This is a genomic window from Streptomyces sp. NPDC006326, assembly GCF_040612915.1.
Classification (GTDB): Bacteria; Actinomycetota; Actinomycetes; order Streptomycetales; family Streptomycetaceae; genus Streptomyces.
On the sequence record NZ_JBEXRC010000007.1, the window covers coordinates 168,067 to 225,418 of the forward strand.

General features: G+C 73.1%; 47 protein-coding genes and 1 other RNA gene (2 of these 48 running past the window's edge). 23 read left to right on the forward strand and 25 right to left on the reverse strand.

All coding sequences use genetic code 11. The features are described 5' to 3' along the window. From ABZ128_RS08485 to ABZ128_RS08505, 5 genes are all read right to left on the reverse strand, one after another. A protein-coding gene (locus ABZ128_RS08485) for a (2Fe-2S)-binding protein (RefSeq protein WP_356846890.1) crosses the window boundary here: on the reverse strand, positions 1-1,042 show its 5' portion. It extends 1,337 nt beyond the left edge of the window; 1,042 of the gene's 2,379 nt are visible here — the first part of the coding sequence; its start codon is at positions 1,040-1,042; its stop codon lies beyond the left edge, outside the window. Next, positions 1,039-1,878: an FAD binding domain-containing protein gene (locus ABZ128_RS08490; protein WP_356846956.1), complete on the reverse strand. Its 840-nt coding sequence runs from the start codon at positions 1,876-1,878 to the stop codon at positions 1,039-1,041. The genes ABZ128_RS08485 and ABZ128_RS08490 overlap by 4 nt, the downstream gene beginning before the upstream one ends. A gap of 446 nt (positions 1,879-2,324) precedes the next feature. Next, a complete protein-coding gene (locus ABZ128_RS08495; RefSeq protein WP_356846891.1) occupies positions 2,325-3,971 on the reverse strand; it encodes a beta-N-acetylhexosaminidase in 1,647 nt (548 codons plus the stop codon). 231 nt (positions 3,972-4,202) lie between these two features. Beyond that, positions 4,203-4,487, reverse strand: coding sequence for a DUF3039 domain-containing protein (locus ABZ128_RS08500; RefSeq protein ID WP_215018346.1), 285 nt, complete (start codon positions 4,485-4,487; stop codon positions 4,203-4,205). Between the two features lie 29 nt (positions 4,488-4,516). Further along, entirely contained in the window at positions 4,517-5,077 is a 561-nt protein-coding gene (locus ABZ128_RS08505; protein WP_356846892.1) for a YqgE/AlgH family protein, read from the reverse strand. A gap of 368 nt (positions 5,078-5,445) precedes the next feature. On the opposite strand from ABZ128_RS08505, the gene murA reads away from it, so the two are divergent. Further along, a complete protein-coding gene (gene murA / locus ABZ128_RS08510) occupies positions 5,446-6,792 on the forward strand; it encodes a UDP-N-acetylglucosamine 1-carboxyvinyltransferase (protein ID WP_356846893.1) in 1,347 nt (448 codons plus the stop codon). 194 nt (positions 6,793-6,986) lie between these two features. Here murA and ABZ128_RS08515 read toward each other — a convergent pair whose 3' ends face one another. The 5 genes from ABZ128_RS08515 to ABZ128_RS08535 form a co-directional block, all read right to left on the reverse strand. Next, on the reverse strand, positions 6,987-7,268 hold the full coding sequence (locus tag ABZ128_RS08515; RefSeq protein WP_008743457.1) for an HU family DNA-binding protein: 282 nt from the start codon (positions 7,266-7,268) through the stop codon (positions 6,987-6,989). Positions 7,269-7,581: 313 nt separating this feature from the next. Next, entirely contained in the window at positions 7,582-9,018 is a 1,437-nt protein-coding gene (locus ABZ128_RS08520; RefSeq protein WP_356846894.1) for an NAD-dependent malic enzyme, read from the reverse strand. Between the two features lie 513 nt (positions 9,019-9,531). Beyond that, entirely contained in the window at positions 9,532-11,838 is a 2,307-nt protein-coding gene (locus tag ABZ128_RS08525) for a UvrD-helicase domain-containing protein (RefSeq protein ID WP_356846895.1), read from the reverse strand. Positions 11,839-11,941: 103 nt separating this feature from the next. Continuing rightward, on the reverse strand, positions 11,942-12,511 hold the full coding sequence (locus ABZ128_RS08530) for a CGNR zinc finger domain-containing protein (RefSeq protein WP_356846958.1): 570 nt from the start codon (positions 12,509-12,511) through the stop codon (positions 11,942-11,944). A gap of 96 nt (positions 12,512-12,607) precedes the next feature. Then, on the reverse strand, positions 12,608-13,153 hold the full coding sequence (locus ABZ128_RS08535) for a GNAT family protein (RefSeq protein ID WP_356846896.1): 546 nt from the start codon (positions 13,151-13,153) through the stop codon (positions 12,608-12,610). A gap of 97 nt (positions 13,154-13,250) precedes the next feature. Between ABZ128_RS08535 and ABZ128_RS08540 the strand changes: the two genes are divergently transcribed. Further along, positions 13,251-13,469: a type II toxin-antitoxin system VapB family antitoxin gene (locus ABZ128_RS08540; RefSeq protein WP_356846897.1), complete on the forward strand. Its 219-nt coding sequence runs from the start codon at positions 13,251-13,253 to the stop codon at positions 13,467-13,469. Between the two features lies 1 nt (position 13,470). After that, complete coding sequence (locus ABZ128_RS08545; RefSeq protein WP_356846899.1) at positions 13,471-13,887, forward strand: PIN domain-containing protein; 417 nt, start codon at positions 13,471-13,473, stop codon at positions 13,885-13,887. Between the two features lie 38 nt (positions 13,888-13,925). Here the strand turns inward: ABZ128_RS08545 and ABZ128_RS08550 are convergent, their stop codons facing one another. The 3 genes from ABZ128_RS08550 to ABZ128_RS08560 form a co-directional block, all read right to left on the reverse strand. Further along, the gene (locus ABZ128_RS08550) at positions 13,926-15,074 is read right to left on the reverse strand and encodes a uroporphyrinogen-III synthase (protein WP_356846900.1); all 1,149 of its coding nucleotides are present in this window, start codon (positions 15,072-15,074) and stop codon (positions 13,926-13,928) included. Positions 15,075-15,200: 126 nt separating this feature from the next. Then, a complete protein-coding gene (locus tag ABZ128_RS08555; protein ID WP_356846902.1) occupies positions 15,201-16,571 on the reverse strand; it encodes a nitrate/nitrite transporter in 1,371 nt (456 codons plus the stop codon). A gap of 106 nt (positions 16,572-16,677) precedes the next feature. Continuing rightward, a complete protein-coding gene (locus ABZ128_RS08560) occupies positions 16,678-17,649 on the reverse strand; it encodes a LysR family transcriptional regulator (protein ID WP_356846903.1) in 972 nt (323 codons plus the stop codon). Between the two features lie 84 nt (positions 17,650-17,733). Between ABZ128_RS08560 and ABZ128_RS08565 the strand changes: the two genes are divergently transcribed. The 3 genes from ABZ128_RS08565 to ABZ128_RS08575 are packed head-to-tail and all read left to right on the forward strand — an operon-like array spanning position 17,734 to position 19,710. Then, entirely contained in the window at positions 17,734-18,999 is a 1,266-nt protein-coding gene (locus ABZ128_RS08565) for an MFS transporter (RefSeq protein WP_356846904.1), read from the forward strand. A 37-nt stretch (positions 19,000-19,036) separates the two neighbouring features. After that, entirely contained in the window at positions 19,037-19,318 is a 282-nt protein-coding gene (locus tag ABZ128_RS08570; protein WP_356846906.1) for a hypothetical protein, read from the forward strand. Continuing rightward, positions 19,315-19,710: a PIN domain-containing protein gene (locus tag ABZ128_RS08575; RefSeq protein ID WP_356846907.1), complete on the forward strand. Its 396-nt coding sequence runs from the start codon at positions 19,315-19,317 to the stop codon at positions 19,708-19,710. Before ABZ128_RS08570 ends, ABZ128_RS08575 begins: the two co-directional genes overlap by 4 nt. A gap of 53 nt (positions 19,711-19,763) precedes the next feature. Here the strand turns inward: ABZ128_RS08575 and ssrA are convergent. The 5 genes from ssrA to ftsE all read right to left on the reverse strand — a co-directional run bounded on the left by ssrA (position 19,764) and on the right by ftsE (position 23,651). Further along, positions 19,764-20,152, reverse strand: a transfer-messenger RNA (tmRNA) gene (gene ssrA / locus ABZ128_RS08580). Between the two features lie 85 nt (positions 20,153-20,237). Next, entirely contained in the window at positions 20,238-20,723 is a 486-nt protein-coding gene (gene smpB / locus ABZ128_RS08585) for an SsrA-binding protein SmpB (RefSeq protein ID WP_356846909.1), read from the reverse strand. A gap of 18 nt (positions 20,724-20,741) precedes the next feature. Then, positions 20,742-21,944 carry a S41 family peptidase gene (locus ABZ128_RS08590; protein ID WP_356846910.1) on the reverse strand — a complete coding sequence of 401 codons (1,203 nt, stop codon included), beginning with the start codon at positions 21,942-21,944 and terminating at the stop codon, positions 20,742-20,744. Positions 21,945-22,011: 67 nt separating this feature from the next. Continuing rightward, complete coding sequence (gene ftsX, locus ABZ128_RS08595) at positions 22,012-22,944, reverse strand: permease-like cell division protein FtsX (RefSeq protein WP_356846911.1); 933 nt, start codon at positions 22,942-22,944, stop codon at positions 22,012-22,014. 17 nt (positions 22,945-22,961) lie between these two features. Then, the gene (gene ftsE / locus ABZ128_RS08600; protein ID WP_356846912.1) at positions 22,962-23,651 is read right to left on the reverse strand and encodes a cell division ATP-binding protein FtsE; all 690 of its coding nucleotides are present in this window, start codon (positions 23,649-23,651) and stop codon (positions 22,962-22,964) included. 225 nt (positions 23,652-23,876) lie between these two features. On the opposite strand from ftsE, the gene ABZ128_RS08605 reads away from it, so the two are divergent. Further along, positions 23,877-24,068, forward strand: a complete 192-nt coding sequence (locus tag ABZ128_RS08605; RefSeq protein ID WP_114057747.1) for a hypothetical protein — start codon at positions 23,877-23,879, stop codon at positions 24,066-24,068. A gap of 98 nt (positions 24,069-24,166) precedes the next feature. On the opposite strand, the gene prfB is transcribed toward ABZ128_RS08605, so the two are convergent. Beyond that, positions 24,167-25,276 carry a peptide chain release factor 2 gene (gene prfB, locus ABZ128_RS08610; protein ID WP_356846913.1) on the reverse strand — a complete coding sequence of 370 codons (1,110 nt, stop codon included), beginning with the start codon at positions 25,274-25,276 and terminating at the stop codon, positions 24,167-24,169. A 315-nt stretch (positions 25,277-25,591) separates the two neighbouring features. Between prfB and ABZ128_RS08615 the strand changes: the two genes are divergently transcribed. Beyond that, positions 25,592-26,623, forward strand: coding sequence for a 2-oxoglutarate and iron-dependent oxygenase domain-containing protein (locus ABZ128_RS08615; protein ID WP_356846914.1), 1,032 nt, complete (start codon positions 25,592-25,594; stop codon positions 26,621-26,623). A gap of 66 nt (positions 26,624-26,689) precedes the next feature. Here ABZ128_RS08615 and ABZ128_RS08620 read toward each other — a convergent pair whose 3' ends face one another. Both ABZ128_RS08620 and ABZ128_RS08625 read right to left on the reverse strand, forming a co-directional pair. Next, complete coding sequence (locus ABZ128_RS08620; RefSeq protein ID WP_356846916.1) at positions 26,690-27,937, reverse strand: serine/threonine-protein kinase; 1,248 nt, start codon at positions 27,935-27,937, stop codon at positions 26,690-26,692. Positions 27,938-28,087: 150 nt separating this feature from the next. After that, positions 28,088-29,794 carry a protein kinase gene (locus ABZ128_RS08625; protein ID WP_356846917.1) on the reverse strand — a complete coding sequence of 569 codons (1,707 nt, stop codon included), beginning with the start codon at positions 29,792-29,794 and terminating at the stop codon, positions 28,088-28,090. A 439-nt stretch (positions 29,795-30,233) separates the two neighbouring features. On the opposite strand from ABZ128_RS08625, the gene ABZ128_RS08630 reads away from it, so the two are divergent. The 11 genes from ABZ128_RS08630 (at position 30,234) to ABZ128_RS08680 (ending at position 46,706) form a co-directional block, all read left to right on the forward strand. Beyond that, positions 30,234-33,332, forward strand: a complete 3,099-nt coding sequence (locus ABZ128_RS08630; protein WP_356846919.1) for an FHA domain-containing protein — start codon at positions 30,234-30,236, stop codon at positions 33,330-33,332. A gap of 168 nt (positions 33,333-33,500) precedes the next feature. Next, positions 33,501-34,892 carry an ABC transporter substrate-binding protein gene (locus ABZ128_RS08635; RefSeq protein WP_356846920.1) on the forward strand — a complete coding sequence of 464 codons (1,392 nt, stop codon included), beginning with the start codon at positions 33,501-33,503 and terminating at the stop codon, positions 34,890-34,892. 91 nt (positions 34,893-34,983) lie between these two features. Next, positions 34,984-36,258 (forward strand): sugar ABC transporter permease, encoded by a 1,275-nt coding sequence (locus ABZ128_RS08640; RefSeq protein ID WP_356846960.1) that lies wholly within the window; start codon positions 34,984-34,986, stop codon positions 36,256-36,258. Then, a complete protein-coding gene (locus ABZ128_RS08645) occupies positions 36,255-37,130 on the forward strand; it encodes a carbohydrate ABC transporter permease (RefSeq protein ID WP_356846921.1) in 876 nt (291 codons plus the stop codon). The genes ABZ128_RS08640 and ABZ128_RS08645 overlap by 4 nt, the downstream gene beginning before the upstream one ends. Positions 37,131-38,025: 895 nt before the next feature. After that, entirely contained in the window at positions 38,026-40,302 is a 2,277-nt protein-coding gene (locus ABZ128_RS08650) for a bifunctional glycosyltransferase family 2 protein/CDP-glycerol:glycerophosphate glycerophosphotransferase (RefSeq protein WP_356846923.1), read from the forward strand. Between the two features lie 115 nt (positions 40,303-40,417). Next, positions 40,418-41,185 carry an iron-containing redox enzyme family protein gene (locus ABZ128_RS08655; RefSeq protein ID WP_356846925.1) on the forward strand — a complete coding sequence of 256 codons (768 nt, stop codon included), beginning with the start codon at positions 40,418-40,420 and terminating at the stop codon, positions 41,183-41,185. A gap of 36 nt (positions 41,186-41,221) precedes the next feature. Beyond that, positions 41,222-42,199, forward strand: a complete 978-nt coding sequence (locus tag ABZ128_RS08660) for a 2-hydroxyacid dehydrogenase (RefSeq protein WP_356846926.1) — start codon at positions 41,222-41,224, stop codon at positions 42,197-42,199. Positions 42,200-42,201: 2 nt separating this feature from the next. Further along, on the forward strand, positions 42,202-43,353 hold the full coding sequence (locus tag ABZ128_RS08665) for an FAD-dependent oxidoreductase (protein ID WP_356846927.1): 1,152 nt from the start codon (positions 42,202-42,204) through the stop codon (positions 43,351-43,353). A gap of 57 nt (positions 43,354-43,410) precedes the next feature. Then, positions 43,411-43,941: a hypothetical protein gene (locus ABZ128_RS08670; RefSeq protein ID WP_356846929.1), complete on the forward strand. Its 531-nt coding sequence runs from the start codon at positions 43,411-43,413 to the stop codon at positions 43,939-43,941. Positions 43,942-43,953: 12 nt separating this feature from the next. Then, positions 43,954-44,862 (forward strand): hypothetical protein, encoded by a 909-nt coding sequence (locus ABZ128_RS08675; RefSeq protein WP_356846930.1) that lies wholly within the window; start codon positions 43,954-43,956, stop codon positions 44,860-44,862. Further along, positions 44,862-46,706, forward strand: coding sequence for an SUMF1/EgtB/PvdO family nonheme iron enzyme (locus ABZ128_RS08680; protein ID WP_356846932.1), 1,845 nt, complete (start codon positions 44,862-44,864; stop codon positions 46,704-46,706). Before ABZ128_RS08675 ends, ABZ128_RS08680 begins: the two co-directional genes overlap by 1 nt. Position 46,707: 1 nt before the next feature. Here the strand turns inward: ABZ128_RS08680 and ABZ128_RS08685 are convergent, their stop codons facing one another. Next, complete coding sequence (locus ABZ128_RS08685) at positions 46,708-47,343, reverse strand: TetR/AcrR family transcriptional regulator (RefSeq protein ID WP_356846933.1); 636 nt, start codon at positions 47,341-47,343, stop codon at positions 46,708-46,710. 146 nt (positions 47,344-47,489) lie between these two features. Here ABZ128_RS08685 and ABZ128_RS08690 point away from each other — a divergent pair, with 146 nt between their 5' ends. From ABZ128_RS08690 to ABZ128_RS08700, 3 genes are all read left to right on the forward strand, one after another. Then, positions 47,490-48,362, forward strand: a complete 873-nt coding sequence (locus ABZ128_RS08690) for an ABC transporter permease (protein WP_356846935.1) — start codon at positions 47,490-47,492, stop codon at positions 48,360-48,362. A 43-nt stretch (positions 48,363-48,405) separates the two neighbouring features. Further along, positions 48,406-49,188 (forward strand): ABC transporter ATP-binding protein, encoded by a 783-nt coding sequence (locus tag ABZ128_RS08695; protein ID WP_356846962.1) that lies wholly within the window; start codon positions 48,406-48,408, stop codon positions 49,186-49,188. Between the two features lie 252 nt (positions 49,189-49,440). Continuing rightward, positions 49,441-50,070, forward strand: coding sequence for a septum formation family protein (locus tag ABZ128_RS08700; RefSeq protein ID WP_356846936.1), 630 nt, complete (start codon positions 49,441-49,443; stop codon positions 50,068-50,070). A gap of 106 nt (positions 50,071-50,176) precedes the next feature. On the opposite strand, the gene ABZ128_RS08705 is transcribed toward ABZ128_RS08700, so the two are convergent. The 3 genes from ABZ128_RS08705 to ABZ128_RS08715 all read right to left on the reverse strand — a co-directional run bounded on the left by ABZ128_RS08705 (position 50,177) and on the right by ABZ128_RS08715 (position 56,691). Beyond that, positions 50,177-55,138, reverse strand: coding sequence for an NAD-glutamate dehydrogenase (locus tag ABZ128_RS08705; RefSeq protein ID WP_356846937.1), 4,962 nt, complete (start codon positions 55,136-55,138; stop codon positions 50,177-50,179). A gap of 354 nt (positions 55,139-55,492) precedes the next feature. Beyond that, positions 55,493-56,194 (reverse strand): HAD hydrolase-like protein, encoded by a 702-nt coding sequence (locus ABZ128_RS08710; RefSeq protein ID WP_356846938.1) that lies wholly within the window; start codon positions 56,192-56,194, stop codon positions 55,493-55,495. After that, positions 56,191-56,691 carry a hypothetical protein gene (locus ABZ128_RS08715; protein WP_356846939.1) on the reverse strand — a complete coding sequence of 167 codons (501 nt, stop codon included), beginning with the start codon at positions 56,689-56,691 and terminating at the stop codon, positions 56,191-56,193. Before ABZ128_RS08715 ends, ABZ128_RS08710 begins: the two co-directional genes overlap by 4 nt. Positions 56,692-56,990: 299 nt before the next feature. Here ABZ128_RS08715 and ABZ128_RS08720 point away from each other — a divergent pair, with 299 nt between their 5' ends. Continuing rightward, a protein-coding gene (locus ABZ128_RS08720) for an Rv3235 family protein (protein WP_356846941.1) crosses the window boundary here: on the forward strand, positions 56,991-57,352 show its 5' portion. Its footprint extends 34 nt past the window's final position; only the first 362 of its 396 coding nucleotides appear in the window; it begins with the start codon at positions 56,991-56,993; its stop codon lies off the right edge, out of view.

Sequence of the window (57,352 nt, forward strand, 5' to 3'; positions counted from 1 at the left end):
CGTCCGCAGCCGAAGCGGCGACCGCAGCCACCGCGGCCGGCTCCGGCAGGGTGCCCACGCCCGGCCCGCCCAGCACCCGCGGCCCGCGCCCCGGAGCAGCGACCCCGGCGGCGCCGGCCCCCGCGGCGCCGACCCCGGGGCCGCCGAGCAGCCGCAGGCCCGCGCCCGAGGTGGCCGGGCCGGCCGGGTCGGCCTGCGCGTCCGGAAGCACGCCGGAGCTCAGCGGGGCATCGGCGCGCGCCTTCTCGAAGTCGGGGTGCGCGGCCCAGGGGGCCGCCGCGCCGCCCGGCAGGGTCGCCGGGGCCTGGCTCCAGTCCGCCGTCGGCACGCTGGGGCGGAACTCGCCCGTCTGCTCGGACAGTTCCGGCAGGGTCCACTGCCCGGTCGCCACCGGCTCGGGCTCCTGCACCGCCTCCGGGAACCGCCAGGCGGCGGTGGCGCCGGGATCGTGCTCGGCCTCGGCGGGGGCCGTACCACCGGCCGGGTCCGCGAACGACGCGGCCACCGACGCGGGGATCGGGACCGACGCCGGGATCGGCCCGCCGAGCGGAGCCGGAGAGGCCGCACCGGCCGCGGGAGCCGCGCCTGCGCCCTGGGGCGCGCCCTCGCCCGCCTCCGGCCACTGCACGCCCGGAATCGTCCAGGTGCCCGTGGCCGCGGGGTCGGTACTGGCGCCGGAGCCGAGCGGCACGATCATCGGCGGCGGCACGTAGCCGTGCCCGGGGGCGGCGAGCGGCTCCCCGGTGCCGAGCGCGTCCAGCATGTCCTGCGGCAGCTTGACGAAGGCCGTCGCTTCGGAGTCGAAGTCACCGCCGTGCGGGACCGGCTCCCAGCCCCAGCCGGAACCGCCCTGGCCGCCCTGGTCCCCGTAGGCCCCCTGGTCCCCGTAGGCGCCCTGGTCCCCGTAGGCCCCCTGGACTCCGTAAGCGCCCTGGCCGCCCTGGTCTCCGTAGCCGCCCTGACCGCCCTGGCCCTCGATACCGCCCGCGGCCCCCGCGTCCTCCGTCGTACCGCTCACGTTCTCGTTCTCGTTCCCGCTCATGAGGTCAGCGCCCTCCCCAGGGCCCTCCGTGCCAGCACGGCCACCGTCCGCCGCAGATGCAGTACCCCGGGAGCCACCGGTTCCCCCTGGTCGGGGACGCAGGCGGCCGCGACGTACTCGCCGAAGGCCTCCAGCGCCTCGGGGGCCAGGTTCCGCTCCCCGTCCCAGTCGATCAACGAGGCCACCCACTGCTCGGCTTCCAGGGGCCGCAGCGGCATCGGGGCGACCGCGCCGATCGCGCAGCGCACGCCCCGGCGCGCCGGGTCCAGCACGAGCCCCACGGACGCCACCGCGCGCCCCGGCCCCGTACGGCCGGTGGCCTTCAGGAACACCTGCGGGGCGTGCAGCAGCGGCACCCGGACGAAGCCGATCAGTTCCCCGGGCCGCAGCATCTCGCGGCCGGCCAGCAGGTAGGAGACCGGGATCTCCCGCTGCGAGCCACCCGGGCCGACGACGAGGAGCACGGCCTCCAGCGCGGCCAGGACGGGCAGCGCGTCGCCCGTCGGCGCGGCGCTGGCGATGTTGCCGCCGAGCGTGCCCGCGTTGCGGATCTGCGGCGGTCCGGCGGCCCGGGCGGCCGCGGCGAGCGCGGGGATCAGGGCGGCGAAGTCCGGGCGCCCCATCCGGGCGTGGGTCAGGCCGGCGCCGAGCAGGGCATGGCCGTCCTGGTACTGCCAGCCGCGGATCTCGTTGATCCGGCCGAGGCCCACCAGAGCGGCGGGCCGCAGCTGACCGGCGTTGACGGCGGCCATGAGGTCGGTGCCACCGGCGACGGGCACGGCCGCGGGCATGGCGGTGAGCGCCGCCACCGCCTCGTCGAGCGAGGTCGGCAGCATCACGGACGGCGCCGCCTGCGGGCCCTGAGCCCCCTGAGAAGAATGCGGTCCGTGCACTGCGTGCGGTGCGTGCGTGGTCAACCCAGCTGCCCCTTCCCGATGTCCCGGTCCCGGCGCTCACGCCTGTCCGCCGTACGGTACGTGCTCACCGCCGGGACGTGGCAACTCTGGCACATCTTCCCCACCTCCCGGCGCGAGGGTCCGGCCTCCCGGCGCGAGGGTCCGGCGGGCGCCCCCGGGAGCTCCCATCCGTCCGGTTCGCCCCGTATGCACCACCTACCCTTCATATCCGAGACATCCCGCCCATTCCGTATGGGAGGAAACACCTGAATCAGGTGAATGGCCGTGATCTGCACCAGAGTTCCGCCCCGGCGCCGCGCACCCCCCGACGTGGACCGCGCCCCCCAAACCCGGCGACGTGACCCCCAGGCCGCACACCGTCCGGCTCACACCACGGGCGGCACGCCTTCGATCGGCCGCCCGAGCACCCCCGGCCGCCGCTGCCAGGGCAACGGGCCGCCCGGCGGGCGGTATTCGACGCCGAGCGCGTCCAACCGCCGGTAGTGCCCGGCCATCCGGGTCTCGAAGCCGGCGTAGTCGCGCGAGGCCGGCTCCGGCAGGCGCGACCACACCGTCTCGGCGAAGGCGGCCAGCCGCGGGAACACCTGGTAGTCGACGCGGCTCCGGTTCTCCATCACCTCGGTCCACACGTTGGCCTGGGCGCCCAGCACATGGGCGGCCGCCCGGGCCGGCAGCCCGGGCGGCACCGGTTCAAAGCGGTAGACGTCCTCCAGGGAGCGCACGTAGCCGATCGGCACCGGCTCGTCGGGGCCGCCCGCCTGACGGTGGTCCAGGTAGACCTGCTGCTCGGGGCACATCACCACGTCGTGTCCGGCCCGCGCGGCGGCGATCCCGCCCGCGTAGCCGCGCCAGGAGGACACCGCGGCCCCCGGGGCGAGTCCGCCCTCCAGGATCTCGTCCCAGCCGATCAGGCGCCGGCCGCGCCGGGCGAGCCAGGTGTCGAAGTGCCGGATGAACCAGGACCGGAGCCCTTCCTCGCCCGCCACCCCGAGTTCGCGGATCCGCGCCTGGGCGCGCGCCGAGGCGTGCCACTGCGTCGTGGGGCATTCGTCGCCGCCGACGTGCACGAACGGCGAGACCTCCGGCGGGAACAGCTCCAGCAGCTCCTCGAACACGCCCTCGTAGAAGCGCAGCACGGCCTCGGTCGGCGCGAGCACGTTCTCGCTGATCCCCCAGTCGTCCCACACCCCCAGTGCCGTGGTGTCGACCACGTCTGTGTTCCCCAGTTCGGGGTACGCGGCGATCGCCGCCTGGGAGTGCCCCGGCAGGTCGATCTCCGGGACCACCCGCACGTGCCGTTCGGCGGCGTAGGCGACGATCTCGCGGATGTCGTCCTGGGTGTAGAAGCCGCCGTGCGGGGTCTCGTTCCACAGCGGTGAGGCCCGGTGGCCCCAGCGGCTGCGGGGCCGCCAGGCGCCGACTCCGGTCAGCCGGGGGTGGCGCTTGATCTCGACGCGCCAGCCCTGGTCGTCCGTCAGGTGCAGGTGCAGCACGTTCAGCTTGTGGGCGGTGAGCAGGTCGATGGCGCGCAGTACGCCGTCCTTGGGCAGGAAGTGCCGGGCCACGTCGAGCATGAGCCCGCGCCAGCCGAAGCGGGGGCCGTCCGCGACCGTCCCGTACGGCAGGGTCCACACCCGGCCGCCCCGCCCGCCCAGCGGCGCCCGCCGGTGGGCGTCGGGGCCCAGCAGTTGACGCAGGGTCTGGGCGGCCCAGAACAGCCCTGCGGCGTCGGCGCCGGCCAGTTCCACGCCCGTGGCGTCGACCGTGATGCGGTGGCCCTCGGGCCCCTGCCGTGCGAGGCCCTCCGGGTCGAGGCGCAGCCGGATGTCCGCGGCGGCTCCCGGGCCGGCCTCGGGGAGGTCCCAGCCGGTGGCCGCGCCGAGCTCCCGGCGCAGCCAGCGCGCGGTGCCTCCGGCGCCGGGGCCGGTGGCGAGGAGGGGCCTCGGCCCGAAGGCGTACGGGGGCGCGTCCTCGCGGAGGTCGACGGTCTGGGGCAGCGGGATCAGGTCCATGCGGCGGGGCCCTTCGCGACGGGCGGCGAACGGGGGCGGGCGGGACGTTGCACGCTGCACGACGCCCGTTCCGCACCGTGCGCGCGTCACCGGCCGACCCTAGTACGCACGAGGCCCCCGGGGTACGCCCGTGCGCACCCCGGGGGCCTCGGTCCCGCATGCCGGCGGGCCCTCCGGCCGACCGGAGAAGCCGGTCAGCCGGTCAGCCGGTCAGCCGGTCAGCCGCCCGGACTAGTTGTCCTTGCCGCCCTTGTCCTTGTCCCCGCCGGGGCCCATGGACTCGTAGATCTCCTTGCACATGGGGCAGACGGGGTACTTCTTCGGGTCCCGGCCCGGCACCCACACCTTGCCGCAGAGCGCGACGACGGGGGTCCCGTCGAGGGCGCTCGCCATGATCTTGTCCTTCTGGACGTAGTGGGCGAAGCGCTCGTGGTCGCCGTCGCCGTGGGACACCTGCGGCGTCGGCTCTACGAGGGTCCCCGTACCAGTCCCGCGCTCGGGCTCAAGAGTGCTCATAAAAGCCAGGGTACCGACCCCCGGGCGGGTCAGTTGAGCAACGGGTCGTCCGGATAGGTGGCGACCATCGCGAGCTCGCTGCGCTGGCGGCGCAGTACGGCCCGCCACAGCCGTTCGGGGTCGGGAAAGGACACGTCGCCGGGCTCCGACTCCACCACGTACCAGGCGCCCTCGCCCAGCTCGGTCTCCAGCTGCCCGGGGCCCCAGCCGGAGTACCCGGCGAAGATGCGCAGCGAGCCCAGGGCCGATGCCAGCAGCTCCGGCGGGGCCTCCAGGTCCACCAGGCCGATCGCGCCGTGGACGCGGCGCCACCCGATCGGCCCCTCCTCGCCCGGGATGACCGCCACCCCCAGGGCGGAGTCCAGTCCCACCGGGCCGCCCTGGAAGACCACGCCCGGATCGCCGGCCAGGGTCGCCCACGGCAGCAGGATGTCGCCGACGCCCACCGGGGTGGGCCGGTTGAGGACCACGCCGAGCGAGCCCTGCTCGTCGTGGTCGAGCAGGAGCACCACCGCGCGGTCGAAATTCGGGTCCGCGAGGGCGGGGGTGGCCACGAGCAGCCGCCCTGTGAGGGAGGACACCTCGGTCATGGCGCCATGATCTCGCACATTCCCCCTTGAGGGGGAGCCCGGGAGGAGATCGGTTCGTGCGCGGCCCCGGGGCGCACGGCAGCAGACGGGAGCGCGCGGCGCCGGATCACACGGATGCCGTACGGGCGTCTGCACGGGCGCTGCACGGCAGCGACACGCGAACGACACACGCGGCACGGCCGACTTGCCCGGAACGCGACACTCCGCCATGGGGTGCGCACTCAGGGTGTTGTGGCTGATCCATGACAGTTCCCCGGCCGCGTCGGCCTTACGGAACGGGGGGTCGTGCCCCTTACCCTTTTCCCCTGGCCCCTGCCCACCATCCCCCTGGCCACCGCCGGGAGGACCCCCTCCGGAACGCGAGATTCATGACCGGCACAGACAGTGACGACGTTCTGCTTGTCCATGGCGGTACCCCGCTTGAGGGCGAGATCCGTGTCCGCGGTGCGAAGAACCTCGTGCCCAAGGCCATGGTCGCCGCTCTGCTCGGCAGCGAACCCAGCCGGCTCCGCAATGTCCCCGACATCCGCGACGTCCGGGTCGTCCGCGGCCTGCTCCAGCTGCACGGCGTGACCGTACGCCCGGGCGAGGAGCCGGGCGAGCTGGTGCTCGACCCGACGCACGTCGAGAGCGCGAACGTCGCCGACATCGACGCCCACGCGGGCTCGTCCCGCATCCCGATCCTCTTCTGCGGCCCGCTGCTGCACCGCCTCGGCCACGCCTTCATCCCGGGCCTCGGCGGCTGCGACATCGGCGGCCGGCCCATCGACTTCCACTTCGACGTGCTGCGCCAGTTCGGTGCGACCATCGAGAAGCGGGAGGACGGCCAGTACCTGGAGGCGCCGCAGCGGCTCCGGGGCTGCAAGATCCGCCTGCCGTACCCGTCGGTCGGTTCGACCGAACAGGTGCTTCTGACGGCCGTTCTGGCCGAGGGCGTGACCGAACTCAGCAACGCCGCCGTGGAACCGGAGATCGAGGACCTCATCTGCGTCCTGCAGAAGATGGGCGCCATCATCTCCATGGACACCGACCGGACCATCCGGATCACCGGTGTGGACCGCCTGGGCGGCTACAACCACAAGGCGCTCCCGGACCGCCTGGAGGCCGCCTCCTGGGCGTCCGCCGCGCTGGCGACCGGCGGCAACATCTACGTCCGCGGGGCGCAGCAGCGCTCGATGATGACCTTCCTCAACACCTACCGCAAGGTGGGCGGCGCGTTCGAGATCGACGACGAGGGCATCCGCTTCTGGCACCCGGGCGGTCCGCTCAACGCGATCGCGCTGGAGACGGACGTGCACCCCGGCTTCCAGACCGACTGGCAGCAGCCGCTGGTCGTGGCGCTGACGCAGGCCGCGGGCCTGTCCATCGTCCACGAGACGGTCTACGAGTCCCGTCTGGGATTCACCTCGGCGCTCAACCAGATGGGCGCGCACATCCAGCTGTACCGCGAGTGCCTGGGCGGCTCCGCCTGCCGCTTCGGCCAGCGCAACTTCCTGCACTCGGCGGTCGTCTCCGGCCCCACCAAGCTGCAGGGCGCCGATCTGGTGATCCCGGACCTGCGCGGCGGGTTCTCGTACCTGATCGCGGCGCTGGCGGCCGAGGGCACCTCTCGCGTCCACGGCATCGACCTGATCAACCGCGGCTACGAGAACTTCATGGAGAAGCTCGTGGAGCTGGGGGCCAAGGTCGAGCTCCCGGGCGGCGATCTGGTCTGAGCAGGGCGTCCAGGGCCCCTGAGGGGCCCTGGACAGGCCGAAGGGCGGCCACCCCGGTGGGGTGGCCGCCCTCCTGCTTTCGTGCGCGCTGCGCGGCGGGACGCGTACGGCGTGACGCGCGTGGCGTGACGGTACGGCTGCCGCTGCGTACTGCTGCCGTCCCGGGGGCTGTGCGGCCCCCGGCACAAGGGCGACTACTTGCCCTTGGCGGCTTCCTTGAGCTTGGAGCCCGCGGAGACCTTCACGCTGAAGCCGGCCGGGATCTGGATGGGGTCGCCGGTCTGCGGGTTGCGTGCGGTGCGAGCGGCACGGTGGGTGCGCTCGAAGGTCAGGAAGCCGGGGATGGTGACCTTCTCGTCGCCCTTGGCGACGACCTCACCGATGGTCTCGGCGAGGGCGGCCAGAACGGCGTCGGCGTCCTTGCGGGTCACCTCGGCGCGCTCGGACAGAGCGGCCACCAGCTCACTGCGGTTCATGTTGTACTCCCGTGTTCAACTTGCCATAGAGGCGTGAGATCGAAGCCGATGCTGCCAGGGCCCTCGGACAGTCCCCGGACCCGGGTCTGAACGTCAGACCCTCTCGCCCGGTTACGCATCCTGCCCCCACCAGCGGCGGGAAAGCCAATCCGGCACCCGCCAGGGTCACACGAAAAGCGCCACAGTCACGCCGCGGTGACGCTCCGTCCGCACTCGGGGGATGCGGACCGCGGACCTCGCGGGCATCCCCGCAACCCTAGAGGCGGCCCGCCGGGCCCGCATCTCGCGACGCGCCGGGAACCGGCGCCGCCCGCTAGGCGGTCGCGGGGCCCGTGGCGGCCGGGCCCTGCACGGCCGAGGCGGCCTTGCGGACCGCACCGGCGACGGCGCCCGCGACCTTGTCGTTGAAGACGGACGGGATGATGTAGTTCGCGTTCAGCTCGTCCTCGCCGACGACGTCGGCGAGCGCGGTCGCGGCGGCCAGCATCATGTCGGTGTTCACCGTACGGGACTGGGCGTCGAGCAGGCCGCGGAAGACACCCGGGAAGACCAGGACGTTGTTGATCTGGTTCGGGAAGTCGGAGCGTCCGGTGGCCACGACGGCGGCGGTCTGGCGGGCGACGGCCGGGTCCACCTCGGGGTCCGGGTTCGCGAGCGCGAACACGATCGCGCCGTCCGCCATGGCGGCGACGTCCTCGCCGGACAGGACGTTGGGGGCCGAGACGCCGATGAAGACGTCGGCGCCGACCACGGCCTCCCTCAACGTCCCCGTGTAGCCCTCGGGGTTGGTGTTCTCGGCGATCCAGCGCAGCGGGGAGTCGGCCGCGGCGTCGACCAGGTCGGGGCGGCCCGCGTGCACGACACCGTGGATGTCGGCGCTGACGACGTTCTTGACGCCGGCCGCGAGCAGCAGCTTGAGGATGGCCGTACCGGCCGCGCCGGCACCCGACATGACGACCTTGACGTCCCCAACTGCCTTGCCAACGACGCGAAGTGCGTTGGTGAGGGCGGCGAGGACCACGATGGCGGTGCCGTGCTGGTCGTCGTGGAAGACGGGGATGTCGAGGGCCTCGCGCAGCCGGGCCTCGATCTCGAAGCAGCGGGGTGCGGAGATGTCCTCCAGGTTGATGCCGGCGAAGCCGGGGGCGATGGCCTTGACGATCTCGACGATCGCGTCGGAGTCCTGGGTGTCCAGGCAGATCGGCCAGGCGTCGATGCCGGCGAAGCGCTTGAAGAGGGCCGCCTTGCCCTCCATGACGGGCAGCGCGGCCTTGGGCCCGATGTTGCCGAGGCCCAGGACGGCGGAGCCGTCCGTCACGACTGCGACGGAGTTGCGCTTGATGGTGAGGCGGCGCGCGTCCTCGGGGTTCTCGGCGATGGCCATGCACACGCGGGCCACGCCGGGGGTGTAGATCATCGAGAGGTCGTCGCGGTTGCGGATGGGGTGCTTGGACGCCATCTCGATCTTGCCGCCGAGGTGCATCAGGAAGGTCCGGTCGGAGACCTTGCCGAGGCTGACGCCCTCGATGCCGCGGAGCTTGCCGACGATCTCGTCGGCGTGCGCGGTGGAGGTCGCGGCGATGGTGACGTCGATACGGAGCTTTTCGTGGCCGGAGGCGGTCACGTCGAGGCCGGTGACCGAACCACCGGAGGACTCCACGGCGGTGGTGAGCTGGGAGACCGCGGTTCCGCTCGCGGGCACTTCCAGGCGGACCGTCATCGAGTACGAGACGCTGGGCGCCGTTGCCATGGCCGTGTTCCTCTTCTGTTCCCTGGTTCGCTGTCACAGGGCCCCGCTCACGCCCGGCGCGGCGGGACCTGTTGTCCGATCGTCCCACCTACCAGCCAGTACAAGGTAACCAGCTACAAATTTCGGAAAGACTCTTCCACCATACGAGATTGATCGACGCGGTGGAAGCGTGGCCCCTACGAAAAAGGTCCGCGCCCCTCGATTCCGAGGGGCGCGGACCTGTTCGCACGTATAAGACACCGACCCGCCATGCTCGCCTCGCGGCAAGTGGTCGCTCTAAGCGACGAAGGTTGGGCCCGGGGGCTTGGATCGAGCCGGTGTCGTACCCAGGCTAACAAAGGATCGCCCCAGCCGGTCCCCCTCGGGGGAGTTCGCCCCCTCTCACCACGCGTGTGGCCGCGGGCCATCCGTGCCCGGGCCCGTCCGCTGCCCGGCCGGGCCGTGATCCGCCGGACGGCCCCGGGCACGGATGGCCCGCGCCCGGACGGGCCCCAGGGCGCCGGCGGCGGGCCGCTACGGGCGCAGCAGCGCGGGCACGCCGTCCGCGTCGGGCTCGTCGCGGCCGGTCGACACCACCGTGAGCTGCTGGGTGGCCCGGGTCAGGGCCACGTACAGCACCCGCAGGCCGGCCGCGGACTCCTGGGCGATCTCCGCCGGGGAGACGACCACCGTGGCGTCGTACTCCAGGCCCTTGGCCTCCAGGCTGCCGAGGGCCACCGCCCGCTCGCCCAGGTCGGCCAGCCAGCCCGCGGCCTCCGCGCGCCGGTCCATCGCCACGACCACGCCGACCGTGCCGTCGACCTGGTCCAGCAGCCGCCGGGTTTCCTCCCGCACGGCCGCGCCCAGGTCGTCCCCGGTGGCGGTGAACCGCGGCTCCAGGCCCGTGGAGCGGACCGCGGTCGGCGGTTCCATGCCCGGCATCGCCTGCCGCAGGACGCGGGAGGCGACCTCGGCGACCTCGGCCGGGTTGCGGTAGTTCACCGTCAGGGTGAAGCGCCGCCGCGGCCGGGTCCCCAGGGCCTCGTCGCGGGCGGCGGCCGCCTCCTCCGGGTCCGTCCACGAGGACTGCGCCGGGTCGCCGACCACCGTCCAGGTGCCGTGCCGGCCGCGGCGGCCCACCATCCGCCACTGCATCGGCGTCAGGTCCTGCGCCTCGTCCACGATGACGTGGGCGTACTCGGTGCGCTCCGCCGCGATCCGCTCGGCCCGCTCCCACTGGGTCTCCTCGCGGGTCGGCATCAGCTCCTCCAGCCCGCTGAGCTGGTCCAGCGGGTCCAGCTCCCGCTTGCGCTTCGGCCGTGCGGGCGCCCCCAGCAGCTGCTGGAGCTCGTCCAGCAGCGCCACGTCGTGCACCGACAGCGGGCCCTTGCCGTCCGCGCCGAGCCGGCGCAGCGAGCGTGCCAGCTGGCGGGTCTCGCGCGGGTTGAGGATCCGCCGCGACCAGCGCCCGAGCCGGCGCTCGTCGGCGAGCGCGGCGAGGACGCCGCGCGGGGTCAGCTCGGGCCACCAGGCGTTCAGGAAGCCGATGAACGCGTCCTCGGTGGAGATGTCCTCGTCGAACGCGGAGCGCAGCTCGGCGGCCAGCTCCGGGTCGCTGTGTCGGCCGGCCTGCCCGGACTTCGCGTACAGGGCGTCGAGCAGCAGCTTGCGGGCGCGCGGGCGCAGCAGGTTGACCGGGGCGGTGCCGCCGAGGACGTTCTGCCGGATCCGCTCCAGCTCCTCGGCCTCCAGCTCCTGGCGGCGCCCGAAGGCCACCACCCGCAGCCGGTCCGGTGCGCCGCCGAGCTCCAGGGCGCCCCGTACGGCCTTGCGCAGCACCTTGAGCATCCGGGAGGAGCCCTTGATGCGGGCCACGGCGGGTTCGTCGTACGTCGTCGCCTCCGCGCCGTCGACCAGCGAGCCGAGCGCCCGGATGGCGACCTGGCCCTCCTCGCCGAGGGAGGGCAGCACGCCCTCGGTGTAGGCGACGAGCAGCGGGGTCGGCGAGACGATCAGGATGCCGCCGGAGTAGCGGCGCCGGTCCTGGTAGAGCAGGTAGGCGGCGCGGTGCAGGGCGACGGCGGTCTTGCCGGTGCCGGGGCCGCCCGCCACCTCGGCGACGGACGCGGCGGGGGCCCGGATGACCAGGTCCTGCTCGGCCTGGATGGAGGAGACGATGTCCCGCATGGAGTGCGTACGGGCCCGCCCGAGCGCGGCCATCAGGGCGCCGTCGCCGATCGCGGGGAGCTCCTGTCCGTCGAGGAAGGCGGTGATCTCGGGGCGCATCAGGTCGTCCTCGACGCCGAGCACCTTGCGGCCCTTGGAGCGGATCACGCGGCGGCGGACGACCCGGCCGGGGTCCTTGGGGGTGGACCGGTAGAAGGGCGCGGCCGCCGGTGCGCGCCAGTCGATGACCAGCGGGGCGTAGTCGGCGTCGAGCACGCCGATGCGTCCGATGTGCAGGGTCTCGGCGATGTCGGCGGTCAGGTCCTCGCGGATCGCGTCGTCGGCGGGCTCGACGGAGGTGTAGGCGCCGTCGGGGCCGCGCTCGCCGTCCTTGCCGAGCACCAGGTCGATCCGGCCGAAGAGGAAGTCCTCGAACTCGTTGTTCAGGCGGTTCAGGTGGATGCCCGCCCGGAAGACCTGCGCGTCGCGCTCGGCCAGCGCGCCGGGGGTACCGACCTGGCCGCGCTTGGCCGCGTCGTTCATCAGGAACTCGGCCTCGTCGATCTTCTCTTCGAGCCGGCGGTACACCTGGTCCAGATGCGTCTGCTCGACCGCGATCTCCCGATCGCGGACGGAATCCGCCGTGCTGTCGACAGCGGCATTCTGCGCGGCCACCAAGGCCCCCTTCTGACGTGCATGGGCGACCGTCAACCGTACGCGAAGCCGCGGCCTGTCCGCACGCCCGTTCCGGTGACCGGGCGAAGATCACTCCGGGGGTTCAGCCCGGCCGGGCGGCCAGCACCCTGCGCCGGTGGCGGGCGACCCGCTCCCGGTTCCCGCACAGCTCGCTGGAGCACCAGCGGCGGCGGTGGCCCCGCGAGGTGTCCAGGTAGACGCGGGTGCAGCCGTCGCCCTCGCAGGAGCGCAGCAGGGCCCGCTCGCCCGGGTCGGTGAGCATCTCCACCGCGTCCCGGGCGACGGCGGCGAGGAGTGCGCCGCAGCCCACCCCGCCGCACAACTCCCGTACGAGGTGGCCCTCCTGGTCCTGTACGGCACACAGTCCGGGGGGTGGACCGGCGGCCAGCGCGTTGACCCGGGCGAGCGCTCCCCCGTCGGGTGCGTCGCCGGCGAGCTCGGCCCGTACGAGGCTTTCGACGTCGGCGCGCAGGGCCCGGAAGGCCTCCACCCAGTCGGGGCCCACCCGGGCGAGCGGCGTCCGGTCGGGCACGAGCCCGGCCCCGGCCAGCCACAGCCGCAGCTCGTCACCGTCCCGGATCTGCTCGGCGCCCGCGTGGGCGGCGAAGGTGGCCACCAGGTCCAGGCAGACCCGCCCGGAGTCGAACCACATGCCCGTCACCGCCTCTTCGCCGGGGGTGTGGCTCTCAGAGTGCCCTCGGACGCCGCGATGCGGAACCCCCCGTACAGGGGGCGGCGCCCCCGGCGGCTACAGCGGCGCCTCGTCGTGCAGCAGGCGCTGGAAGAGGCGGTGGTCGCGCCAGGCGCCGTTGATGTGGAGGTACTGCGGCGCCAGTCCGTACTGCCGGAAGCCGGCCTTCGCCAGGACCCGCTGGGAGGCCAGGTTGTCCACCAGGGTGCCGGCCTCCACCCGGTGCAGGCCGAGCTCGTCGCGGGCGATCCGGCAGACCTCCTCCAGGGCGGCGGTGGCCAGCCCCTTGCCGGTCCACGCCTGGTCGACCCAGTAGCCGACGCCGCCGCTGCGGAAGGGGCCGAGGGAGATGCTGCCCAGGTTGATCATGCCGACGGGCGTGCCGGTCCCGGTCTCGACGAGCACGTACGGCGCGAGGCGGCCGCCGTCCCGCTCGGCGAGCAGCGCCTCCACGCGGGCCCGCTGCCCCTCCTCGGTGTAGAACACCTCCGACCGCCACGGCTCGAAGGGCGCCATGTACGCCCGGTTCCGCTTCAGCGTGTCCGCCAGCCCGGCGGCGTCCTCCACCCGGACGCCCCGCATCCCCACCCCGTCAATGATCATCCGGGCACGGTATCCGCCGCGGCCGCAGTCCGCCAGATGTATGGGTCATCCCCTATCCTTGTATGGAGCGGATACCGTCGACCTGTCGGAGGACCGGATGTCAGCCACCCAGATCGACCTCGATGACGCGGCTCTTGCCGAGGCCATGCAGCTGTCGGGTGCCCGGACGAAGAAGGAGACGGTCAACCTCGCCCTGCGCGAGTACGTAGAACGCCGGCGCCGCACCGAGGCGCGGCTCCGCCACTTCCGCGCCGCCCAGGACTGGGACGAGGACGGCTTCTGGCGTCAGCACGGCGCGGAGAAGGGTCTGGCGTGAGGTGTTCCGCTACCTGATCGACTCGACCGCGGTCTGGCGTCTCCAGCGCGACCGGGTGCTCAACGAGGCGTGGGCCCACGAGGTCGACGAGGGAAGTGTCGGCTCGTGCCGGCCGCAGCGCACGGAGTTCCGCCGGTCGGCACGGAACCTCGACGAGTACGAGGCGATGACGGACATGCTCGCCGACCTCTACCCCGAGGTCTCCGTCCCCAAGAGTGCCTGGCAGTGGATCGAGACCGCGCAGTACCGCCTCGCCCAGCGCGGCCGCCACCAGAGCCTGTCCGTGGTCGACTGGATCATCTGCGCCACCGCCGCCCACCACGGGCTCGTCGTCCTGCACGACGACAAGGACTTCGCCGCCGCTGCGGGGCTGCTTCCGGAGGTACGGGAGCACAACGTGCACCGCGTCCCCCGCTGACGGACCCTCCGGACGAGGGCGTCGTACCGCCGGGCCGTTCAGCCGTCCGCGTACTTCGCGTCGACGGCCATGTCCAGCGCCAGCCGGTACCCCCGCTTCACCACCGTCTGCACCAGGTTCGGCGCGCCCAGCGCCCCCCGCAGCCGGGCCATCGCGGTCTCCACGGCGTGCTCGTCCCGCCCCGCCCCCGGCAGGGCGCGCAGCAGCTCGGCCCGGGCCACCACCCAGCCCGGCTGCCGGGCCAGCGCCCGCAGCAGCGCCATGCCCGCGGGCGGCACCGGCCGCAGCTCCTCGTCCACCAGCACAGCGTGCCCGCGGATCTCCAGCCGGTGTCCCGCGACCTGCAAAGCCCTGGCCCGGGCGGGCAGTTCCCGGCACAGCAGCTGCACCAGCGGCCCCAGCCGGAACCGCTCCGGCTGGACGGTCTCCACCCCCTGGGCCTGCAGCGGCAGCGCGGTCACCGGCCCGACGCAGGCCGAGAGCACCTCGCCCCGCAGCCCGGCCAGCACCGCGTCCCGCATCCCGCGCTGCTCCGCCCGGGACAGCAGCGAGGCCGCGGCCGGGGCGGAGGTGAAGCTCACCGCGTCGACCCCGCCGACGGCCACCGCGTCCAGCAGCCGGTCGAGCGGGCCGAGGTCCTGCGGGGGCATCCACCGGTACACCGGGACCACGACCACCTCGGCCCCGCCGTCCCGCAGCGCCTCCACGAACCCCGGCAGCGGCTCCCCGTGCAGCTGGAGCGCGATCCGCCGCCCGGCCACCCCGGCGCCCAGCATCCGGTCCAGCACCTCGGCGAGCGATTCCGACTGCGGGGACCAGGTCTCCACCAGACCGGCGGCCCGGATGGCGCCCTTGACCTTCGGCCCGCGCGCCAGCAGTTCACCGGCCCGCAGCCGCGCCAGCAGCTCCTCGCCGATCCCCCAGCCGTCGGCGGCCTCGATCCAGCCGCGGAAACCGATGGCGGTGGTGGCGACCACCGTGTCCGGGGGGCAGTCGATGAGCTGCTGGGTGGCGGCCATCAGCTCGCTGTCGTCGGCCAGCGGCACGATCCGCAGGGCCGGTGCGTGCAGGACGGTGGCGCCGCGGCGGCGCAGCAGGGCGATCAGCTCGTCCGCCCGCCGGGCCGCGGTGACCCCGACGGTGAACCCCGCCAGCGGAGACGGTGCGGCGGTGTGGGTGTCGTCCATGGTGACCTGCCTTGCCCAGTGGGTCGTTCTCACAACGCGCGATCACGTGTCACGCGACGGGAACCGAGCCTGTCAAGTTGCCGTGTCAGGCTCGGTTCCGCTGTATTTCGTGGCCGTAAACCGCCGTTACACCGACGTGAGCTGCGCCTCCTGCTCCGCCCCGGCCGCCGCGAGGGGCGCCCCGACCGGCCGGCGAAGGTATACCGCCCAGGTCACGGCGCAGCACGCGGCGTAGAAGCCGAGGAAGGTCACGAAAGCGGCCGTTCCGGACCCGGAGCTCAGGAACGCCTCGCGGAAGACCAGGTTGATGCCGAGCCCGCCGAGTGCGCCCACCGCGCCGATCAGGCCCATGGCGGCCCCCGACAGCCGGCGCCCGTAGGCCGCCGCGGCCTCGCCGCCCATGCCCCGCGCCAGCCCCTTGGCCTGGAAGATGCCGGGGATCATCTTGTACGTGGAGCCGTTGCCCAGTCCGCTCAGCACGAACAGCGCCACGAATCCCACGAGGAAGACGGGCAGCGACTTCTGGCCGGAGGCGTAGACGACGACGCCGGTCGCGGCGGCCATCGCCACGAACGTCCCGAGCGTGATCCGGGCCCCGCCGAACCGGTCCGCGAGGGCGCCGCCGACGGGCCGGATCAGCGAGCCGAGCAGCGGTCCGATGAAGGTGAGCGAGGCGGCCTGGAGCGGCGTGCGGCCGAACTGCGTCTGGAGGACGAGCCCGAAGGCGAAGCTGTAGCCGATGAAGGACCCGAAGGTGCCGATGTAGAGGAACGCCATGATCCAGGTGTGGGCGTCCCGAGCCGCCTCGCGGACGGCGCCCGCGTCGTTGCGTACGGGCGCCAGGTTGTCCATGCGCAGCAGGGCCAGCGCGGCCGCGGCCACGACCAGCGGGAGGTAGATGCCGAGCAGCAGCCTCGGGTGCCCGGCCCCGGCGGTCCCGATGACCAGCAGGGCGGCGAGCTGCACCACGGGAACGCCGATGTTGCCGCCGCCCGCGTTCAGGCCGAGCGCCCAGCCCTTCTTGCGCAGCGGGAAGAAGGCGTTGATGTTGGTCATGGAGGAGGCGAAGTTCCCGCCGCCCACGCCCGTCAGCGCGGCGACGGCGAGGAAGGTCCCGTACGAGGTCCCGGGCTCCATGACGACCAGTGCGGCCGTGGTGGGCGCGAGCAGGAGCAGGGCACTGACGACGGTCCAGTTGCGGCCGCCGAACCGGGCGACGGCGAAGGTGTACGGCACCCGGACGAAGGCGCCCACGAAGGTCGCCGTCGCGATGAGGAAGAACTTCCCGGCCGGGTCGATGCCGTACGCGGGCCCCATGAAGAGCACCATCACCGACCACAGGGACCAGATGGAGAAGCCGATGTGCTCCGAGAGCACGGAGTAGAGCAGGTTCCGGCGGGCGATGCGCTCCCCGGTCTCCTTCCAGAACGTCTCGTCCTCGGGTTCCCACCGCTCGATCCAGCGGCCCCCCTTGCGCGGTGCGGTCGTACCTGTCATCTCACGCCTCCACAGCTGCTGTGCTCGTCGCATCCGTGGTCGCCACCGTAGGAACGGCGCGTTTCGGCCCCGGTCCCCGCCGGATGACCGGCGGGAAACCTTGCACTCACCCGCCGTCGGTGCCGCCTGTGAGCGCGGCCGGACGCCAGCTCCCCCGGGGCACGGCCAGCCACCCGTGCCGGTCCGAGAGCGCGGCGGCGGCCCGGTGCAGGGCGTCCAGCCCCGGGTGGCCGAAACCCTTGCGCCACACCATCGACAGCGGGGACAGCGGAACCGGGTCGACGAGCGGCCGCTTCACGCACCCCGGCATGTCGAGGAAGTCCACGGTGGCCAGCACCGGATTGCCGGTCTTGGCCATCACCCGGCGGAACTCCTCCTTGCCCACGGCCACCGGCGCGGGCGGCGCCACCGAAATCCCCCGTCCCGCGAACAGCTCGCGCGCCAGCCCGGTCCACTCCAGGGTCCGCGGGTTCCCGGCCCCGGCGTAGACGCGCTCCCCGGCCAGGGCGGCCAGCGCCATCGGCTCACCCGGCGCCCCCGCGTGCGGGTGCCCCTCGGGCAGCAGCACGGCGAGGGGCTCGTACCGTACGGGACGGTGGTCGAGGCGGGCCCGCAGCGCCGGGTCCAGGCCGTCCGCGTAGCCGAACGACACGTCGAGGCGGCCGGCGGCGATCTCGGCGGCGGCATGGGTCAGCCCGCTCTCGAAGCGGGCCATCAGCTCGCAGTCCGGGGCCAGCTCGCGGGCGCCCTCCAGCACCGTCCGGGCGGTGCTCGGCCCGTCGGTGTTCAGATCGACGAGGAGGGCGCGGGGGCCGGCGAAGGCGGCGGCCAGTTCCTCCTGCGCGGACAGCGCCCGCCGGGCCAGCGGCAGCAGCCGCTCGCCGTCGGGGGTCAGTTCGACGGCCCGGGTCGTACGGACGAACAGGGCGGCGCCGAGGGCCTGTTCGAGCCGCCGCACGTCCCGGCTCAGCGCCTGCTGGGCCACGTACAGCCGGGCGGCGGCCCGGGTGAAGTGCAGCTCCTCGGCCACGGCGACGAACCCGCGCAGCAGCCGGGGTTCCACATCACGGGGATTCACCCCCGGAGACTAACAACAGAAGACGGTCAATCCGCGGGGAACAGGTGTTGGACCGCGACGCCGCCGGGACCGAAGTCTTGATCCATGCCGCAGACCGCCCCCACCCGTATGACCGTGACCGGATCCACCCTCGTCATCGCCCCCTCCCCCGCTCCCGCCCGCGCCCCCCGGCGCCCGGCCCGCACCCCGGGCCCGTACGGCCGGCTCTTCGCGGTCCCCGGCGCCCGCGCCTTCACCGCGGGGAACCTCGTCGCCCGCCTCCCCATGGGCATGTTCGCGATCAGCGCGGTCATGATGATCGCCGGCCAGCGCGGCTCGTACGCCCTGGCCGGGTCGGTCACCGCGACCGGCATGGCGGCCACCGCGCTGGTCGCGCCCTGGACCGCCCGCCTGGTCGACCGGTACGGCCAGGCCCGCATCGCGGTCCCGGCCACCCTGATCGCCGTCCTCGGGTCGCTGGCCCTGGTCCTGTGCGTCCGTACGCACGCGCCCGCCTGGACCCTCTTCGCCTCCTACGCGGCCACGGCGACCACCCCCAACATCGGCGGCATGTCCCGCGCCCGCTGGACCCACCTGCTGCGCCACTCGCCCGAGGACCACCACACGGCGATGTCCTTCGAGCAGGCCGCCGACGAACTCTGCTTCATGCTCGGCCCGGTGGTGGCGGCCTTCCTGTGCACCGCCGCCTTCCCGGAGGCGGGCACCCTGACGGGGGCCTCGCTCCTGCTGCTGGGCATGCTGGTCTTCACCGCCCAACGGGCCACGGAGCCCCCGGTGTCGGCCGCCCGCGGACGCGCCGCCCGGCTGCGCGCGGTCCGCCCGCTCCTGGCACTCTTCGTCCCCCTCGGCGTCGTGTTCGGCGCGATGGAGGTCACCTCGATCGCGCACCTCGGCGCCCACGGGCTCGGTGCCTCCTCCGGCCTGGTCCTGGCCCTCCAGGCGGCGGGCTCCTGCGCGGCCGGACTGCTCTACGGCGCCCTGCGCCCCCGCAGCCTGCGCACCTGCCTGACCACCTTGTGCGCGGCAATGGCCCTGCCCTGGGCGGCTGCGGCCACGGGCTCGGTGCCCCTGCTGGCGGCGGCCCTCCTCCTGGCGGGCATGGCCACCGCCCCGGTGATGGTGACGGCGATGTCCCGGATCCACCGGGCCACCCCGCAGGGCCGCCTCAACGAGGGCATGACCCTCGCGGTCACCGCCATCCTGGCGGGCATCGCCCTGGGCTCGGCGACGGCCGGCGCGGCCGTCGACCACTGGGGCACCACCGCCGCCTACGCCCTCCCGGCCGCGGCGGCGGCACTGGCCCTCGCGCTCGGCTCGGCGCGCCGCCCGGACCGGACCAGCTCGGCCTGACCAAGCAACTGGCAAAACTTTTGCTAGAATCTCGTCCATGAGCGAACCCGGCACGTACACCCCCGGCACCGGCCCCATGGCCTCCGTTTCCGTGTCCGTCCACGAGGGCACCATCGCCGCGGTCCGGGCCCGCGTCGGCAAACGCGGTGTCTCCCCCTACGTGGAGGCGGCGATCCAGCGGCAGATCGAGCGCGACCAGCTGGCGGAGCTGATCGCGGCCAACGAGGAGATCCACGGCGCGCTCACCGCCGAGGAGATCGAGGCGGCCGAGCAGGAGATGTTCGGCGACCACCGACAGCGGTCGGACGACGCCGCATGAGCGGAACGTGGGTCCTCGACAGTGAGGCACTGTCCCAATACCTCCGCGCCGACCGGGCGATGACGGCGAGGCTGGCCGCGGCCCACAAGCGCGACGTACGGGTCATCACGAGCGCGGTGACGGTCGTGGAGGCAGATCCTCAGGGCGCGCACAGGGCGCGCGTGGACTGGGTGGTGTCGCAGCTCGCCGTCGAACCCGTGACGCGGGAGATCGCCCGCCACGCCGTCCGCCTCATGCGGGACGCGGGGCTCACCGGCGGCCACAAGTACGCGATCGACGCCGTGGTGGCCGCGACGGCCCATGCGTCAGCAGGCCCCGTGACGGTCCTGACCTCCGATCCCGGCGATCTCGAACCGCTCTGCGGTCCTCGCGTCCGGGTCATGAAGGTCTGACACATGACAAAGGCCCCGCAGCCGAGGCTGCGGGGCCTGTGCCCACATGGGATGAGTGGAGATGGCGGGAATCGAACCCGCGTCCAACGGTGCAGAAGCAGGGCTTCTCCGAGCGCAGTCCGCTGCGCTTTTCTCGGCCCCGGAGATCACACGGACAAGTCTCCGACGGGCTCAGTCACTGTTTGGTTTCCCTCCAACCCCCGTGACCGGGGCTAGAGGTTTAGATCCCTAGTTGACGCCAGGATCCGGACCGGGACCACTTCCGGGCTGACGCTCCTCACAGAGGCTTCAGCTCACTGTTATTAGGCAGCGAGGGTGAAGCGGGAGTTATCGCTCTTGGAGTTGGCGATTATTTTTTGCGACATATGGTTTACGAGATCATTGCCGCTTCCTCGGCTCGCTTCCCCTGCATCGACATCCGCTGTCGAAACCGATCATCCCCATGTTTTGTTTACAAGCTGCTCCCACCCGCAAGCGGGGGGTGCTGACGCCATGGTACGCGAAGTGGACCACCGCATGCCAGGTGATTAGAGCGTGCCCCGCTGCTTGCGGCGGATCGCCGAGATCGCCCGGTTCGTCTCGCGGGTGTCCTGCTTCTCGCGCAGCGTCTGGCGCTTGTCGTACTCCTTCTTGCCCTTCGCCAGCGCGATCTCGACCTTCGCCCGGCCGTCCTTGAAGTACAGGGACAGGGGGACGACCGTGTGGCCCGACTCGTCGGCCTTGCGCTCCAGCTTGTCGATCTCCTCCCGGTGCATGAGGAGCTTGCGCTTGCGCCGGGCGCTGTGGTTGGTCCAGGTGCCCTGGCTGTACTCCGGCACGTGCACGTTGTAGAGCCACGCCTCGCTGCCCTCGACCGACACGAAGCCGTCCACCAGCGAGGCCCGGCCCTGGCGCAGGGACTTGACCTCGGTGCCGGTGAGCACGAGACCGCACTCGTAGGTGTCGAGGATCGTGTAGTCGTGCCGCGCCTTCTTGTTCTGGGCGATCAGCTTGCGCCCTTTTTCCTTAGCCATAGTGCGGTCATTTTCGCACTACGGACCCACCCCGAGGCCACCCAATACCGTGTGCGCCCGTTCCTCGACTCCGTCGCCCGCCGCCAGGTCCGGTGTGATGCCGCTGCCGTCCAGGCTGCGCCCGGCGGGAGTGCGGTAGGTGCCCACCGTCAGCTCGGCCACCGAGCCGTCCGGGAGCGTCGTCGGCATCTGCACCGAACCCTTCCCGAAGGTCCGCGTGCCCACCGCGACGGCCCGGCCGCGGTCCTGCAGGGCGCCCGTGACCAGCTCCGCCGCGCTCATGGTGCCACCGTCGACCAGCGCCACCAGGGGCCGGGCGGTGTCCCCGCCCGGGCTCGCGTACAGGGCGCGCTCGCTGCCGCGTACGTCGTACGTCGCCACGAGCCCGCCGTCCAGGAAGGCGGAGGCGGCCGTCACGGCCTCGGTGACCAGCCCGCCCGGGTTGCCGCGCAGGTCGAGCATGACGCCGGCGCCGGGCGGGGCGGCGCGGACGGCGGCCCGGACCCGTTCGCCCGAGCCCCGGGTGAAGGAGACGACCTTGATCACGGTGACCCCGTCGGGGAGCTGCTGCACCGTCACCGGCTCGATGTGCAGCTGCTCGCGGACCAGGGTCTCGGTGCGCTCGGCGCCGTCGCGGAGCAGGCGCAGGACGACGGGGGTGCCGGCCTCCCCGCGCAGCAGGGCCACGACCTCGGAGGCGGGCAGGCCGGTGACGGCGCGGGCGTCCACGCCGAGCAGCCGGTCCCCGGGACGCAGACCGGCGCGGGCGGCGGGACCCCCGGGCTGGACCCGGTCGACCTCAATGCGGCCGGCGTCACCGCGCCGGACCCAGAGGCCGACCCCGGTCCAGCGGCCGTCCAGCTCGTCGGTGAAGGCGGCGTACTCGCCCCGGTCGTAGACGACGCCCCAGCGGTCGCCGCTGCGGCTGACCACCTCCTGGGCGGCCTTCTTGCCGGACTTGCCCTCCGCGGCGGCGTCGGCGGCGGCGCGGGCGACGGCCTCCCGGTCGGCGGTGCCGGGCGCGCGGGACGGCGCCCCGGACGGGCCGGATGCGGGGGGACTCGCGCCCGCGGCCGTTAAGCCCGGGGCGGTCAGGGCGTCCGCGCGGTCCCAGCAGCCGGTCCCGGCGGCGGCGCCGACGGCCACGAGGAAGACCAACGTCAAAACGGCCCCGCGACGCAGGTCGCGGGGCCGGAGACAGAAGGCGGGCAGACCCGGCATGGCGCCGAGTCTAGGACAAGCCCCGTGGCGGCAGGGAAGGTTGAGCCGACCTCACACGGGGCGCTCGTCACACCTTCAGGTACTTGCGCAGGGCGATGAAGGCGGCCAGCGAGGGCATCAGCACCCCGATGACCAGCACCAGCGGCAGCTTCGTCAGCACGGAGTCCCAGCCGATGAAGTTGATCAGCTCCATCTTGGTGCGCAGCGAGGCGCCGTGGTCGATCACGAAGTACTGGCCGGCACCGAGCATCCCGCACGCGAACACGGCGCCGATGAGGCCCGCGAAGGCGGCCTCCATGATGAACGGCACCTGGATGTAGAAGCTGGAGGCGCCCACCAGCCGCATGATCCCGGTCTCACGCCGACGGCTGAAGGCGGAGACGCGCACGGTGTTGACGATCAGCAGCAGCGCGACGATCAGCATGATCAGCATGATGCCGAGGGCGGCCCAGTTGAGGTAGCCGAGCATCTGGAAGAGGTTGTCGAGCTCGGTGTGCTGGTCGGCGACGGACTGGACGCCGTCGCGGCCGGCGAAGGCCGTGGTGATGACCTTGTACTTCTCGGGCTGCTTGAGCTTCACCCGGAAGGAGTCGGGCATCTGGTCCGGGGTGATCACCGAGGCGAGCGCGGTGTGGCCGAAGCGCTCCTTGTAGTGCTTGTACGCCTCGTCCGAGGACTCGTAGTGGACCGTCTCGACGAGGTCCATCTTCTTGAGGTCGGTCTCGATCTGCTGCTTCTGCTCGGGGGTGACGGCCCCCTTCTCGCAGGACTTGCTGCCGCTCTCGCTCTTGTCCTCGGCGTCGCTCTTGTTGCAGAGGTAGATCGAGACGTTGACCTTGTCGTACCAGTAGCCCTTCATCTTGCTCACCTGGTCGCGCATGAGCAGGGAGCCGCCGAACAGGGCCAGCGACAGGGCCACGGAGATGATGACCGCGAAGGTCATGGTGAGATTGCGGCGGAGGCCTACGCCGATCTCCGACATGACGAACTGGGCGCGCATTGCGTCTCAAGGGCCTTTCAGTGCTGGTAGCCGTAGACGCCGCGCGACTGGTCGCGTACGAGACGGCCCTGTTCGAGTTCGATGACGCGCTTGCGCATCTGGTCCACGATCTGCTGGTCGTGCGTGGCCATGATCACGGTGGTGCCGGTCCGGTTGATCCGGTCCAGCAGCTTCATGATGCCGACGGAGGTCTGGGGGTCCAGGTTGCCGGTGGGCTCGTCCGCGATCAGCAGCGCGGGGCGGTTGACGAAGGCGCGGGCGATGGCCACGCGCTGCTGCTCACCACCGGAGAGCTCGCCGGGCATCCGGTCCTCCTTGCCGCCGAGGCCGACCAGTTCGAGGACCTGCGGGACGGCCTTGCGGATCTCGCCGCGGGGCTTGCCGATGACCTCCTGGGCGAAGGCCACGTTCTCGGCCACCGTCTTGTTCGGCAGCAGGCGGAAGTCCTGGAACACGGTCCCCAGCTGGCGCCGCATCTGCGGAACCTTCCAGTTGGAGAGCTTGGCGAGGTCCTTGCCCAGGACGTGGACCTGGCCGTGGCTGGCCCGCTCCTCGCGCAGGACCAGCCGCAGGAAGGTGGACTTGCCGGAGCCGGAGGAGCCGACCAGGAAGACGAACTCGCCCTTGGAGATCTCCAGGGAGACGTCTCTGAGTGCGGGACGGTTCTGCTTCGGGTAGGACTTGGAGACGTTGTCGAATCGGATCACGGGTGCACCACGGTCGCCGGGAGTAGGTGTGCGTGACCATACGCGAACGGGCGCGAGGCCGGGACCCGGCGTCCTGAGTTGCCCGATATATCCCCTGGTCCGGGGTGGGACGGGGGGTGATTGCCCGGACGGGCCGCGCCGAATGTCCCCGAAGCTGGCACAGTGGTGGGGGGAACGCTCTGGTTCCCGTACGCGTTGTTCAAGGGGACGAGAGGAGGAGAGCGCATGACATATGACCGGCTCGTGTGCGCGAACTGCGCGGCGCCCGTCAGTCAGGGCCGCTGCCCGGTGTGCCGGGCAAACCGGGAGCGCCTCCAGCAGGAAGGTCCCTTCGCCGGCCTGAACCCGATGGCGCTCATCGCGCTCCTGGTGGTCCTGGTGGCCGCCCTGGCCTTGGTGGCACAGCACACGGCGTAGCGCTCGCCGCCACGTCCCGATCATGTCCCGTTCATGACGCAGCCGAAGGGCCCGGACACCTGGGGTGTCCGGGCCCTTCGCAGCTCTGCTCGCTGTGCTTAGGCGGTCTGCTCCTGCTGCTTGCGCCAGCGGATGCCGGCCTCCAGGAAGCCGTCGATCTCGCCGTCGAGCACCGCCTGCGGGTTGCCGACCTCGAACTCCGTCCGCAGGTCCTTGACCATCTGGTACGGGTGCAGGACGTAGGAGCGCATCTGGTTGCCCCAGGAGCTGCCGCCGTCCTTGAGGGCGTCCATCTTGGCCTGCTCCTCCTGGCGGCGCCGCTCCAGCAGCTTGGCCTGGAGGACGTTCATGGCGCTGGCCTTGTTCTGGATCTGCGAGCGCTCGTTCTGGCAGGAGACCACGATGCCGGTCGGGATGTGCGTGATGCGCACCGCCGAGTCGGTCGTGTTGACGCCCTGGCCGCCGGGGCCGGAGGCGCGGTAGACGTCCACGCGCAGCTCGGTCTCGTCGATCTCGACGTGGTCGCTGGTCTCGACGACGGGCAGCACCTCGACGCCCGCGAAGGAGGTCTGGCGCCGGCCCTGGTTGTCGAAGGGCGAGATGCGCACGAGGCGGTGGGTGCCCTGCTCGACGGAGAGGGTGCCGTAGGCGTACGGGGCCTTGACGACGAAGGTGGTCGACTTGATGCCGGCCTCTTCCGCGTACGAGGTCTCGTAGATCTCGGTGGGGTAGCCGTGGCGCTCGGCCCAGCGCAGGTACATGCGCTGGAGGCGCTCGGCGAAGTCGGAGGCGTCGACGCCGCCGGCCTCCGCGCGGATGTTGACCAGCGCCTCGCGCTCGGCGTACTCGCCGGAGAGCAGGGTGCGGACCTCCATCTCGTCCAGCGCCTTGCGTACGGAGACCAGCTCGGCCTCCGCCTCCGCGAGCGTGTCCGCGTCGTCCATCTCCTGGGCGAGCTCGAAGAGCACGGCGAGGTCGTCGATGCGGCCGCGCAGGGTCTCGGTCTTGCGGACCTCGGCCTGGAGGTGCGAAAGCTTGCTCGTGATCTTCTGGGCGGCCTCCGGGTCGTCCCACAGGGACGGCGCAGCGGCCTGCTCCTCAAGCACGGCGATTTCTGCCCTCAGCTTGTCGAGGTCCAGGACGGCCTCGATCGACCCCATGGTCGAGGAGAGGGACTTCAGCTCTTCGGAAACATCGACGACTGCCACGGGTCCAGCGTAGCCGGTCCGCGGGCGGCGCCGTCCGGGCAGGCCGGATCACCCGTTCTGGTGAACGCGGGAACGGGCGTACGCTCACGGTATGACTCTTCTCCTCGTCAAGCGCCGCCATGTGGATCACATGCGTGTCACGACGACGAGCTGTCTGCCGCCGGACCTTTCCCAAGCCTGATCAGCCCGATCCGACTTGGTCCTGTACGCGGCCCACGCGGCCCCGGCGCCATCCCTGCCGGCAGGCCCACCCCCCACCCGCTGCCCCGCCACCTCTGGGGAACAGGACCCCGTGACATCCGAAACGGAGCCGTCATGCCGTCCGCGCACACCCACACCGACATCCCCGCGCACATCCGCAGCCTGCCGGTCATCGACCTGTCCCAGGCCGACGACCCCGCCTTGCGCCCGGAGTTCCTCAAGACGCTGCACGCGGCAGCCCGGGACACCGGTTTCCTGCACCTGACCGGGCACGGCATCACCGAGGCCGAGACGGCCCGCATCCTGGAGCTGACCAGGGCTTTCTTCGCGCTTCCGGAGGCCGACCGGCTGGCCGTGAGCAATCTCAACTCGCCGCACTTCCGCGGTTACACCCGGATCGGGCACGAGCTGACCGGCGGGGCCTCGGACTGGCGCGACCAGCTCGACGTCGGCGCGGAGCGGCCGGCGCCGCAGCTGGGGCCGGCCGATCCGGCGTACCTGTGGCTGGAGGGTCCGAACCAGTGGCCGGCGGCCCTTCCGCAGCTGCGGCCGGCCGTCCTGGAGTGGCAGTCCCGGCTGGCCGCGGTGGCCCACCGCCTGCTGCAGGAACTGCTGACCTCGATCGGCGCTCCTCCGCACTTCTTCGACGAGGCCTTCGCGGACCGGCCCCACCTGCACACGAAGCTGATCCGCTATCCCGGATCGGCGCCGTCGGGCGCGGACCAGGGGGTCGGCGCGCACAAGGACTACGGCTTCCTGACGCTGCTGCTCCAGGACTCCGTGGGCGGGCTCCAGGTGCGCCAGGGGGACGGCTTCCTGGACATCCCGCCGATGCCGGGGGCGTTCGTGGTGAACCTGGGCGAGCTGCTGGAAATAGCGACGGACGGGTACCTGCGGGCCACGGACCACCGGGTGGTGAGCCCGCCGGGGGCGGTGGAGCGGTTCTCGGTGCCGTTCTTCTACAACCCGCGGCTGGACGCGGTGATCGACACCGTGCCCGGGGAGTACCTGCGGGCGGCGCCCGGGGTGCTGCACGACGCCTCGAACCCGCTGCACGCCGAGTACGGGCGCAACGAGCTCAAGGGCTGGGTGCGCGCCCACCCGGCGGTGGCCCGCCGCTGGCACCCGGAGCTGGTCGCGGCCTGACGTCCGCGGGGGCGCCGCGGACCGCGGCTCCCCCGGCGGGGACGGCCCCGCCGGGGCGGAGCCGGGCTACGGCCTCGCCGGGGCGGAGTGCCCGGTGTCCTTGGCCGGGGGCGGAGAGTCGTCCCCGGAGGAGGCGAGCCAGCTGCCGACGCCGACCGCGGCGGCCAGCGCGACGGCCCCGGCGGTCAGGGCCAGGCGGCGCTTGCGGGCGGTTTCGGCGCGGTGCCGGGCCGAGCCGGGGCGGTGGCCGCCGGCCGGCCGCGGGACCCGGGCCGTGCCCAGCGCGCCCCCCGCCAGCTCCTCCGGCCCGGGCACCCGCATCGAGGTGTGGGTGTCCCGGTTCGAGTCCGTCGCCGAGCCGGGCACCAGCGGGACCACGCCCCGCCGCCGGACCGGGTCGGCGGGGGCCTCCGGCGCCTGCGCGGGCTCCGGCTCCGGGTCGTCGGGCTCGTCCACGTCCAGCGGCGGCATCCCGGCGAGCATCGGCAGCAGGTCCCGCAGCCGGGCGGCGAGCTCGGAGGCCCGCAGCCGCGACGCGGGGGCCTTCGCCAGGCACTGCACGATCAGCTGCCACAGCTCGTCGGGGATCCCGGGCAGCGGGACCACCGTCTCGGTCACGTGCCGCCGCAGCACCGCCCCCGGATGGCCCCCGCCGAAGGGGGTGAAACCGGCCAGCAGCTCGTAGAGCACCGTGGCCAGGGCGTATATGTCCACGGCGGCCCGCGGCGGGAGGCCCTCCACGATCTCCGGGGCGAGATAGTCCGGGGTGCCGATGATCCGCGTGGCGGGCGCCGCCGTACGGCCCGCCGCCCGGCGCGGCGAGTCGATCAGCTTGGCCACGCCGAAGTCGGTCAGCAGCGCGGGGTGCGCCCCGCCCGGGCCCAGCGGGCCCTGCATGTCGAGCAGGACGTTCTCGGGCTTCACGTCCCGGTGCACGACCCCCGCCGCGTGCGCCGCCGCCAGCGCGTCCGCGACGTCCGCGACGATCGCCACGGCCGCCTCGGGGGCGAGCCTGCGCTCCCGGTCCAGGCGCGTGCGCAGGTCCGTACCGCGTACGAGGTCCATGACCAGCGCCAGGTCGTTGCCGTCGACGACGAGGTCGCGGACGGAGACGACGTGGGGGTGGTCCAGGCCGAGCAGCGCGCTGCGCTCCTGGACGAAGCGTCCGACCAGCTCCTGGTCGCACGCGAGGTCCTCGCGCAGGAGTTTGACGGCGACGGGCCCGTCCGGCCCCTCGCCCAGCCACACCGTGCCCGCGCTTCCGCGCCCCAGGATCTGGTGCGCGGTGTACCGGCTGCCGATTTTCCGTGCCACGACTGCTCCCTCAGCGGCTGGCGTACGCACCAAAGCTACGCGGCCGCAGGGGGCTTGGTGGCCGCAGATCGCGGCGACCTTCACTTCTGCGGGCGAAATCACGCCCCGGATGTCGACAAATCCACGAAGTCGGCACCCGGGACGCCCGGTTCAGGACTGCGCGCCGCCCGTGGAGTCGCCCAGCGCGCTGACCCAGTCGACGATGTCGGAGCCCCACGTCCACAGCTGGTCCCACCAGCCGCGGCCGGTGCCGATCCACTCCTGGAGCGGGGTGAGCTCCCAGACCAGCCAGCCCGCCACGAAGAACAGCAGGATCAGCACCAGGCAGCCCTTCAGGCAACCGAGGCCGGGGATCCGTACGGGGTTCGCGCTGCGGCGGCGCGGCTCCCGGGGGGCGCGCTGCTGCGGCGGCGGGCCCTGCGGGGGCTGCTGCTGCGGCGGATGCGGCCGCTGAGGCTGCTGCGGCTGCTGGTACGGAGCGGCCTGCTGGGGCTGCTGGTACTGCGGCGGCTGCGGCGGGTAGTACGGCTGCGGCTGCTGGGGCCGCTGCTGGTACGGGGGCTGCTGCGGCTGCTGCTGGTACGGGCGCTGCTGGGGCTGCTGCGGCGGGGGCGGAGGCGGGGCCTGGCGCTGCGGACGGCGGCGCAGGGGGTCCTCGCTCGGGTCGAGGTAGTGCATCTGCGTCTGCTCGTTGCGGTCGCGCGCGGCCCGCATCTGCGTCTGCCACGGGTGCGGCTGGTCCGGCTGCTGCACCGGCGGCATGACGGAGGTCGGGTCGGCGCCCGGTCCGCCCGTGCTCGGCAGCACCGACGTGGCGTCGGCGGCGCCGACCGGCGGCAGGACGCTGGTCATGGCGTTCGGGTCGTACGCGCCGGCCGCGCCGGCCCGGCCGGGCAGCACCTGGGTCGCGTCGGCGGCCCCCGGCGTCTCGGGGACCGGCGCGGGCGAGGGGTCGGGCACGAGGAGGGCACCGACGCCGAGCGCGGCCTCCACCTCGGAGGGGGCGCTGTGCACGCCGATGCCGGAGGCGACCACGCGCAGGCCGCGGGCCAGGTTCTCGGCGCTGGGGCGCTCGTTCGGCTCCTTGCGCAGGCAGCGCTCGATGACGATCCAGAGCGGCTCCGGCACGTGCGCGGGGCGCTGCGGCTCCTCGCTGAGGTGGCGGTGGAGCACTTCGAGCGCGGTGCCGCCGGCGAACGGCGGGCGGCCGGTGACCAGCTCGTACAGCAGGATGCCGGCGCCGTAGACGTCGACGGCGGAGGTCTGCGGGCGGCCCTCGGCCGACTCGGGGGCGACGTAGGCGGGGGTGCCGACGAACTCGTGCGTGCGGGTCAGTCCCGGGGAGTCGGCGAGGCGTGCGATGCCGAAGTCGGTGAGCATCGGCTTCATCTGGCCGCCGCGCTCGTCGAGCAGGACGTTGGCCGGCTTCAGGTCGCGGTGGACGACCCCGTCCGCGTGGCTGGCGGCGAGCGCGTCCGCGATCTGGGCGGTCAGCAGGCTCGCGGCCACCGGGGTGAAGGGGCCGTTCTGCCGGATGTACTTGTGCAGGTCCGGGCCGTCGATCAGGTCCATGACGAGCGCCAGGAGGTCGCCCTCGACGACGAGGTCCCGGGTGCGCACGATGTTCGGGTGCGTCAGCCGCAGCAGGACCGAGCGCTCGCGCAGGAAGCGCATGACGATGTCCGCGTCCTGGGCCAGCTCCTCCTTGAGGACCTTGATGGCCACGGTTTCGCCGGGCTGCCCGGCGACGGCCGCCTCCGCGCCGGCGGTCTCCCTCTGGCGCGCACGCCAGACAGTGCCCGTGGCGCCGCGCCCGAGCGGCTCCTCGAGCAGGTACTTGCTGCCGACTGGCCGCACGTCTCGCGCTCCCTGCTGTCGTTCTGGTGGGGCCCACTCTAGGGGGTGGCCCAGGGGAAGACGCGGGGCACCGGAGGTTGGTTGCCGCACATATGTACGAAGTGTGAGGTTCGACGGGTATGCCGGAGGCTTTTTCCTCGGCTTTCCTCGGCTTTCCTCGGCCTGCCCGGGGCTTTCCCCGGCTTTCGTCGGCCCGACCCCCGGCTTTACGTCCACCCCGCGATCATTCAAGATCATTTATTGGCGGGCGCCGGGCGTGTTGTCCGCGACAGGTGCGAGGATGCACCCGTACGGAACGGCCGGGCCGGGAGCCCGCCTTCCGCGCAGACCTGACCGGACGACGCGCCGTGCCGGGTGGGGGGTTGCCGGGCCGTCGCGCCCTGCCGTACCCCGCCGGGCGCACGCACCGCGCACCGCGCAGAAGGGACCGCCGACGGCGATGCAGATCCGGCTGACCGTCCTTGGGCTTGGGTCGCGCAGCGGCCACCAGACCGCGCCCGCCGGCTGTGACGTGCTCGTCACCGCGCCCGCGGGCACCCCCCTGGCCGCGGTGGCCTCGGGCCTGGCCGCGACCGTCGGCGGCCCCGACACCGGCGGCACCGTCATCCTGTACGCCGGTGCGGAGCGGCTCGACCTCCAGCGGCGGATCCTCGGCGAGCCTCCGCTCGTGGACGGGGCGGTGCTGGGCCTGCACGGGCCGGTCCCCGACGTCGTGCCGGACGGGACGCGCGGCGCGATCGGCGCCGACGGCATCCAGCTGCACGTGGTCGCCGGCCCGGACGCGGGCGGGGTGCACCTGCTGCACCCGGGGTCGATCCGGATCGGGCGCTCGGCCGACGCCGACGTGCCGCTGGACGACCCGGACGTGTCGCGGCTGCACTGCGCGGTGACGGTGCCGGCGGACGGGCGGGTGGCGGTGGCCGACCTGGACTCGACCAACGGTACGACGGTGGACGGTACGCCCGTGGGGGCGCGGCCGGTGCCCCTGGCGCCGGGCTCGCTGCTGCGCGTCGGGGAGTCCACGCTCCGGCTGGCCGAAGGGCCCGCCCGGCCGCTCCCGCTGATCCCGGACCTGGAGGGCCACCTCGCCCTGCCCGTGCCCGACCCCGCGGTCCCCGGCTCCGGCGCCCGGCCCGAAGACGGCGCCGCCCCCGCCGAGGGCCCCACCGGCGGCACCGGCCCCGGCACCGCGCCCAGCGCAGCCGCCCCGTGGAGCGGCGCGGTCGGCACGGTCGGCGCCGCGGGCAGCGCCCCGGCGGCACCGGCCCCCGCGCGGACCCCTCCGGCCGCAGGGCCCGGCGCCCTCGGCGAGCCGCCCGCAGGACCCTCCGGGGACCCGGGCCCCGCCGCCCTCCGCGCAGGCGTGCGCGGGCCCGTCGGCCCCGGGCACGGCTCCCCCGCGGCCGCCACAGCTGGCGGGGCCGGCGCACCCGGACGGCGGCGCGGGCTCGGGGCCTGGGCCCGCAAGTGGGTCCGGGGCGAGGCGGAACCCGAGGCGGCGGCAGTGGCCGGGGCGGCCGTCACCGCCGCCCCCCACCCCGACGATCCCGCCGCACTGCTGCTGGCCGCGCTCGGCCCGACCCGGCGGCTGTGGTCCCGTCCCCCCGGGCAGCTCGACGTCGGACTCGGCGCCGGAAGCCGGGTCCGGCTGCAGGAGGCCGGCGCGCTCGGCATCGCCGGGCCGCGCGGCCGGCTCACCGGCGTGGCCCGCTCCGTCATCGCGCAGCTCGCCGCGCTGCTCGCACCGGGCGAGCTGGAGATCGTGCTGCTCAGCGCCGACCGGGCCCGGCCCGTCGCCGAGCGCGTCCAGGACTGGGGCTGGCTCGGCTGGCTGCCGCACGTGCGGCCCGCGCACGGCCAGGACTGCCGCCTGCTCCTCGCGTACGACCGCGACCAGGCCGCCGCCCGCACGGCCGAGCTGACCCGCCGCCTCGACGACGGCCCGCTCGGCGCCAACTGGGCCGCGGCCGACCGCCATCAGGTGCGCGAAGCCGCGGACGCCCACCGCGGCCCGTACACCCTCCTCGTCGTCGACGGGGATCCCGGCGCCGGGACCCTGCGCGATCTGACCGGCAGGCTCGCCTCGCACGGGCCGGCCGCGGGGATCCACGTCCTGGTCCTCGCCGAGGCCCCGGCCGCCACCGCGGCCTCCCCGCTGACCGAGACGTACGAGAGCGCCTGCGCGGCCGTCCCCGCCTTCCGGGACTGCGGCAGCGTCGCCCTGCTCAGCGGTGACGTGGCCACGACGGTACGGACCTTCGCCGTCACCGGCGGCAGGCCCGTCCCGCCCGGCCGCACCGCCACCGCCGACGCCGTTTCCGCGGCCTGGGCCGAGCGCTTCGCCCGGGCGCTGGCCCCGCTGCGCGCCGAGCCCGCCGCCACCGGGCCCCGCCGGGCGGTGGCCGCGGCCCTGCCGCAGACGGCCCGGCTGCTGGACGAGCTGGGGCTGGCACGGGCCACGCCCGCCTCCCTGATGGCCCGTTGGGCCGCCGCGACCGAGCAGGGGCAGGGTGTCGGCGGCCTCGCCGAGCTCGTGCTCGGCAGCGGCCGGGGCGGGCCGGTCGGAGCCGACCTGGTCCAGGACGGACCGCACCTGCTCATCGAGGGACCCGCCGGCAGCGGCCGTACGGAGCTGCTGCGCTCGGTCGCCGCCTCGCTGGCCGCGGGCGCCCGGCCCGACCGGCTGGGGCTCGTCCTGCTCGACGGGTCGGGGGGCGAGCGCGGCGACGGACTGCTGCCCTGCACCGAGCTCCCGCACGTCTGCGCCCACCTCGTCGCCTCCGACCCCGTACGGATGCGGGAGTTCGCGCAGACGCTCGGCACCGAGCTCAAGCGGCGCAGCGAGCTCCTGGACGGCGTCCCGTTCGCCGAGTGGCACGCCCGGCGGGAGGTGTCCGAGCGGATGGTCTCGCCCCGCCGGCCCTCGCCCGGGGAGCAGCTGGGCGAGCTCGATTCCCCCCGCACGGGCACGCTGCGGCTGCGCGCCTCCGCGGTCCGCGGCGAGGCTGCCGGTCCGAGCCCGCTGCCCCGCCTGGTGGTGCTGGTGGACGACTTCGACGCGCTGGTCGCGCCCGGGCTCGGCAGTACGGGCCGGCCCGCCGCCGGCTCGGTGGTGCGCGCGCTGGAGGCGGTGGCCCGCGACGGGGCCCGGCTCGGCGTGCACCTGGTGGCCACCAGCGCCCGCCCCGACCGCACCGCCGACACCGAGCTGGCCCGGCTGACCCCGCTGCGGGTCGGCCTGGAGGCCCCGGACCAGCCGGGCCCCGGCCGCGGCCTGCTCCGCTACGCCGACGGGCGGACGGTCCCGTTCCAGGGCGGGCGGGTGACCGGCCGGATCCCGCGGACGGCGACGCTGCGTCCGACCGTGGTGCCGGTGGAGTGGGAGCGGATGGGTGATCCGCCGGCCCGGCGTCCGGTGCGCGAGCTGGGCAACGGCCCGACCGACCTGGCGCTGCTGGCCAGCGCCCTGGACCGGGCCTCGCACCTGGTCTCGGCGATACCCGTCCTGTTCCCTCCCGCCCCGGAGGCCGCCCCGTAGGGCGGTGTGCCGAGGGCCGCCGCCCCCGCGCAGCCACGGGTCCCGCTCGATTCCCGCTCGGTGCGTCACCCGTACAGCGCGTATATGGCCGAGGCGGTATTGCGTGGGGCGCGCGGATCGGCGTAGACCTGTGGCACCAGTCACACCACGGGCATCGGGGGCACAACCATGCGCAGGCACGGAACGAGCCGCACGAAGAACCGGAGGAGCAGCCGCAGGGCGTACATCCTGGCGGCCCTCGCCGCCGCGGGCGCGCTCACGCTGAGCGCTTGCGGGGACGGCGACGGCAAGAAGGAGACCACGTCCCCGGGCGGCGAGGCCGCACCGACGGGCGGGCGGGTGCAGTTACCGCAGCTGAACGGCGAGAAGCTGGAGGTCGCGGCCGTCTGGACGGGCCCGGAGCAGGCCAACTTCACCAAGGTGCTCAAGGAGTTCGAGAAGCGGACGGGCGCCACGGTCACCTTCGTCCCGGCCCAGGACCCCATCGTCACCTTCCTCGGTACGAAGATCGCCGGCGGGCAGCCGCCGGACGTGGCGCTCCTGCCTCAGGTCGGCGCGCTGGTCTCGGCGGTGCAGAACAAGTGGGTGCAGCCGGTCGGCCCGGAGGCCCAGGCCCAGCTCGACCAGAACTACTCGGGCGGCTGGAAGACGCTGGGCGCGGTCGGCGGCACCCAGTACGGCGTGTACTACAAGGCCGCGAACAAGTCGCTGATCTGGTACAACGCCAAGGCCTTCGAGGCGGCGGGCGTACAGCCCCCGAAGACGTGGAAGGACCTGCTGACGGCCGCGGACACCCTCTCCGCCTCGGGCACCCCGGCCGTGTCGGTGGCCGGCGCGGACGGCTGGACGCTGACCGACTGGTTCGAGAACGTCTACCTCTCCCAGGCGGGTCCGCAGAAGTACGACCAGCTCTCCAAGCACCAGATCAAGTGGACGGACGACAGCGTCAAGCAGGCGCTGACGACCCTCGGCGAGCTGTTCGGCCGCAAGGACTTCCTGGCGGGCGGCCCCGGCGGGGCGCTGGCCACCGAGTTCCCGAAGTCGGTGACGCAGACCTTCACCGGCGGTGACCGGCCGGCGGCGGCGATGGTCTTCGAGGGCGACTTCGTGGCGGTGAACATCGCGCAGACGGAGGCGAAGGTGGGCAAGGACGCCCTCGTCTTCCCGTTCCCGGCGGTCGGCGCCAAGGCGCCGGTGGTCTCGGGCGGGGACGTGGCCGTGGCCCTCAAGGCGTCGAAGGGCGCGCAGGCGCTGCTGACCTTCCTGGCGTCGGCGGACGCGGCGGAGATCCAGGCCCGCGAGGGCGGTTTCATCTCCCCGAACAAGGCGGTCGACCTGAAGGCGTACCCGAACGACATCCAGCGCAACATCGCCAAGGCGCTGATCGCGGCGGGCGACGACTTCCGCTTCGACATGTCGGACCAGGCCCCGGCGGCCTTCGGAGGGACCCCGGGCGCGGGCGAGTGGAAGGCGCTCCAGGACTTCCTGGCGAACCCGTCGGACGTGGCGGGCACGCAGGCCAGACTGGAGGCGGACGCGGCCAAGGCGTTCGGGAACTGACCCGGTGACGGCCATCCCCACGGCCCCGGCCGCCCCGCCGGCCGGGGCCGCTCCCGGATCGGGCCGGTCCGCGGAGGCCAGGCGCCGCCGCCTGATCGCGGCGGCGTTCCTCCTGCCGGCCCTGGTACTGCTCGGCGCGCTCGTCGTGCACCCCATCGGCTACTCGGTCTACCGCAGCTTCTTCGACCGTTCCGGCGACGCCTTCGTCGGCGGGGACAACTACCTGGAGATCCTGCAGGACGACACGATCCGCACCGCCCTGAAGAACACGGCGGTGTGGGTGGTGCTGGCGCCGACCACGGCCACCGCCCTCGGCCTGATCTTCGCGGTGCTCACCGAGCGGGTCCGCTGGGGCACCGCGTTCAAGCTCCTCGTGTTCATGCCGATGGCGATCTCGATGCTGGCGGCGGGCATCATCTTCCGGCTCGTCTACGACCAGGACCCCGACCGGGGGGTGGCCAACGCGGTGTGGGTCGGGGTGCACGACACCTTCGCCCCGTCCTCGGCCTTCCCCAAGGCCCGTCCCGGCCGGGACTCCCCCCTGGTGCCGGCCCAGGGCGCCGCCGCGGGCGGCTTCGTGACCCGGGATCCCGTACGGGCCGGGGTGCCGGTGCTGCTGCCGCTCGTCGGGGTCGCGCCCGAGGCCCTGCCCGACGGCACCCGTACGGCCGCTGCCGCCGCCGCCGAGCCAGGCAAGGTCACCGGGACGGCCTGGCAGGACTTCACCCGAGGCGGCGGCGGCCGGCCCAATGCGGTCGACCCCGCCGAGTCCGGCTTCTCCGGGATGCGGATCGAGGCGGTCAAGGACGGCCGGGTCGTGGACACGGCGACGACCCGCGCCGACGGCACCTTCACCCTGTCCGCGAAGGCCGACGGGGCGCTGCTGCGGCTTCCCGCGTCGAACTTCAAGGAGGCGTACGCGGGGGTGGAGTGGCTCGGTCCGACGCTCGTCACCCCGGCGGTCATCGGGGCGTACGTGTGGATGTGGGCCGGGTTCGCCATGGTGCTGATCGGGGCCGGGCTGGCCGCCGTACCGCGGGAGCTGCTGGAGGCGGCGCGGGTCGACGGGGCGAACGAGTGGCAGGTGTTCCGCCGGATCACCGTCCCGCTGCTGGCGCCCGTGCTGGCGGTGGTGCTCGTCACCCTCGTCATCAACGTGATGAAGATCTTCGACCTGGTCTTCGTGATCGCGCCGGGCTCGGTCCAGGACGACGCGAACGTGCTCGCGCTCCAGCTGTACCGCACGTCCTTCGGCACGGACGCCGATCCGGGGCTGGGCAGCGCCATCGCGGTGCTGCTGCTGGTGCTGGTGGTCCCGGTGATGCTCTACAACATACGCAGGCTGCGTAAGGAGGGAGCCCGATGAGCTCCTCTGCCCAGGCCCGTCCGGCCGCCCGGGCCGGCCGACTCGCGGCCGCCGCGACGGCCGGGGCCGTGCGTGTGTTCCTGGTCCTGGCCGCGCTGTTCTGGCTGGTGCCGACGCTCGGGCTGCTGCTGTCGTCCCTGGTGTCGTCCAAGGACCTCAACGCGGGCGGCTGGTGGCAGGTGCTGGCCGCCCCCTCCCGGCTCACCACCGAGAACTACTCGGCCCTGCTCGCCAACGACACGATCACCGGATCACTGCTGAGCACGGTGCTGATCACCGTCCCCGCCACCGCCCTCGTCCTCGTCCTGGGCGCGTTCGCCGGATACGCCTTCGCCTGGCTGGAGTTCCCCGGCCGGGACTGGCTGTTCCTGGTGGTGGTCGGGCTGCTGGTGGTGCCGGTGCAGGTGGCGCTGATCCCCGTCTCCGAACTCTTCGGCTCCATCGGGCTGTTCGAGACCACGGCCGGGGTGGTGCTCTTCCACACCGCGTTCGGGCTGCCGTTCGCCGTGTTCCTGCTGCGCAACTTCTTCGCGGAGATCCCGCGCGAGCTGCTGGAGGCGGCCCGCCTCGACGGGGCGGGTGAACTGCGGCTGTTCACCCGGGTGGTGCTGCCGCTGGGCGGCCCGGCGATCGCCTCGCTCGGCATCTTCCAGTTCCTGTGGGTGTGGAACGACATGCTGGTCGCCCTGGTCTTCGCGGACTCGGCGCACCCGCCGGTCACGGTCGCCCTCCAGCAGCAGGTACGGCAGTTCGGCAACAACATCGACGTCCTGGCTCCCGGCGCGTTCCTGTCGATGGTGGTGCCGCTCGTGGTGTTCTTCGCCTTCCAGCGGCAGTTCGTCACGGGGGTGATGGCGGGCGCGGTCAAATAGGCGAGGAGACTGGGCACCAGCCGACGGCCCGGACCGCGCCCGTAAGCGGGGCGTGCAGGCGAGGAGACAGAGCACCGACCGCCGGGCCCGGACCGGCCCCGAAAGCGGGATCAGGGCCGGCCGGAGGTAGGAACCTGCGAAGAGAGGGGGCCCGCGCCCGGGTGCGGGTCCGTGCGGGGCCTCTACCTGCCAGCCCGCCCGGACCGGGCTCGAAAGCGGGGCGTGCAGGCGAGGAGACAGAGCACCGACCGCCGGGCCCGGACCGGCCCCGAAAGCGGGATCGGGGCCGGCCGGAGGTAGGAACCTGCGAAGAGAGGGGGCCCGCGCTCGGGTGCGGGTCCGTGCGGGGCCTCTACCTGCCAACGCCCCCGCAGTGCCCCCTCTTCTCGCAGGTCCCGACCGCCGTTTGGGGTTCTTCCGCCCCCGGGGCCGGTCCGGGCCGGCCGGCACCCTACGCGCCACCCCGCCCCGCCTCCCCCACCGCCCAGGACAGCGGCCGTGCCCCCTCTTTTCGCAGGTCCCGACCGCCGTTTGGGGTGCTCCCGCTCCCGGGGCCGGTCCGGACTGGCCGCACCCTACGCGCCACCCGGCCCCGCCCCGCCCACCGCCCAGGGCAGCGGCCGTGCCCCTCTTCTCGCAGGTCCCCACCACCGCTCAGTCGGCCCCCGGCCCCCGGGGCCGGTCCGGGCCGGCCGGCACCCTGCGGGCCACCCCGCCCCGCCTCCCCGACACCCCCTGGACAGCGGCCAGATCCCCGCGCTCGCGCCCGCGTTGACGCTCCGTAACCCGAATGCCACACCCTGCGTAACCCCGTCCGAGGAGCAGGGGTTCCCCTGGGGCACCCCGCCAGCGGTGGCCGGGGAAGCCCATGCCCGCGCCGACCCCTGGATGTGCCGTGCCCCGGTTCAGCGTCATCGTGCCCGCGTACAAGGTGCAGGCGTACCTGCAGGAGAGTCTGGACTCGGTCCTTTCCCAGTCGTACGGGGACCTGGAACTGATCGCGGTCGACGACGCCTCACCCGACGCCTGCGGTTCGATCATCGACGAGTACGCGGCCCGGGACCCCCGGGTGACCGCCGTCCACCTGGCGCACAACCTGGGCCTGGGCCCGGCCCGCAACGTGGGTCTGGCCCGGGCCACCGGCGACTACCTGGTCTTCCTCGACGGCGACGACACCCTCGCGCCGGGCGCCCTCCAGGCCATCACCGACCGGCTGAAGGACACGGGCTCCCCGGACGTACTGGTCTACGACTACGCGCGCATCTTCTGCACCGGGGAGCTGGTGCGCAACCGCCTCTCGCACCGGCTTTCCGAGGAGGGCCCGGCCAGCTTCCGGCTGGCGGACCGCCCGGCGCTGCTCGGCATGCTGACGGTGGTGTGGAACAAGGCGTACCGCCGGGACTACGTCGAGCGCGAGGGCCTGAGCTTCCCGCCCGGCCTCTACGAGGACACCCCCTGGACCTACCCCGCGCTGCTGGCCGCCGAGTCCGTGGCCGTCCTGGACCGGGTGTGCGTGCACTACCGCCAGCGGCGCACCGGCTCGATCCTGACCACCACCAGCCGCCGCCACCTCGACGTCTTCGACCAGTACGAGCGGGTCTTCGGCTACCTCGGCAGCCGCCCGGAGCTGGAGCGCTGGCGGCCGACCGTGCACCGGCGCATGGCCCAGCACTTCTGCGCCCTGTACGCCGACCGGCGCCGGCTCCCGCGGGCGAGCCGGGCCGAGTTCTTCGCGCGGGCGTCGGTGCTGCTGCGCCGCTACCGCGCCCCTGGTTCACCGCCGCTGTCGCTGTCCCGGACGGACCGGGTCCGCCACAGCCTGATGCGGCTGGGGCTGCGCCGGACGTACCGCACCCTGTCGGTGCTGCGCTCGGCGTCGCTGGCGGCGGGCCGCGGGACCGTGCTCCTGGGGCGGGGACTGCGCGAGAGCGGGCTGCGCCTGCACTACCGCCTCCAGCGGCTGCTGCCGCTGCGGCCGGAGCTGGCGGTCTTCTCCGCGTACTGGCACGGCGGCTACGCCTGCAATCCGGCGGCGATCGAGGCCACGCTGCGCGAGCTCGCGCCCCGGATGCGGACGGCGTGGATCTGCGGGCCGGAGCACGCGGGCACGCTCCCGCCGGAGACGGCCATGCTCCGGCCGGGCTCGGCCGCGTACTGGACGGCCCTGGCCAGGGCCACGTACCTCACCACGAACGTCAACTTCGACCGCGCCCTGGTCAAGCGGCCCGGCCAGGTCCTGCTGCAGACCCAGCACGGCACCCCGCTCAAGCGGGTCGGGCTGGACCTCCAGGACCGCCCGGCGGCCACCCCGACGACGGACTTCGCCGGTCTGCTGCGCGGCGCCGACCAGTGGGACTTCCTGCTGTCCGCGAACCGCCACTCCACCCTGGTGTGGGAGAAGGCCGTGCCCGCCGCCTACACCACGCTGGAGTACGGCTATCCGCGCAACGACGTGTTCCACCGGGCCACCGCGCAGGACGTCCTGCGGCTGCGCGAGCAGCTCGGCATCCCGGAGGGGTCCACGGCGATCCTGTACGCGCCCACGCACCGGGACTACCGGCGCAGCCGGCCGGAGCACCTGGACTACGAGCGGGTGCTGCGGGACCTGGGGCCGCGCTTCGTGCTGCTCAGGCGCACGCACCTGACGTACGCCGGTGCGGCGGGGGACCCTCCGGTGCGCCATCCCCGGCTGATCGAGGTGTCCTCGTACCCGTCGGTGGAGGAACTGTGCCTGGCGTCGGACGCGCTGGTGACGGACTACTCGTCGCTGATGTTCGACTACGCGGCGCTGGACCGGCCGATGGTGATCCACGCGGACGACTGGGAGGCGTACGAGGCGGCCCGCGGCACCTACTTCGACCTGCGCTCCTGTCCCCCGGGTGTGATCGCCCGGACCGCGGACGAGCTGGTCGACATCTTCACCACCGGCCACTGGCAGGGGTCGCGCTCGGCGCAGCTGCGGGCGGCGTTCCGGGCCCGGTTCTGCACGTTCGACGACGGGCACGCCGCCGAGCGGGTCGTGCGCCGGGTCTTCCTGGGCCAGCCGGTGCCGGTCCCGGCGGTGATCCCGCCGGCCGACCGCCGCCCCGCTCCCGCGGCCCCGGCCTGCACCCCTGTTCCGGCCCCCGCACCCACTCTGGCCCCGCTGAGCACACCCGGACTCCGGCCGTAGTCGCGGTCCCCGACGGCTTCGGATATTCGCCAGCGGGTCGCCTCCTTCTGCGCCACTATGGGAGCGCCTTTGCCCTGTGGACCGTCGGGCGTCCCGATACGGAAGAGGTGTCACCATGGTGCTGACCGGACCGTGGAGCACGGAGTTGGCCGACCGGCTCGTGGAATCGAACTTCGTTCAATGGCAGTACGGTGCACGTTTCCTGCCCGCAGAGTCCGTGCCCCTGCACCCGGTGGTCGAGGAGGCCGCCGGGCTGGTCCCCGGCACCGGGGTCGAGCGGCACCCGTTCTTCGACCTGGCGGCGGACTCCCGGCCGGCCCTGGAGTTCTGGGTGTCGCAGGAACTGTTCGTCACCGGGGTCTTCGCGCAGCTGCTCGGCCTGACCTCCAGCGCGCTGGTGAACGTCCACCAGCGGGCGCGTTTCAACCTGGTCCTCCAAGGGGAGCACGGAGGCGTGAAGGACGGCGTGGCGCGGGCCTCCCACCCCTGGCTGCTGCACAAGCTGGCGCACAGCATGGGCATCGAGCCGGACTCCGTCACCCCGGCGGAACCCACCTACGCCTTCCTGCGGGACCTGGCCTCGGCGATGAGCTCCCCGGTCGCCGCGCTGGGCGCGCTCGGAGTGGGAAACGAGCAGATGCTCGTACCGGAATACGGCGCAGTCAAAAGGGCTTTCGAAAGCGCGGCGCCCGAAGTCGACCACGGGGACTTCCTGAACGCCAACATCTATGAGGATACGGAGCACTCGGCTCTCATCGCGCATATAGCATCCGAGCTGATCGCCCAGGATCCGTCACTGGCCCAGGACTACTTGACGGCCGCCCGCAGTTCCGTCTCCGCGCGGATGCGGTATTACGACAGGCTGGCCGATCTCTTCGCATGACCATTCAGTCCGACCATCCGATGTTTGGGGTATTGCGTGGCCGATCTGGGAAAGATCCTCGTAACGGGCAGCAGCGTGGCGCAGAAGCACCTCGACCGCCTGTCCGAGTCCGGTTTCCGGGTGCACTCGGTGCCGGGCCTGCTCAGTGAGGACGAGCTGGGCACGGAGCTGGAGTCGTGCACCGCCTACCTGCTGGGGGGTGACGAGTTCGCCTCGCGCGCCGCACTGACCCGGGCCAAGTCCCTCAAGGTCGTCGGCTTCCTCGGGGTGGGCTACCAGTCCTTCGTCGACGCCGATGCCGCCGCCGAGCTGGGCATCGCCGTCACCAACACCCCCGGGACGCTGACCAACAGCGTGGCCGAGTTCACGATCGGCCTGCTGCTGGCCCAGCGACGGCAGATCCCCGCGTACGCCGACGACTACCGCGCCGGCCGCTCCGGCGGCGAGGAGAAGCAGCACGACCTCGCAGGGCACCGCCTCGGCATCATCGGGCTGGGCGCCATCGGGACCCGGATCGCGGAGATCGGCGCCCTCGGCCTCGCGACGGAGACGGCGTACTACTCCCGGACCCGCAAGCCGGAGGTGGAGGAGCGTCTGGGCATCGCCTACAAGGACCTGCCGAGCCTGCTGTCCTGGGCCGAGAACCTGGTCGTCATGGTCCCGGACACCCCCGAGACCCGCGGCATGATCGGCGTGGACGAGATCGGCCTGCTGCCGACCGGCGGCGTCACCCTCGTCAACACGGCGCGGCCCTCCGTGGTCAGCCCGGCGGCCCTGCTCCAGGGGCTGTCCAGCGGCCGTATCCGCTCGGCCGCGTTCGACGGCTTCTACGACGAGGACACCCCGGAGCGCGCGGAGCTGCTGGCGCTGCCCGCGTCGCGGCTGCTGGTCACCGGGCACATCGGCTCGCTCACGCACGACGCCCGCGACGCCATGGCGGTCAAGTGCATCCAGTCCATCGTCAACGTCGTGACGGGAGAGCAGGACTCGTACGTCGTCAACGGGAGCAGCTGAGCATGGGCTCCGCACTCGTCGTCGTCGGAGCCGGCGTCATAGGCTGCTCGGTCGCCGCAGCGGCGAGCGACCTCTTCGACAAGGTCGTGCTCCTGGACGCCCGTCGGGACACCGGCATGGCGGCGAGCTGGGCGGCCATCGGCGGGATCACCCCGCAGAGCGACGACTTCTGCCGCGGCCCGCTGCGGCAGTTCGCCGAGGCGAGCCGGCAGATGTACCCGCAGTGGCTGGCGGAGCTGGAGGCCGGGTCCGGGATCAGCGTGCCGTTCCTGGACTCCGGTCTGCTCCAGGTGGCCCTGGACCCCGTCGAGCAGCGCCGCGTCCAGGAGCAGCTGGTGCCCCAGTGGGTGGAGCAGGGCTTCCGGGTGGAGCAGCTGGACCCGGGCGGCATGGCCCGGGCCGAGCCGCTGCTCTCGCCGGTGCTGTCGGCCGTACGGCTGCCGAGCGAGGGGGCGCTGGAGCCGCGGGTCCTGATGTCGGCGCTGCGCACGGTGGTGCGCAGGGATCCGCGGATCGAGGTCAGGGCGGGGGCCAGGGTGCGTGCCCTGGTGCCGCGCGGCCAGGGGGTGGAGGTCCGCCTGGAGGACGGCGGGCTGGTCCGTGGTGACCGGTGCGTGGTGGCCGCCGGGGCGTGGAGCCCGGACCTCGTGCCGACCCGGCCGGGCGGGCAGTTCCCCGTACGGGGCCAGGCGGCGGAGCTGGTGGTGCCGGGCAGCAGGGACTATCCGCTGCGCCACCACGTGTACTGCAAGGTCGCCGTGGACGGCACCACCGTGTCCTCGTACGCCGTCCCGCGCCACGACGGGCGCGTGGTGGTCGGCGTCACGTACGACCAGGGCCGCTGGGACGAGGAGCCGGAGGACGGCGCCACCGAGCGGCTGCTGGCCGCGCTGCGGCTGGTGTTCCCCGCCTCGCGGGACTGGCGGCTGACCGGGTCGTGGGCCGGGATCCGGCCGGGCACGGCCGACGGCTACCCCCTGGTGGGGCAATCGGACGCCGAGGGCAGGGTGGTCATGGCCACCGGCCACTTCGGCGTCGGGGTCACCCTCGCCCCGATCACGGCGGCGCTGGTGCGCAGTGTCCTGGCCGGGACGGAGCTGACCTCCGCCCAGGCGGAGGCCCTGCGTGTGATGGACCCGCGGCGATTCCTGTGAGGGGCGGACGGATTGGCAGGGGCAGCAGGACTGAGGGCGGTATGGCGTAGCGCGTGGATGCGCTGGGGACTGCTGGCGGGGGTGGTGCTGCTGCTGTCCCTGCCCCTGTGGGGGCTCCAGCCGTACGGGAGGCAGTTCGACCACGACACGGCGGGGACCTGGGGCGACTGGGTCAGCGGGCTCGGCCAGGTCGGGGCGGTCACGGCCGCCGTCGGCACGGTCCTGCGGTCCGAGAACCGCGAACGCAGGAGACAGCGCACGGCCCTGGCCGCGTGGATGACGGTGCTGTCGGACGCCGACGAGCCGTACTGGGCGGTCCAGGTGGAGAACTCCACCACCCTGCCCGTCTTCCGGTGGCGGGCCGACAGCACGGACGGCTCCGTCCACCTGTGCCACGAGGAGCTGGGGCCCCTGGTGCCCGGCCGGACGGACTACGAGGTCCCGCTCGCGGTCCAGCCGGACCAGAGCCGGGCGCTGCCGCTGCTGTTCGTCTTCGCAGACAGTGACGGGCGGTTCTGGCGCCGGTCGGAGCTGGGGCGCGTCACCGCGGTGCCCGAGCCGGCCTCGTGGCACCCGACCGCCCCCTGATGGTGAGGTGAGATGACCCCTGAAGAAGGCACCGGACCGCCGGGCCCACGCCGCGGAGCCGTCCGCATCAATCCGCAGGGACACCGCCGTACGGGCGAGCGCGTCCCGGACCAGCCGGGTACGGGTACCGGCCAGGCCGGCCCGGCGCCCGGACCGGAGGCGGACGGCCCGCAGCGGCAGGAGCTTCCCGTGGAGCTGGTCCACTACCTGGGCGCGTTGCGGGCCCTGTCCACCACCAGCCAGGAGGGCGCCGAGGCCGGCCGGTTCCCGGACCGGCCGCTGGACGCCGTCTGGATCCCCCGGGAGGTCCGCGAGATCGACCCCCTGGCCAGGACCGCCCCGCCGGGCGACGAGGACGCGCCGGGCCTGCCGCTCGACGGGGTCGTCCTGCACGGGGCGGGCCGCTCGGTGGTGCTCGTCGGACCGCCGTGCTCCGGGCGCACCTCGGTCTGCCTGCACTACGCCTCGCTGCTGGCGGAGCGTGCGCTGGCCGGCGATCCGCAGGCGCCCGTACCGCTGCTGGTCAACGCCCTGGCCGTACCGGCGCAGGGGGACTTCGCGGCGATGGCCGAGGCGGTCACCGAGGCCGCGGTGTCCCGTTCCGGGATCGGGGTCTACGGCGGCGCCGCGCGCACCCTGCTGCGGGACTCCCTCGACCGCGCCTTCCTCTTCGTGGACGGGGTCGAGGACGTCCCCCTGAACTCGCACGCGAGTTCAGGCAACTGGTCGCCGCGCACGGTCCTGCAGACCCTGGCGCAGCTCCACGTGCACTACCGGAACCTGCGCGCCCTGGTGACCATCTCGGATTCGAGCTGGTTCTCCGCCGAGTGCGCCCGCTCGCGCGATGTCAGCGCGTACGTCCTGCGGCCGCCCAAGCAGCGCGACCTAGAGAACTACATCACCGGATGGTTCACCAGCTGATGCCACCTCACGAAGGAAAGCTCTCCGAGCGGCTCATCGCGGCCATCCGCGGCGACAGCGCCCTGGCGTCCGCCGCGCGGGTCCCGTACCTGCTGCACCTCCTGGTCGTCTCCACCGAGCGCAATCAGGAAGTCCCCACTTCGGTGGGGCACTTCTGCCGGCTGGCCGGGGAGGAGTTCCTGCACAAGCGCCCCCGGCGGCGGGCCGCGGCGGCCGCCGATCCGTGCCTGCTGCGGCCGGGCTACGACACCGAGATACAGCGGATCATCGAGGAGCTGGGCTTTTCGATCACCTCGCTGCGGTCCGCGCAGCCGGAGGTGAACTCCATCTCCGCGGCCGCCGTCCAGGAGCCGATCCAGCGGGCGCTGGGCGAGGAGCTGGAGTTCCTCGACGCCTATCCCGCCGTCGTCGACTACGTGCAGTTCCTGCGCAAGGGCCACGGGATACTCGCCGTGGACGCCGCGAGCCGGCTCTCCTTCCGGGAGAACCTCTTCCGCGACTACTTCGCCGGCTGCGCGCTGGCCCGACGGGACTCCGAGACCATCGTCGAACTCTGCCGCAACCCGATCTGGCACGCCCCGCTGCGCTACTGGGCCAGCGCCCAGACCACGGCCGAGGGACACCGTCTGGTCACGGGGGCCGCGGCGGAACTGGCGGGCGCCGCGCAGGAGGCGGCCGGGGAAGGGCTGCCGCTGTGGCTGCTCGCCGGCGAGCTGCTGGTGATCCTGGCGGCGGCGCGGCCGGGCACGGAACCGTTCGGGCTCGTACGGCAGCTGCGCCGGTCGGTGTCGGAGGCGGTCGCGGCGGCGGTCGGGGACCGGGGCCGGGACCTGGAGACCCGGGACCGGGCGGCCACCGTGCACGCCCAGCTCAACCCGTCGACGTGGGACGAGCGGTGCCTGGACTTCGTGGAGCGCAGCTGCACCGTCCCGGCCGGCTCCTATCCGGTGGGCTCCACGACGCCGCTGAACTCCGAGGACGACAAGTACCGGCACATCGACTGGTACCCGCAGCGCATCGAGACGATCGAGTCGTTCCGGATCTCCGCGCTCCCGGTCACCAACCGGGACTACGCGGAGTTCGTCGCCTCCGGCGGCTACCGGGACGCCGACTGCTGGCCGGAGGGGCCGGCCCGGCGGTGGGTCGCGCAGGACGCGGCGTTCATCGACGCCCCGGACGGCCCCCGCGCCGGGTCGACGGACACGCAGCGGATCCATCTGCGCAAGGAGATGCTGGAAGGCATCATCGACGAGGAGTCCCTGCAGGAGTACGTGGACCAGCTGTTGCTGCGCAGGGTGCCGCTGTACTGGTGGGACCCGCGCTACAACCAACCCGCCCAGCCGGTCGTCGGGGTCAACTGGTGGGAGGCGGTGGCGTACTGCCGCTGGCTGACCAAGCGGCTGCACGAGCGCGGGGTGCTGGACGCGGACAGCTACGCGCACCTGCCCACGGAGGCGGAGTGGGAGTGCTCCTGCGTGGGCGGGGCGGAGTCGGTGCCCTACCCGTGGGGGACCCGGTGGGAGGACGGCATGGCCCACGTGCGGACCGAGCGGGGCTGGACCCAGCGCTCGGTGCCGGTGGGCCTGTTCCCGTGGGCGGCCCGGGAGGGCGGGCCCCAGGACATGATCGGCAACGTGTGGGAGTGGACCCGGTCGCTGGCCTGGCCGTACGACGACACCCGGCCGGGCCGCGAGGACATCGGGGCCCTGGGCGACCGGATCGTGCGCGGCGGCTCGTGGTTCTCGCGGGAGCCGCTGGCCCGCCGGATCCAGTTCCGCTCGTACGACCCGCCGCAGAACGCGTACGTGGACCTGGGCTTCCGGGTCGCGTTCTACACGCGGTAGCTCAGTCCCGTTCGGGGCCGGCCGCCACGAGGCCGGCCACCACGGAGCGGGCCAGGTCGTCCAGGTGGGCCGCCGGGACCTCGTCGCGGACCACGACCTGGCGCCAGTACAGCGGGCCGATCGCCAGGTCGAGCGCCCGCCCGGCGTCCACGCCGCAGGGCAGCTCGCCCCGGGCCACCGCCTCCGAGACGATGCCCTCGGCCATCCTGCGCTCCCCGTCGAGCAGGGCCCCGCGCACGGCGTCGGCGATCTCGGGGTTGCGCGCCGCCTCCACCAGCAGGTCGGGGATGACCGCCGAGGCCACCGGGTGCCGCAGCACGTGTGACATCACCTCCAGCAGGGCCCGTACGTCCCCGTACAGGGTGCCCGTCGCCGGAACCGGCAGGCCCTCCGCCGCGAAGGCGCCCACCAGGTCCAGGACCAGGTGGAGCTTGGACTTCCACCGCCGGTAGACGGCCGTCTTCCCGACGCCCGCCCGCCGGGCGATCCCCTCGATCGACATCCGTGCGAAGCCGACCGCGGCCAGCTCCTCCACGACCGCCGCCCGGATGGCCTCGGTGACGTCCTCGCGCAGGACGGCGGCGCCGGCGGGGGTCCGGCGGGCGGGGGCGGGAGAAGGGGAGGGGTTGGTGGTCATGCACAGAGCATAGCCGCGGCCCGTCACGACGATACGGTTGCGTTCCGACGCGACGCGCCCTAACCTCGCCGTAGCGACGATGCGGACCCGTCCCATCGCCGTCCCGGCCGACCGCCGGGGCGCGCCCCCAGCCGAAAGCGACGACCGTGACCACCACCCCCGCAGAACTGGCGGCAGCCCACGGGCTGACCGTCAGCGGCGCCCGCCCCTCGCTCCCCGGCTATGTGCGCGGGCTCTGGGGCCGCCGCCACTTCGTGACCGCGTACGCCACCGCCCGGATGCACGCCACGTACAGCACGGCCAAGCTCGGCCAGGTCTGGCACCTGGTGACGCCGCTGCTCAACGCGGCCGTCTACTACTTCATCTTCGGCATCGTCATGCACGCCAGCCACGGTGTGCCCGACTACCTGCCGTTCCTGATCACCGGTGTCTTCGTCTGGGACTTCATCGGCAGCTCCGTCAACGCGGGCACCCGCGCCGTCCACGGCAACCTCGGCCTGGTGCGCGCCCTGCACTTCCCGCGCGCCAGCCTGCCCATCTCCACCGTCGTCCAGCTCTTCCAGCAGCTGCTCGTCAGCATGGGCGCGCTCGTCCTCCTGCTGCTCGCCTTCGGGCAGACCCCGGACCCGAGCTGGCTGCTGGCCGCGCCGACCCTGCTGCTGATGGCCGTCTTCTGCGCCGGCTGCGCCATGGTGATGGCCCGCATCGGCAGCAAGAACCCGGACGTCAGCCAGCTGATGCCGTTCGTCCTGCGGACCTGGATGTACTCCTCGGGCGTCATGTGGTCCATCGACCGGATGCTCACCAAGGACGACCTGCCGCACTGGGTCATGACCGCGCTCAAGCTCAACCCCGCGGCCGTCTACATCGACCTGATGCGGTACGCGCTGATCGACGGCTTCAACCCGCACGCACTGCCCCGGCACGTGTGGGCCGTCGCCATCGGCTGGGCGCTGCTCGCCGGAGTCGGCGGTTTCATCTACTTCTGGAAGGCTGAAGAGGAGTACGGCCGTGGCTGACACCGCAACGTCCACCGCAACGGCAACCGCAACGGCAACCCGCATGCCGTCCGGGGCGGTTCCCGCCGCCCGGGTCCCCACCGTCATCGCCGACGAGGTCCACGTCGTCTACACGGTGCACGGCGCCGGCTCGCGCAAGGGCACCGCGACCGCCGCCCTGAGCCGGATCTTCTCCCGCAAGCCCGCCCCGGGCGTCCGCGAGGTGCACGCCGTCAGGGGTGTCGGCTTCACCGCGTACAAGGGCGAGGCCATCGGCCTCATCGGCAGCAACGGATCGGGCAAGTCCACCCTGCTCAAGGCCATCGCCGGCCTCCAGCCCGTGACCCGCGGCAGGATCTACTCCCACGGCCAGCCCTCCCTGCTGGGCGTGAACGCCGCCCTGATGAACGACCTGACCGGCGAGCGCAACGTCGTCCTCGGCGGCCTCGCGATGGGCATGTCCAAACAGCAGATCCGCGAGCGCTACCAGGACATCGTCGACTTCTCCGGCATCAACGAGAAGGGCGACTTCATCACCCTGCCGATGCGGACGTACTCCTCGGGCATGGGCGCCCGGCTGCGCTTCTCCATCGCCGCCGCCAAGGACCACGACGTCCTGATGATCGACGAGGCCCTCGCCACCGGCGACGCCGCCTTCCAGCGCCGCAGCCAGGCCCGCATCGAGGAACTCCGCGCCCAGGCGGGCACGGTCTTCCTGGTCAGCCACAGCATCGGCACGGTCCGCGAAACGTGCGACCGCGCCATCTGGCTGGAGTCGGGCACCCTCCGCATGGACGGCCCCTCTGCCGAGGTCTGCGACGCGTACGAGGCCTTCACGCGCGGCTGACAGGGCGCGGCGCCGTCACGAGGGGCGTGGCCGCGCCGCCCTGGGTAACGTGGGTAGTGCACCACGCCGGACGGGAAGCGGCCCTGTCGCCGCCCGTCGTCGCCGCCGCGCGCAGACCGGGCCGCCGGCAGCTCACCGAGCATGCCGGAGCCGGCCGTCTCCGGGCGCCGTGCGCCCGCGCAGGCCCGGCGGCCGCGGTGTCACCGTCCGGCTGTCGGCTGCGGCTCCCCCCTGCAAGGAGGCCGGTGCACCATGTCCAGACCGCCACCACCGCCACCGCCGCCGCCCGATCCCTTCCCCCGGTGGGGACAGCCCGGACAGCCCGGCCAGCCGGGACAGCCCGGGCCGCCCGGGCCGCAGACGCCGCGCAAGAAGAGGCTGCGGACCATCCTGGCGCTCCTCGTCCTCGGCGTGGCCGCCGTGCTCGCGCTGGTCTTCTTCGGAGTGCTGGACGAGGGTCCCCAGCGCGACTCCGGCGGTCACGTCACCGAAGAGGGCTCCAGCGATACGGAAGACGTCCGCAAGGGGGACTGCTTCACCACGGACGACGATCTGACCGCGAAGAAGGACGAACAAGCCGCCGTGTCGGTGCGCGTGGTCCCCTGCGACCAGCCCCACGAGGGGGAGGTGTACGCCGTCTTCGCGCTGGCGGACGGTCCGTACCCCGGCAAGGAGAAGATCGTTCGGATGGCCGACGAGAAGTGCGGCAGCGCCGCGCTCACCGCCTACGCGGGCGACGCCGCCAAGCTCCCCCGGAAGATGACGCCGATCTACAACTATCCGCAGTCCTCCACCTGGGACCTCGGCGAGCGCAACGTCATCTGCTTCCTGGGCGACCCCACCGGTTCGAGCACCGGCTCGGTCCGCGCTCCCGGTTCCTGAGCCCGGTTCCCGAGCCCGGCTCCCGACTGCCGGATCCCTGCATGCCGAAGGGCGGCCCGGGATCCGAGATCCCGGGCCGCCCTTCACCCGTCAACGCCCCGCAGGGTCAGCTGTGCGCGCGCAGCAGCGAGCGCATCGTCCGCATCGCCACGGACAGGTTCGCCAGGTCGAAGTCGTCCGAGCCCCGGATCTCGTCCAGGGTCGTCCGGGCCCGGCTGATGATCGCCGCGTTCTTCTCCTCCCACGCCTTGAAGCGCTGCTCGGGAGTGGAGTCGCCGTTGCCCACCGCCAGCACGTCGGCGGTCAGCGCGGCGTGCGCCGCGAACAGGTCCTCGCGGATGGAGGCGCGGGCCATGGACTGCCAGCGGTCGGCCCGCGGCAGCTCGATGATGCGGTCCATCAGCTGGGTGATGTCCAGGCGGTCGGCGAGGTCGTAGTACACCTCGGCGACGTCCAGCGGGTCCACGCCGGTGCGGTCCGCGATCGCGACGATGTCGAGCGTCGGGAAGGCCGAGGAGAATCCGGCGACCCTGGCCGCCAGCTCGTCCGGCACGCCCTCCTCGGCCAGCTCGTCCACGATCGACTGGTACCACTCCAGGTCCGCGCCGCGCACCAGCTTGGGCAGCTCGTCCCAGACCTGGCGCACCCGCTCACCGAAGAGCTCGATCGTCTCGGTGATCTGCAGCGGCTGCGGCCGGTTGTTCAGCAGCCAGCGGGTGCCGCGCTCGACCAGGCGCCGCGAGTGCAGGCGCACCCGGGTCTGGACGTCGGCCGCGACGCGGTTGTCCAGGTCCTCGACCGCGTCCCACACCTCGGCCAGCCCGAAGATCTCGCGGGCCGCGAGCTGCGCCCGGACGATCTCCTCGACCGAGGCTCCGGTCTCCTCCCGCAGACGGTGCAGGAAGGTCGAACCGCCGGTGTTGACGGTGTCGTTGACCAGGACGGTGGTGATGATCTCGCGGCGCAGCGCGTGCGCGTCGATCTGGTCCGCGAACTTCGCGCCCAGCGCCGCCGGGAAGTACGCGTGCAGCAGGCGGCGCAGGTACGGGTCGTCCGGGAGCACGGTGGCGATGAGGTCGTCCGCCACCGTGATCTTGGTGTAGGCCAGCAGGACGGCGAGCTCCGGCTGGGTCAGGCCCCTGCCGTTGTTCAGCAGCTCGCGGATCTGCCGGTCGGTGGGCAGGAACTCCAGGCTCCGGTTCAGCAGGCCGTCGCCCTCCAGGCGGCGCATGAAGCGCTGCTGGGCGTGGAGCAGGCTGGGGGCCTGGGCCGCACCGTTGGCCAGGGCCACGTTCTGCGCGTAGTTGTTGCGCAGCACGAGCCTGCCGACCTCGTCGGTCATCTCGGCCAGCAGCTTGTTGCGCTGCTTGACGGTCATGTCGCCGTCGGCGACGACCGCGTTGAGCAGGATCTTGATGTTCACCTCGTGGTCGGAGGTGTCCACGCCGGCGCTGTTGTCGATGGCGTCGGTGTTGACCTTGCCGCCCTCGCCGCCGGCGCCGATCCGGGCGAACTCGATGCGGCCGAGCTGGGTCAGGCCCAGGTTGCCGCCCTCGCCGATCACCTTGGCGCGGACGTCGCCGCCGTTGACGCGGATCGCGTCGTTGGCCTTGTCGCCGACGTCGCCGTGCGTCTCGGTCGCCGCCTTGACGTACGTACCGATGCCGCCGTTCCACAGCAGGTCCACGGGGGCCTGGAGGATGGCCTGCATCAGCTCGGCCGGGGTCATCTTGGTGACGCCCGCCTCGATGCCGAGGGCGGCCCGCACCTGCGCGTTGACCGGGATGGCCTTCGCGCTGCGCGGGTGGATCCCGCCGCCCGCGGAGAGCAGTTCGGTGTTGTAGTCGGCCCACGAGGAGCGCGGCAGCTCGAACAGGCGCCGGCGCTCGGCGTACGAGGTCGCCGCGTCCGGGGTCGGGTCGATGAAGATGTGCCGGTGGTCGAAGGCCGCGACCAGGCGGATGTGCTCGGAGAGCAGCATGCCGTTGCCGAACACGTCACCGGACATGTCGCCGACGCCGACGACGGTGAAGTCCTCGGTCTGGGTGTCGTGGCCGAGCTCGCGGAAGTGCCGCTTGACCGACTCCCAGGCACCGCGGGCGGTGATGCCCATGCCCTTGTGGTCGTAGCCGGCCGAGCCGCCCGACGCGAACGCGTCGCCCAGCCAGAAGCCGTACGCCTCCGCGACGCCGTTGGCAATGTCGGAGAAGGTCGCGGTGCCCTTGTCGGCGGCGACGACGAGGTAGGTGTCGTCCTCGTCGTGGCGGACCACGTCCTTGGGGGGCACGACCTCGCCGCCGACCATGTTGTCGGTGATGTCGAGCAGCGCGGAGATGAAGATCTTGTACGAGGCGATGCCCTCGGCGAGCCAGGCGTCGCGGTCCACCGACGGGTCCGGCAGGTTCTTGGCGACGAAGCCGCCCTTGGCGCCGACGGGCACGATGACGGTGTTCTTGACCATCTGCGCCTTGACCAGGCCGAGGATCTCCGTACGGAAGTCCTCGCGGCGGTCGGACCAGCGCAGGCCGCCTCGGGCGACCTTGCCGAAGCGCAGGTGGACGCCCTCGACGCGCGGGGAGTACACCCAGATCTCGAAGGCCGGGCGCGGCGCGGGCAGTTCCGGGATCGCCTGCGGGTCGAACTTCATCGACACGTAGGCGTGCTGCTCGCCCGCGGCGTTCAGCTGGAAGAAGTTGGTGCGCAGCGTCGCCTTGATGAGGGTGAGGAAGGAGCGCAGGATCCGGTCCTCGTCGAGCGAGGCGACCTGGTCGAGCGCGCCGTCCAGCTCCTCCAGCATGGCGTCGATGAGCTCGGTGCCGGCGGCCTGGCGGTGGGGCGAGAGGCGGGCCTCGAACAGCGACACCAGCAGCCGGGTGGTGTGGACGTTGTTGCGGAGGGTGTCCTCCATGTAGTCCTGGCTGAAGTTCACGCCGGCCTGGCGCAGGTACTTGGCGTACGCGCGCAGCACCACGGCCTGGCGCCAGGTGAGCCCGGCGCTCAGGACCAGGGTGTTGAAGTTGTCGTTCTCGGCGTCGCCCCGCCAGACCGCGGCGAAGGCGTCCTGGAAGCGCTCGCGGGCGTCGTCGCCGAGGTAGTGGTCGCCGGCGGCGGTCAGCGGCATCCGCAGGCCGAAGTCGTAGATCCAGGCGTTGGTGCGGTCGCTGCGGCGCAGCTCGTACGGGCGCTCGTCGGTGACCTCGACGCCCAGGCGCTGGAGCACCGGCAGGACCGCGGACAGCGAGACCTGCTCACCGGTGCGGTAGATCTTGAACCGGCGCTCGCCCGGGCCCGCGCCGACCGGCTCGTACAGGGAGAGCGCGAAGTCGCCCTCGCCGGCGGAGAGCCGCTCCAGGTGGCACAGGTCGGCCACGGCCGCGCGCGGCGAGTGGTCGGCCTTGTAGCCCTCGGCGAAGGCGGTGCCGTACTTGCGCAGCAGTTCGGCGGCGCGCTCCTCGCCGAGCTCGGCGACCAGGGCCTCGCCGAAGCCGTCGGCCCAGGAGCGGGCGGCCTCGACCAGGCGGGTCTCGACGCGCTCGACGTCGGCGTCGGTCAGCGCGGGCAGCTCGGTGCCCTGCGGGACGCGGACGACGAAGTGGATGCGGGAGAGGATCGACTCGGTGTTCCAGGCGGTGAAGTCGACGCTGATGCCGCCGAGCTCCTCCTTCAGGATGTCCATCAGCCGCAGCCGGACACCGGTGGTGAACCGGTCGCGCGGCAGGTAGACGAGGGCCGAGTAGTAGCGCCCGTACTCGTCCTGGCGCAGGTACAGCCGCAGCTTGCGGCGCTCCTGGAGGTACAGGACGGAGGTGGCGATCTCGCGGAGCTTGTCGACCGGGGTCTGGAACAGCTCGTCGCGGGGGTAGGTCTCCAGGATCTGCAGCAGGTCGCGGCCGTCGTGGCTGCTCGGGGCGAACCCGGCGCCTTCGAGGACCTCGGCGACCTTGCGGCGGATGACCGGGACGCGGCGCACGGACTCGGTGTACGCGGCGGAGGAGAACAGGCCGAGGAAGCGGCGCTCGCCCACGACGTTGCCGTCGGCGTCGAACTTCTTCACGCCGACGTAGTCGAGGTACGAGGGGCGGTGCACGGTGGAGCGGCTGTTGGCCTTGGTCAGCACCAGCAGGCGGTGCTCGCGGGCCTTGGCGCGGGCGTCGGCCGGCAGCCGGTTGAAGGACGGCGAGACCGGGTGGCCGTCGTCCTTGCCGCTGTGGTGCGGGTCGGAGCGCAGGATGCCGAGGCCGGTGCCGGGGACGGCCGCCAGCGAGTCGTCGACGAGGTTGTACTCGCGGTAGCCGAGGAAGGTGAAGTGGTCGTCGGAGAGCCAGCGCAGCAGCTCACGGGCCTCTTCGAGCTCGTACTCGCGCAGGTCCGGGGCGACCGGCTCGTCGGGCAGGGCGTCGGCGATGCGCAGCGCGGCGTCGCGCATCTTCTCCCAGTCCTCGACGGCCTCGCGCACGTCGGACAGGACGCGCTGGAGGTCGGCGGTGATCTGCTTGAGGTCGGCGCGGTCGGTCTCGCGGTCGATCTCGACGTGGATCCAGGACTCGACGAGGGAGTCGTGGGGGCGCGCGGTGCGGGGGCCGTGGGCGTCGCAGTCGGGGCCGAGGATCTCGATCAGCTTGCCGGTGATGTCGCGGCGGACGACGACCTGGGGGTGGATCACGACGTGGATGCCGCGGCCCTGGCGCGAGAGCTCGTTGGTGACGGAGTCGACGAGGAACGGCATGTCGTCGGTGACGACCTCGACCACCGAGTGGCTGGAGGTCCAGCCGTTCTCCTCGACCGTGGGGGTGTGCACGCGGACGTTCGCGGTGCCCTGCGGGCGCTTCTCGGCCAGCCGGTAGTGGGAGAGCGCGGCCCCGAACACGTCGACCGGGTCCCGGTCCAACAGGTCCTCGGGTGCGGTGTGCAGGTAGTAGCGCTGGAGGTAGGAGAGAGTCGTGTCCCGGTCGGGACGCTCCCCCTGCTCGGACCCAGTCGGAAGTAGCCCCCCGGCCGGGCTGTTCTCAGCTACCCGGGCCGCCCTCGTGAGCAGCTCGGCCTTTGCTTCGTCCAGCTTGGTCTGCATGTCCTCTGGCTCCTGTCGCGCGCCATTGCGTGACGTAGGTGAAGGAAGGAATGACGTAGCGCCGCCAGGCGGGGTGTCCGTCCGGAATCGGCGCCGTGCCGTGGTGAGAGCCGGCCGGGAGGGAACAGGCCATGATCGGCACGGACTCCCGGGGGCAGGGATCAGCGAAGGCCCGGGCACGGTCGTGCGCCGGGCGCTGGCCGGAGGCTGCGGTGCCTCCGATGACTATCGCGCTGATCACGGGTACCAGGCTATCTCGCCGCACCCCCTGTCCGTCACGCACCAGATCTGTACAAAAGCAGGTCCTGAACTTTGACGTAGTGCGCAGTGACGCGGGCGGGTTCGTGCAAGTACTTATTCGGCCAGACGACGAGCAGTGAGTACGGCCTCTGCCAGCGTGTCGACGACGTCGACACCCGCCGATTCCAGACTGCGTCGGCTGTGCGAACCACCCGTGTAGAGGACGGCTCTCGCACCTACGTGCGCAGCGGCCAGCGCGTCGTCGACGGCGTCGCCGATCAGGATCGTGCGTCCGGCCGACACCCCGCTGTCGGCCAGTGCGGCCATGTGGCGGACGAGGTGTCCGGCCTTGGAGGTGTGCGAGGGGCCGACCCGTCCGTCGACGCGCAGGAAATGCCGCTCGATTCCGTGCGCCTGGACCAGCGGCAGGAGCTTCTCGTGGGGCGCGAGGGACAGCAGGGACTGGGTGAGCCCTTCCGCCTGCCAGTCGTGCAGCAGTTCCCGGGCGCCTTCGGTGAGCCCGGCCTCATCGGCGGCGGCCCAGTAGTACCGGTGGAAGGTGTCGTCCATGACGGCCCATTCCGCCTCGGTGGGCAGCCGGCCCATCAGCCGCTCGTAGAACTTCGGCACCGGCACGACGTACAGGTCGCGGTACTGCTCCAGCGTGACCGGCGCGAAGCCGAACTCGGCGAAGGAGGCGTTCGTCGCGGCGAGGACCGCGTCGATGTCGTGCAGCAGGGTGCCGTTCCAGTCCCAGACTATGTGGACCGGCGCGGAGGGGTTGCCGGGGCGGGTGGCGGTGGCCGGGATACTCACTTCAGCAGCCCCGGAATCTCCTGGACGCCGAACCAGAGCAGCTCGTGGTCCTCGGCGCCGTCCACCGTGAACCGGGCGTCGTCGTCGCCGCCGTCGGCGGCGGGGACGGCGGCAGCGGCGGCGCTGACGTCGTCCTCGGCGTCCTCGGCGTCCACGTGGACGGCGGCGGCCACGGCGAGCCGCACCGCGCCGGCCAGGGTCACCTGGCCGAGGGTGGCCTCGTCGAGCCCGGGGGTGGCGGTGGCGGCCTTGTCGTCGACGTCGACGGCGACCACGACCCGCTTGCGGGGGGCGGCCGGGTCCTCGGACAGCATCCGCAGGGAGGCGGCCGCGGCCCGGCTCAGGGCGGCGTACTCCAGCTCCTCGATGTCGTCCGAGACGTACCACTCGCGCAGGCCGGGCGTGACCGCGTACGCACGCAGCGGGGCGGGGCCCAGCTCACCCGCCTGGTGCGCCTCGGCGAGCCCGGGGAGGGTCAGGGGGACGTACACGCGCATGGCCGGCTGCTTTCGGTAGTCGTCAAACGCCCTCAGGATACGGCTGTACGGGCTTTTGCGGCGGCGGCCGTCCCCTTTCGGGCTGCTGCCTCGCGGCGCGGCCGCGTCCACCCCGGACACCACGGCGCGCACCGGGAGCCGGGGGACGGGCCCGGCGGGGCACTCGGATAGGTGAACGCGGCCCGCTCCCGGCGGGCCCCGCCGGGACCGTTGCGGAGGGTGAGCGGGGCCCGTAGAAGATCCCCTACCAAGTTACCGCCCGGTACCACTCGGGCCCGGACTTCTCGGGGACGACCGCCATGACCAGGAACACCGCCCGGCCCCCCGGCCGCCACGACCAGCGCCGCCCGTGCGGCCCCCGCCGGCCGCGCGGCCCGCACGACTGGTTCGCGCAGCGGCTGCTCGCGGTGGTCAGCGGCCAGCGGCCGGTGCACTCCCTGCTCGGCCTCACCGTGGGTCCGGCCTACGACCAGCTGGTCACCCTGGCCACCACCGGCCTCGCCCACGGCCCCGGGCGCGAACGCCTGCGCCCGGTCCTGCGGCACTGCGGGCGCTTCCACCCCGGCCCGGGCGTCATCGAGGCCTTCGCCCGCATCGCGACGGGCGACCGCGTCTCGGCGATGGCCTTCCGCCTCGAACAGGGCCCGGACCTGCGCTGGCG

Coding starts and splice junctions, on each gene's coding strand:
- ABZ128_RS08615 (WP_356846914.1), top strand. CDS start 25,592: ATGCCGTCCGCGCACACCCACACCGACATCCCCGCGCACATCCGCAGC.
- ABZ128_RS08540 (WP_356846897.1), top strand. CDS start 13,251: ATGTCAGCCACCCAGATCGACCTCGATGACGCGGCTCTTGCCGAGGCC.
- smpB (WP_356846909.1), bottom strand. CDS start 20,723: ATGGCTAAGGAAAAAGGGCGCAAGCTGATCGCCCAGAACAAGAAGGCG.
- ABZ128_RS08675 (WP_356846930.1), top strand. CDS start 43,954: ATGACCCCTGAAGAAGGCACCGGACCGCCGGGCCCACGCCGCGGAGCC.
- ABZ128_RS08550 (WP_356846900.1), bottom strand. CDS start 15,074: ATGGACGACACCCACACCGCCGCACCGTCTCCGCTGGCGGGGTTCACC.
- ABZ128_RS08645 (WP_356846921.1), top strand. CDS start 36,255: ATGAGCTCCTCTGCCCAGGCCCGTCCGGCCGCCCGGGCCGGCCGACTC.
- ABZ128_RS08700 (WP_356846936.1), top strand. CDS start 49,441: ATGTCCAGACCGCCACCACCGCCACCGCCGCCGCCCGATCCCTTCCCC.
- ABZ128_RS08495 (WP_356846891.1), bottom strand. CDS start 3,971: ATGGACCTGATCCCGCTGCCCCAGACCGTCGACCTCCGCGAGGACGCG.
- ABZ128_RS08570 (WP_356846906.1), top strand. CDS start 19,037: ATGAGCGAACCCGGCACGTACACCCCCGGCACCGGCCCCATGGCCTCC.
- ABZ128_RS08555 (WP_356846902.1), bottom strand. CDS start 16,571: ATGACAGGTACGACCGCACCGCGCAAGGGGGGCCGCTGGATCGAGCGG.
- ABZ128_RS08670 (WP_356846929.1), top strand. CDS start 43,411: ATGCGCTGGGGACTGCTGGCGGGGGTGGTGCTGCTGCTGTCCCTGCCC.
- ABZ128_RS08530 (WP_356846958.1), bottom strand. CDS start 12,511: ATGTGGTTCGACTCCGGGCGGGTCTGCCTGGACCTGGTGGCCACCTTC.
- ABZ128_RS08520 (WP_356846894.1), bottom strand. CDS start 9,018: ATGGCAACGGCGCCCAGCGTCTCGTACTCGATGACGGTCCGCCTGGAA.
- ABZ128_RS08655 (WP_356846925.1), top strand. CDS start 40,418: ATGGTGCTGACCGGACCGTGGAGCACGGAGTTGGCCGACCGGCTCGTG.
- ABZ128_RS08500 (WP_215018346.1), bottom strand. CDS start 4,487: ATGAGCACTCTTGAGCCCGAGCGCGGGACTGGTACGGGGACCCTCGTA.
- ABZ128_RS08515 (WP_008743457.1), bottom strand. CDS start 7,268: ATGAACCGCAGTGAGCTGGTGGCCGCTCTGTCCGAGCGCGCCGAGGTG.
- ABZ128_RS08715 (WP_356846939.1), bottom strand. CDS start 56,691: ATGCGCGTGTACGTCCCCCTGACCCTCCCCGGGCTCGCCGAGGCGCAC.
- ABZ128_RS08490 (WP_356846956.1), bottom strand. CDS start 1,878: ATGCTGCCGACCTCGCTCGACGAGGCGGTGGCGGCGCTCACCGCCATG.
- ABZ128_RS08665 (WP_356846927.1), top strand. CDS start 42,202: ATGGGCTCCGCACTCGTCGTCGTCGGAGCCGGCGTCATAGGCTGCTCG.
- ABZ128_RS08590 (WP_356846910.1), bottom strand. CDS start 21,944: ATGCCGGGTCTGCCCGCCTTCTGTCTCCGGCCCCGCGACCTGCGTCGC.
- ABZ128_RS08685 (WP_356846933.1), bottom strand. CDS start 47,343: ATGACCACCAACCCCTCCCCTTCTCCCGCCCCCGCCCGCCGGACCCCC.
- ABZ128_RS08695 (WP_356846962.1), top strand. CDS start 48,406: ATGCCGTCCGGGGCGGTTCCCGCCGCCCGGGTCCCCACCGTCATCGCC.
- ABZ128_RS08605 (WP_114057747.1), top strand. CDS start 23,877: ATGACATATGACCGGCTCGTGTGCGCGAACTGCGCGGCGCCCGTCAGT.
- ABZ128_RS08575 (WP_356846907.1), top strand. CDS start 19,315: ATGAGCGGAACGTGGGTCCTCGACAGTGAGGCACTGTCCCAATACCTC.
- ABZ128_RS08680 (WP_356846932.1), top strand. CDS start 44,862: ATGCCACCTCACGAAGGAAAGCTCTCCGAGCGGCTCATCGCGGCCATC.
- ABZ128_RS08630 (WP_356846919.1), top strand. CDS start 30,234: ATGCAGATCCGGCTGACCGTCCTTGGGCTTGGGTCGCGCAGCGGCCAC.
- ABZ128_RS08635 (WP_356846920.1), top strand. CDS start 33,501: ATGCGCAGGCACGGAACGAGCCGCACGAAGAACCGGAGGAGCAGCCGC.
- murA (WP_356846893.1), top strand. CDS start 5,446: ATGACCGGCACAGACAGTGACGACGTTCTGCTTGTCCATGGCGGTACC.
- ABZ128_RS08565 (WP_356846904.1), top strand. CDS start 17,734: ATGCCGCAGACCGCCCCCACCCGTATGACCGTGACCGGATCCACCCTC.
- ABZ128_RS08705 (WP_356846937.1), bottom strand. CDS start 55,138: ATGCAGACCAAGCTGGACGAAGCAAAGGCCGAGCTGCTCACGAGGGCG.
- ABZ128_RS08535 (WP_356846896.1), bottom strand. CDS start 13,153: ATGATCATTGACGGGGTGGGGATGCGGGGCGTCCGGGTGGAGGACGCC.
- ABZ128_RS08505 (WP_356846892.1), bottom strand. CDS start 5,077: ATGACCGAGGTGTCCTCCCTCACAGGGCGGCTGCTCGTGGCCACCCCC.
- ftsX (WP_356846911.1), bottom strand. CDS start 22,944: ATGCGCGCCCAGTTCGTCATGTCGGAGATCGGCGTAGGCCTCCGCCGC.